We start from the raw sequence: 43,241 nt of genomic DNA on the forward strand, positions 1-43,241 counted from the left end.
ACTCGACTGAACGTCAGGCTAAGCAGAATACGATTGTAAAAGGGCGTGCCCGCAGTAAGCAGTGGCACCACAATTTTCGGGCGCTGCAGGAAATGGTGATAGGAATAACAGCGAACAGCGGGGCCTGCCTCTTCATCCAGGCGCTTCTCCCATGCCAGGGCTTGAGTCTTTGTAGCTTCATCCAGCGGCGTAAGAGGCTTGTCAGGGAAGATTCTATCAAGGTAGTCGAGTATGTCGGATGAACCCTGGATCACTTCTCCATTATGCTCCAGCACAGGTACAGACGCGCCCGAGCCTTTGGTAAGCTTTTGTATGGCTTTTATGTGCTGGCCCGGTAGCAGGTTTGTGCTTTCATAACTGAGATTCTTGTAATCCAGAGCCCAGCGAATTTTCTCGCAGTAGTGGGATATGGCGAACTGATAGAGTCTGAGAGCCATGCAGTATCTCCTGAGTAATGGGCTCTAGCATAGCCGTGAGCCAGAGGGATAAAAAGCGCAGCTCTATGAGTCGCATGTTTTTAATGCTTTTGCAGCCCCCTCCATTGGTTTTCCCCCAGGCTTGTCTTTAAAATGCCGGCATTCATTCATGTTACAAATATAGGTTGTATCCATGTACCTACAGCGGGTTTTGATGACTTCTCTCGTGGCAGCTACCGGGCTCCTTCTCTCTGCATGCGCCACCGGGCCAAATATGCAAGCAGTTTCTGGCAGTTACCAGTGTGGCCAGTTGAGCGTAAATGTTGCCAATGCAAACGACGATGATTTGCTTGGTGTTGATTATCAGGGCAAGCGCCTGTTGCTGAAGCCGAAAGCAAGTGCCTCCGGAGTGCTCTATGTGGCTCCCGGGGACCATGAAACCAGCTTCTTGAGCAAGGGCGAGCGGGCAACGTTTACCGTAAAAGGGCAGGCTTATCCAGAGTGCCTGCAGGCAGGCGCGTTGGAAATGCCGTTTGAGGCCACCGGCAACGAGCCCTTTTGGCACGCTCGTGTTGAAGGTGAAGAGCTGTTGTTTAATCGCCCTTACGAATCTGGAGAGCCTGAAAAGATTGCGCTGGAAACCACCGTTGCTAACCGCCACGGCCGGGAGTTCAGTGGTGAGCTGGACGGCGAGGAGTTAACGCTCAAGGTGGCGCGTCAGCTGTGTGAAGATAGCATGTCTGGCGCCCAGTTCCCGGCCCAGGTTCGCCTTGAACTGAACGGCGAAGTCTTTCAGGGCTGTGGTGGAGACCCTGAGCGTTTGTTCCGTGGCGCCGAATGGATTGTTGAAGACCTGGCCGGCGCTGGCATTATTGATCGCTCCCGCATAACCGTGGAGTTTTTTGATGAGAACCGCTTTGCGGGCCGGGCTTCCTGTAATCGCTACGGAGGCCAGTATGAGCTCACCGCTGAAGGCGTAAGCTTTGACTATATGCATGCAACAAAAATGGCCTGTGCGCCTGCACTAATGAATCAGGAAGACCGCTTTTTAGAGCTTATGTCGAAAGTGAAGCTTGCGGCGATTGGGCGCAACGGAGAGTTGGTGCTTACAACGTCTGAAGGCGAGGAAATCAAGGCGTTCCAGTCCACAGAAAACTAAGGGACAAACGCGCGGCAGTGTAGTGCTGAACGGCCCCACTCCATGCCGGTAGAAATGCCGGCATGGAGTGCTTTAAAGCGGCCAGACTGCTTCTCGCGGTTTAAGCCTCTGAGGGAACCAGGGCACGAGTCAGGTCTTTCATGCTGAGGCTGCCCACCGTCTCGCCGTCCCGTACTACCCGGTAAGTTTTGTCGGTATCGCCCCCTGATAGTGAAAGCACTGTTTCCAGGTTGTCCTTCTCGGAAATATCTCCAGCGTAGTCAGTATCGTTTGCGCTATGGGGCTTCATGACGGAACGTACCCGAAGCACTCGAGCACGGTTTATATCGTTTATGAAGGCAATAATATAAGGGTCATTGGGGTTAAGTAGGATGTCCTGGGGATCGCCCTGCTGAACCACTTCACCATCCTTGAGTATCACCAGATGATCTGACAGCTTCAATGCCTCGTCCAGATCGTGAGTGATGAATATAATGGTCTTTTGCAGCTCGCCCTGAAGCTCCAGTAGCAGATCTTGCATGTCTGAACGAATCAGCGGGTCCAGTGCTGAGAAAGCCTCATCCATCAACATGATAGGGGAGTTGGAAACCAGCGCGCGAGCTATACCTACCCGCTGTTGCATGCCGCCAGATAACTGGTGGGGGTATTGGTTTTCATTGCCCTCAAGACCCACTCGAGCCAGCCATTTTACCGCTTCATTTTCGAAGTCTGCGACCGTGTGGCCGCGAATGTTGAGAGCCATGCCGGCGTTTTCAAGTACGGTTTTGTGGGGCAGTAACGCGAACTTCTGGAACACCATGGACATCTGTTCCCGGCGCAACTGGCGTAACTGCTCCTCGTTCAGATCCAGAACATCGTTGCCATTGAGCCGGATTTCTCCAGCGGTGGGTTCAATCAGCCGGTTGAGGTGGCGAATCAGCGTTGACTTGCCCGAGCCAGAAAGCCCCATGATAACGGTGATCTTGCCATCGCAGACATCTACGTTGATGTCTCTCAGCCCAAGAACGTGATTGTGCTGATCCAGCAGGTCGGCCTTGTTCATTCCCCGCTTCACATATTCCAGCGCCACATCCGGCGTTGGCCCGAATATCTTGTAGAGGTTTTTAATAGAAATCTTAATATCGTTTGCCACTTGCTGTCCTCACTGCTTATGGGTGGCATTGATGCGTGCCAGAGAAGCCTTGGTTACCCGGTCCAGAACGACGGCCAGGATGACAATACCGAGACCGGCAACCAGGCCTACGCCAAGTTCAAGGTTACGGATACCACGAAGCACCAGAACACCGAGGCCGGGTGCGGAAACCAGGGATGCGATAACAACCATGGCGAGGCTCATCATGATGGTCTGGTTAACGCCCGCCATGATGTTAGGTAGGGCCAGGGGGATCTGAACCTTGAACAGTTTCTGCCTGGGCGTCATGCCAAAGGCGTCAGCGGCTTCAATCACATCTTTGTCTACCAACCGGATGCCAAGATTGGTAAGCCTTACTACCGGCACTATGGCATAGAGAATAATGGCAATACCGTAGAGCTTGGATTCGGTCACGCTGAACAGGAAGATCAGCGGAATCAGGTAAACGAATGGCGGCAAGGTCTGGAGCATGTCCAGCACAGGAATCGTCAGCCGTTGGATGGTGTTGCTTCTGGACATAGCGATGCCTATGGGCACCCCAAGCAGCACACAAAGGAAGGCGCAGACAAAAATGATGGCAAGCGTTTGCATGGCGTATTCGTAGTAGTCAATGAATGCCAGCAGGCAAATGCTGGCACCCACAAATAACACCAGTTTCCAGGATTTGGTGACCAGAAAAACGACCGCAAGCATGATGGGGATGACAATCCACCAGGGCGTATTAAGCATGCCGTACAGGGCGCTATCAAGAGCCCAGCTCAGCGGCTGGGTTAGTGGGTCGAGTACCAGGCTAAGGTTGTCTTTTATGGCAAGGAAGCCCTGTTCCAGCCCTTGGGTGAGTTCTCGGGATTGCGGAAACGCGGTACAAGAATCATTCAGGGCATCCATCGATGGAAATGGAAAGTCCCAAAGGGATTCTGGCTCTGCATTCTTGCCCTTGGCCTTGGCGAGTAAGTCCGCCATGGACATAGGGCCATCTTCTTTACCTTCCGCGCACCAGTCTTTTAACCCAAGTGCCGAAAACAGGGAGTCGTAGGTTGCCATGTGTGTTTAGCCTCTTCTGCGCATGAGTGCCATGCGCCACAGAAATCAATTGCTATGACTACAAGGGGTGCCCAGGGCAGATCTATACAGATGCTGCGCCTGGGACAGGGCGGGTCAATCAGTTTTCAAGAATGGCCGCAAGCTTCTTCTTGGCGTCATCGTTCAGCCAGTCAGACCACTCATCACGGTTATTGCTCAGGAAATAAACCGCTGCTTCTTCACCGGATGCGTTACTGGAGTCCATCCAGGCTAGAAGCGCGCTCATGGTGTCTGTCTTGAACGTCATCTTGCTGAGCATCTCTGTCACTTCAGGTTCGCGGTCCTTGAAGTCGGTGGTAACAGAAGTAAGAACGGTTGCAGCCGGGAACTCGGATACACCGGGATTGTCCGCGTTGGCAGTCTGGTTCTTCTGGTGAACTTTCTGCTTGTACTCACCCAGCTTTACGCGCGTCATGTCGTATTTGCCAAGAGGTACCGTTGGGCCCCAGTAGTAGCCGAGCCAAGGCTCTTCGTTTTGTACAGCCGAGGCCATGGAAGAGGCCAGGGTCTCGCCGGAACCGTGGTTAAAGACCTTAATGCCTGAGTCTTCAAGATCCAGCGCGCGAATCAGGTTGTCACTAACAACCCGGCAGCCCCATCCGTCAGGGCAATTATTGAAACGCGAGCCAACCAGTTCGGGGTTGGCCATCACACCTTCGATGGTCTTCAGCTCAGGATGCTTCTCTGCCAAATACGTGGGAATCCACCAGCCTTCAACGCCGCCAGGGGTGAGTACTTTGCCAAGCCGTTCGATTTTACCTTCTTCTTCAAGGCGCAAATAAGCCTCACCGGCTGAGTTCAGCCATAACTCTGTAACAATGTCCGGCTCGCCGTTTTCAGCAACAGACGTTACGGCTGGTACGGTGTCTGATGGGATAACCGACACATCGCACCCATAGCCTTGTTCCATAATGAATTTGGCTACGTTGGTGACCACTGTGTTAGAGGCCCAGTTCATTTCTGTGATGGACACTTCACCACAGTTGGCTTGTGCCATCGCGGGCACTGATAGTGCACATAGCAGTGCAGCAGACGTAAGCTTTCGCATAGTCACTTCTCCGTTTGGGGGCTGGTGAATTCTGATCGAACTGACTGTTGTCGTTTTTTGGTGCTGGTTGTTTTGTTATCAGTTGCTTTGTTGATCTTTTTATTACTGACAAGAGGCACCCGGATGAGGCTTGCAGGTCTGCGGTTATTTTTGCAATACAGGGAATAGGGCAAGGCGGCTCGTCTCGGTTACCACGTAGCTACAAGCATAAGGATCCTGAGCTCAGTTACAAGGTTTTAACGAAAATGCGTCAACTCCGAAGACGTATCGAAGCCACTGCTGGGGCTTCTGGCTAGTTGCTTGACGCAACCCTTTTTTCGGGTCAGTCTTTCGATTGTTTGTTACGCTGAGTAACCCCTGATTCAACCGGAACGGAGCTGATAATAATGAAGATTTTTGAAACAAAAACCGCACCAAACCCTCGCCGCGTGCGCATGTTTATGGCGGAGAAAGGACTGCTTGAGAAGGCCGAATTCATTGAGATTGATTTGCAAAAAGGTGAAAATCTGACGCCGGAGTATGTCGCACGTAACCCCATGAAGAAAGTGCCGGTTATGGAGCTGGATGATGGTACCTGCATCGCCGAGACCATGGCTATTTGCCGTTACTTTGAAGAAAGTTATCCAGACACGCTGACCCTGCTGGGTGATACGCCGGTTGAGAAGGCCACCATTGAACAGTGGGTCAGGTGGTTGGAGTTTTACTTCTTTTTGCCTACGGGCATGTGTTTCCAGCATACCAGCGGCTATTTCAAAGACAGGATGAACCCAATTCAGGAGTGGGGTGAGGACTGCGGAAAAAGTGTTAGCAAGTTTATGAACTTACTCAACGATCACCTTGCTGAGCGGGAATACATTTGCTGCGATCGGATGACGGCGGCCGACATTAACGCGTTCACAACAGTCGCGTTTGCCAAGGTGGTGAAGATTCGTATCTTGCCGGAACAGACCCACCTTCAAGCATGGTACGACCGTATCAAGTCGCGCCCATCTGCGCAGGCCTGAATCGACTGGGCCTGGCTACGCAGGCCCACTATCAAAGCAAGGGAGGCAGTATGGATCGGGAACGACTTCAATGCGTTTTGGATGCGATTGACAGTGCAAATCGCTTAGACGCTAATCAGGAGGTCGTAGCAGGTGAGTCGGTGCCTAGAGAATACGCCTACAGCCTGCATATGACGCGGTGGTTGCATGAACTGGAGCCTTCGCCCTCAGCGCGCATGCAGATTGCCTGTCGCGCTCAGCATCTTGAACGCTGGAAAATGCCTCGCAGTGACTACCCAGAGGGTCGGAAATCCTATTACGAATGGCGTCAGGCTTGCGGGCGTATGCACGGTCGCAGGGCCGCAGAGATTATGGCTGGTTGCGGCTACCCCAAGAGCGAGTGCGAGCGGGTTGAGATAATTCTGACCAAGCGGGAGTTGCGCAAAGATGCAGACACGCAGCTGCTGGAAGACGTTGCTGTATGGTATTTTTGGAAAAATACTTCGCGCAGTTCTATGCCGATAACGTGGAATATGATCGTGATAAGTGGCTGAGGATCGTGCGCCGCACCTGGGGCAAGATGTCGCCCCGCGCCCACGAGCGAGCTTTGGCGTTATCGGCAAAGCTGCCCGAGCATTTGCAGCTGTTGATGCAGGAGGCGCTGGCGGATCCTGTTTGATCCGCCGAGGGTCAGATTTTACCGGGTGTTGCTGCCACTCTACTGGGGGAAGAACAGCTCCTGCAGTTTCTCGCCCGGGTTGGCAGCGCGCATGAAGGATTCGCCGACCAGAAACCCGTAGATGCCGCGTTCGGTCATGGCTTCTACGTTGGCACGGGTCATGATGCCGCTCTCGGTAATGGCCATTCGGTCTGCGCCTATGCGCTGATGCAGGTCAAACGTCGTTTCCAGCGATACGTCGAAGCTGTGCAGGTCGCGGTTGTTGATGCCGATCAGTGGCGTGGTCAACGTTAATGCCTCGTCCATCTCTTCGCTGTTATGCACCTCTACGAGTACGTCCATTCCAATTTCGTGTGCTATGCCTTCCAGTTCCTGCATCTGGTCTTTGGTGAGACAAGCGGCAATCAGAAGTATGCAGTCGGCACCGATGGCGCGGGCTTCGTACACCTGATAAGGCGCTACCATGAAGTCTTTGCGAATAACCGGCAGGCTGCAGGCGTTGCGGGCCGCTATCAAGTAGTCTTCATGGCCTTGGAAGAAGTCGTGGTCGGTGAGTACGGACAGGCAGGCAGCGCCACCTGCCTCGTAGCTTTCGGCAATCTCGGCTGGCTTAAATGGGTCGCGGAGTATGCCTTTGCTTGGTGAAGCTTTTTTGATTTCCGCGATAACGGCAGGCGTGCCTGCTTCGATACGCTGGCGCAGGGCATTGGTGAAACCCCGTGTATCTGGTTGGTCGCCGGCGCGGGCTCTGAGGTCTTCAAGGCGTGCGGAGCGCTTGCGGGTCTCGATTTCCTCCCACTTCCGGTCGACGATTTTGCGCAGGATGGTGGGTGTTTTCTCGTTGTGCTTGGTCATTTGGTTTTTCCTGACTCAGAAGCAATGGGAAAAGTCGGCCAGTTCTGACAGTTTGCCGGCGGCCAGGCCCGAGCCCATGGCGTCTAACGCCATTTCCACACCCATTTTAATTGTTGGAGCCAGACCGGCAACGTAGATGGCTGCGCCAGCGTTCAAGGCGATCAAGTCCCGGGCTTTTTCAGCCATTTCGTCGTGGCCTCGGCCAAAGGCGGCTTTAATCAGGTTCAGGGATTCTTCGGCAGTTTCTACCGACAGGCCGACCAGCGTCTGGCTTTTAATGCCCAGGTCTTCCGGAGTGATGTCGTATTCGATGATTTCGCCGTTTTTCAGTTCCGCTACATGGGTCGCGCTGGCCAGGCTGATTTCGTCGAGGCCGTCTTTGGAGGCCACCACCATAATGTGTTCGGAGCCCAGCTTTTGCAGCACTTCGGCCATGGGGCGGCACAAGGCTTTGCTGAACACGCCTACTAATTGGCGCTTTACGTTGGCCGGGTTGGTCATGGGGCCAAGGATATTGAACAGAGTGCGGCAGCCCATTTCTTTGCGCGGACCTACGGCGTGTTTCATTGCGCCGTGATGGGCCGGGGCGAACATGAAGCCGACGCCAATCTGCTCGACGCAGCGGGCGACCTGTTCCGGTGTGAGATTGAGGTTAATTCCCGCCTGTTCTATCAGGTCGGCACTGCCGCTTTTGGAAGAGACGGCGCGGTTGCCATGTTTGGCGACAAAACCGCCGGCAGCAGCGACAACAAAAGCTGAGGCCGAGGATACGTTGAACAGGTTGGCGCCATCGCCACCTGTGCCTACGATGTCCACCAGAGGTTCGGCATTTACGGTAACGCCAGAAACCAGTTCACGCATAACTTCTACAGCGCCGGTGATTTCGTCAACGGTTTCGCTTTTGGTGCGCAAACCCATCAGCAGGGCGCCAATCTGCGCGTCGGTGGCCTCACCGTTCATCACGGTGCGCATCACATCTTTCATTTCTTCCCGGGACATATCGAGGTTTTCGGCCACCCGGTTTAGTGCGTCTTTCATGTTCATTGGAGTTGCCTTTTATTGAGTTCGCAGGAAGTTTCGCAGTAGTTCGTGGCCCTGTTCGCTCATGATCGATTCCGGGTGAAATTGCACCCCTTCAATAGCCAGGGTTTTGTGGCGCACGCCCATGATTTCTTCCACGCTGCCATCGCTGTTGCGAGTCCAGGCGGTCATTTCCAGGCATTCCGGCAGGCTGGACTGTTCAATGGCCAGGCTGTGATAGCGAGTGGCCTGTAATGGGTTGTTCAGGCCGCGGAATACGCCACTGTTTTGGTGGTAAACCGGGGATACTTTGCCGTGCATCACACGTCCGGCGCGGATGATGTTACCGCCGAATACCTGGGCAATGGCCTGGTGGCCAAGACAAACGCCGAGTATGGGGATTTTACCGGCAAAATGCCGGATGACATCCATGGAAATCCCAGCTTCACTCGGTGTGCAGGGGCCCGGGGAAATCACCAGCCGCTCGGGGTTCAGGGCCTCGATCTGCTCCACCGTGATTTCGTCGTTACGGTGCACCTGCACGTCGGCGCCCAGCTCGGCGAGATACTGCACCACGTTGTAGGTGAAGGAGTCATAATTATCCAGCATTAGAAGCATAATCTGTCCCTCGCCTCAGTGGTCAAAATCGTTGTAGGTCATGGCCACCGCGCGAAAGATGGCGCGGCCCTTGTTCATGGTTTCTTTCCACTCAAGGCGAGGTACCGAGTCGGCGACTATGCCTGCGCCGGCCTGTATATGCAGGGTTTTGTCCTTGATCACGGCGGTGCGGATGGCGATGGCCGTATCCATATTGCCGTTGAACGAGAGATAGCCTACAGCGCCGCCGTACACGCCACGTTTTACCGGCTCCAGCTCGTCAATGATTTCCATGGCCCGGGTTTTCGGGGCGCCGCTCAATGTGCCGGCTGGCAAGGTGGCCTTGAGCACGTCGAGGCAGCTGGTGCCGTCTTTAACCTGTCCGGTCACGTTGGACACTATATGCATCACGTGGGAGTAGCGCTCTACCGCCATTTTCTCGGTCAGTCGCACGGTGCCGGTTTCTGAGACACGGCCGGCGTCGTTGCGGCCCAGATCAATCAACATCAAGTGCTCGGCGATTTCTTTCGGGTCGGCCAGCAGCTCGGCTTCCAGGGCTCGGTCTTCGGCATCTGTGGCACCTCGTTTCCGAGTGCCTGCGATGGGGCGCACGGTGACTTCGCGATCTTCCATGCGCGCCAGAATTTCTGGCGACGAACCCACAATATGAAAGTCGTCCAGATCCAGGAAGTACATGTACGGCGACGGGTTAAGTACCCTGAGCGAGCGGTACAGGTTCAACGGCGGTGCTTCAAACGGAATTGACATACGCTGGGAGATGACGGTTTGCATCACGTCGCCGTCCAGCACGTAGTCTTTGATTTTGTCGACCGCCGCTTCAAACTTTTCCTGGCTGAAGCCAGACACGAACTCGCTTTCATCCACGGTTTTGCCGCGCAGGTGCTCGGGTGTTTTCGGGGTGTCAGCGGTTTGCTGATGCAGTTTCCGCTCGAGCTCGTCCAGCCTCTGCTGAGCTTGGTCAAAACTACCTTCGTCGGTTGGATCCACGTGCACGATTAAGTGCAGCTTGCCGCGCAGGTTATCGAATACCACAAGCTCGTTGGACACCATTAGCAGTATGTCGGGCGTACCAATGCGATCCGGGGGGCAACTGGCTGCAAGGCGCTTTTCAATGTAGCGCACGGTGTCGTAGCCAAAATAACCCACCAAACCGCCGTTGAAGCGGGGCAGTTCTTCCAGGTCAGGCGCATGAAAGCGTTCCTGATAACTGGCAACAAACGCAAGCGGGTCGTCTACTTCGGCGGTTTCTACCAACTCGCCGTGCCGGCGAACCTCTATGCGGTGGTCAAATACTTTGAGCACCTCCTGGCTGGGCAGGCCAATGATGGAATAACGGCCCCATTTTTCGCCACCCTGTACCGATTCAAACAGGTAAGAGTAAGGCCCGCTGGCGAGCTTTAAATAAGTGCTTAAAGGGGTGTCCATGTCCGCAAGTACTTCACGATACACGGGGATACGATTGAAGCCGGCTTGTGCCAGCTTGCGGAATTGTTCGGAGTTCATGGTCGGGCTTCCTGAGATCTGATCTGCGTTCGAGCGAGCAGGTGCTCGCCTGGTGCCTGGCTGAGCGTTTTTAGCGGGTACGCCATCGCCACCATCGTGTTGCGCGGGTTGTGAGAATGCCTCGCGCGGCAGTCAGAATCAGTCCCTGCATGGCAGGAATCTCCCGAATTGAATAATTTATGAGTCCAATACCATAGAGGTTACAAAAGCTCGCTCAGGGAATCAACTACAGCGTCCGCTCCCAGTGCGTGCACTGGCTGCCCAAAGTTGTAGCCATAGGTAACGGCAACGCAAGGAATGCCGGCGGCCTGAGCGGCACTGACGTCTGCAGCGGAGTCGCCAACCATTACGGTGGTGCCAAGGCTGCCGTGTAGAGCATTCATGGCGTGGAGCAAGGGTGCAGGATCTGGCTTCTTTGTGTCGAGCGTGTCGCCACCGATCACTAACTTAAAGTGACGCTCCAGCCCCAACTGCTTCAGTAGCGGGCCAACAAATTGTTCTGGCTTGTTGGTCACTACGGCCATGGAGCAGCTTCGTTTGCTGAGCGCCTCAAGGCAGGCTTTAACGCCGGGATACACCACGGCATGTTTGCCGTTTAGTTGCCGATAGTTGTTGAAAAACAACGCCAGCGCATCATTAAACAGGGCATCGTCTGCGGCACTCGCGGGCTCCCAGTCGGCTTTGCCGGCCAACGCGCGGCGCATCAATACAGGAGAGCCGTGGCCCACCCATTGGCGCACCTGTTCAAGGCCGGCTGGTTTGCGCCCTAGCTGCTCAAGAGTGCGGTCAACCGCAGCCGCCAAATCCGGGGCACTGTCTACCAGCGTGCCATCAAGATCAAACAGGGCAACGCCGGGCCAGCGTGCGTTAAAAAGACCCGCTAGGCTCATTGGCCGGGCACCTTGTGGCCCAGTGCCGTGCGTGCGTGTTCCAGCTCTTGGCGCATGGCGTCGATGGTGGTTTTGTAATCGTCGGTGTTGAAAATAGCCGAGCCTGCAACAAAGGTGTCCGCGCCTGCCTCCGCAATTTCACGGATGTTTTCGGTTTTTACGCCACCGTCGATTTCCAGCCGAATGTTGTAATTGCTGGCGTCGATGCGCTTACGGGCTTCCCGGAGTTTGTCCAGGGTGCCGGGAATGAACTTCTGACCACCAAAGCCCGGGTTAACCGACATCATCAATACCATGTCGAGCTTGTCCATTACGTGATCCATGTGGTGCAGCGGCGTGGCCGGGTTGAACACCAGACCGGCTTTGCAGCCGCCCTCGCGAATCAGCTGCAGGGAACGGTCAATGTGCTGGGAGGCCTCAGGGTGGAAGGTAATGTAGCTGGCACCGGCGTCAATGAACATGCGGATCAGGTCGTCCACTGGCGACACCATTAGGTGTACGTCTATGGGCGCGGTAACGCCATGCTTGCGCAGCGCTTCACACACCATCGGCCCGATGGTCAGGTTGGGCACATAGTGGTTGTCCATAACGTCAAAGTGGACCACGTCTGCGCCTGCGGCCAGTACGTTATCTACTTCCTCGCCCAAACGAGCAAAATTGGCAGACAGAATGGATGGGGCAATCAGATAAGGATTCATCACGGTTCTCGCAAACAATTGGCAGCCATTAATAATAATGACAGTCTAACAGTACAAGAGCGTGTTTTCGTAGCCAGAGGAGCAGGAACTGTGCGCCGATTCAGAACAATAAGCCAAGGCAGTTGCCGCCGTAGTGTGTGTGGTTGGCTAGTGATTGCCTTACTGACCGGCGGCTTGTTACCCGCACACGGGCAAGATAAAGACGAACCTCCGGAGCCAGCTCAAGCGTCGGTGGGCAAAGCGCGGGGAAGTGTAGAGTCTGGTTTGGGTGAGCAGAAACTTAGCCAGAGGTTCCCGGATAGCGCGCTGTGGCTTGATCTGGAGGATGGGGATCGCACGTTGGCCTTGCTGTGGCCCGAGCGCGCAGCACCCGCCCGGGGTGGGCTGATCATACTGGCAGATGAAGGAGGTAATGCTGAGTCGGGGCTAACGGGCGCTTTGGCTCGGGAACTTGCGCGCCGAAACTTTGCTGTGCTTACGCTGGGTCTGGAAGCGCCTCCACTGGCTATTGAGCAGGTTCTGGAGCGACCCATTGCCATGCCCGGCTTGAGCCCTGAACCAGTCGAAAAGGCCCTCGAAGCCACCGACCCTGCCACAATTGATGTCATGGCTTCTGAAGCAGTGGGTGAGCTGGAAGCAGCTTATCGCTCCCGTATCCGCGCGCAGCTGGTCGCAGGTGTTGCAGCGCTAGAGAAACGTGATTACAAGCTAACTTCGGTAGTGGGGCTTGGTCGTGGTAGCAATCATGTCGTGTTATACGCGGCCGAGATGGGCGGGTCTCCTGCCTTGGTTTGGGTAGCGCCAAAGCTTTACCCCAACGATTCCAAAAAGCTGGCAGGGGCGTTAAAAAAGGCCTCGGTGCCGCGGATTTTGGAGCTTTCCTCGTCTGATGAGCGCGAGCAGCTCAAAGCCGGGCTGAAACGGGCTGGAGTAGAGGGCTTTAGTCTCCAGTTCATGGGTTCGGGAGATTTGTTGTTGCCGCGAAACGGGAAGGCTTTGGCGGGAAGGATTTCAGCTTGGCTCCGACCGAAAGCTCTTTAAGTGGCGGGGGCAGCCTCAGTTCAGTTTGTGGTAGCGCCGGATGAGTTCCCAGGCATGCTGGAAACACAGCAGTCGCTCTTTGGCTAGCGCCAGCTCGGCGGGGCTAAGATGCTGTTGCTGTGCCAGTTTGTCGGGGTGGCATTCAGACACTTTTTTCCGATATGCGCGCTTGATAACCACCAGGGAATCCCGTCGGGTGGCGCCAAACAGCGCACAGGCTTGCTCAAGATTTATAGGCTTTGCTGGTACGTCGCTTACATTGCTCCATGATTTGGCAGCGTAGCTGTCAAAAATGTCTTCGCAGACCGTAATTGGAAGCCCTGTCTGGTCGATGACATCCTCGCAGCGATGGAGGCGAGGTTTGCCAGGCCGGCCTTTTAGTTGCGCCGCGTGGCACAGGCAAATGGCGATTTTCAGAGCCGGGGCAGGCCAAGTGCTGCGGCTTAACCTTAAGGCAAGCCCGCTTAACGGTGGGAGCGTGCCTGATGCTTTACCACGCTGAAAATGTTGTATGGCTTTGTGTCTTTGTCGCTTTGACAGCTTGAGTGCGGTAATGAGACTTTCTGCAAAGCTGACGTCTTGCTCGGACACTCGCCCCTCAGCTTTGGCTATGTAGCCCAGAAAGAAGAACAATGGGCGACGACACCACCAAGGTAGCCGTGTATGGCTGATCAGAGTTTGCGCGTGGTGGTCAGCAGCACAGAGCTCCTTCAGAAGTGCTGCGAAAGCGGCCTCCATGCGCGGAGGCAAAGCTGGTTGCGCGGGGCGGGTCGCCATAGCCTTAAGGCTCCTGAACGGCCAGTTGCTGGTCCAGTGCCCGCAGCCGCTCCGGCGTTCCTACATCGACCCAGAGCCCATCGTGATGCAGCCCGGCCACCCGGTCTTTGCCCATAGCGGCCCGCAGGACAGGCCCGAGTTTACCGGCTTGATCCGTTAACCCCTCAAATAGTCTGCGGTGCAGGAGGCTAATGCCAGTAAACGTCAGCGTCTCGCCTTCTTTAACTGCACACGCTTCGCAGAGCATGCCGCCATCTTTCAGGCAAAAATCACCCTGGCGGTTGTGTTTTGGGTTGTCTGCCATCACCAGAATGGCGTCGATGGCAGGTTGCTCGCCGGCTGCAGGAGGTTGAAGCCGGGTGAGGTCGAAATCAGCCCAAATATCACCGTTGATTACCATAAACCAGTCGTTGCCTGGGGTTGAAAGCAGCGGCAGAGCCCGGACAATGCCGCCGGCGGTCTCCAATGGCTCGCCTTCACGTGAGTAGTGCAGGGAAAGCCCGAACCGTTCACCGCTGCTTAGAGTGTACTCAATCTGTTCTCCGAGCCACGCGTGATTAATGACCACATCCCGGAAACCTGCCTGTTGAAGACGCTCCAGGTGGTATTCAATAAGCGGTTTGCCGCCGACACTAAGCAGAGGCTTGGGGGTGGTGAGGGTCAGTGGCCGCATACGCTCCCCCTTTCCTGCGGCAAGAATCATCGCCTTCACGGTGCCAAAGTCTCCTGGCCAGGAACTGGGCCGATAAGGTCTTCAATTCGCGGCACGGCAACCGCTAACAGCCATTCGTGGAAGTGTCGCAAGGCTTGCTGGCGCTTGCTGGCGGCAAGCAGATAGCTCACGGTACGGGGAATGTCTTCCAAGTAGCGTGGTTTGTTATCCCGCATGGCCAGCCTGGCAAAGATGCCCGCAGCCTTGAGGTGGCGTTGCATGCCCATTAGCTCAAACCACTGTCGGAAAGTGTCTCGGTCGGCACGATGCAGGCCAGCGTCCAGAGTTTGTTCCCGGAAGGCGTTTAGCCACTCACAAATTTGCTCTTCAGGCCATTGAACGTAGCAGTCTTTCAGTAGGGAGACCGCATCGTAGGTCACCGGCCCAGATACTGCGTCCTGAAAATCGATTACGCCCGGGCGGCTGCTATGTTCCCGCACCAGTAAGTTTCGGGAATGGTAATCCCTGTGCACGGTAACGCGGGGCTGGGCCAAGGCGCTCTCACGGAGTAGCGCGAATGTGGTATCCAGCATGGATTTCTCAACGTTATCCAGCTCCAGCCTCAGGTAGCCCTCTAACAGCCAGTCCCTGAAAAGCATCATTTCGCGATTCAACAAAGCCGTGTCATAGATGGGCAATGGAGAGTCAGGGGGAGCCGGCAGCTGTTGGATAAGAATGAGCTCGTCCAGTGCGCCCTGGTACAGTGCGTTTGCGTTGCTGGGGGTAAGCTGACCCAGCATTAGCTGGTCACCGAAGTCTTCCAGTAACAAAAAGCCGCGTATCGGGTCGGCTTCGAAAATCTGCGGAACCGCAATGCCTGCTTGATGCCAATGCCTGCCAATCGTTACGAATGGCTTGCAGTCCTCCTGTTCCGGAGGCGAATCCATAACAATGAACGGGGTGGAACTGTCGCTGGTCGCTTTGAATGTCCGGAAATAGCGCCGGAAGCTGGCGTCGCCAGAAACGGGCTCGGCGTCGGCGTTTTCGAAGCCGGGAAACTGTCTGACCCAGGCGGTGAGCATTTGCAGGCGGTTGTCCATAGCTCGGCTTATTGTCCTGAATTAATAAAGTAGAAGTTAGCAGAGGAATATGGGAAGTATAAAGAGGGTAAAGCGGTTTTGCAGCGGAGTTTCACTCATCTGGTCTCGTTTCCGTTAACAAGCTTCCGAGGCATGTGTAAACTAGGCCGCTATCATGTGTGTATTCGTACCCCGTTGCGCTATCCACAACTCTTCATGCATTTGGAACAGGAACCTTGCTACCGTGCCAATGTTCAACCGCTATCTGCAGGCGCAGAAAGGCACGTTGCAACGCCGGATTGTGAGCCTGCTTGCAGGGTTTGCCCTGATGTCGGGAGCGGGTTTTTCCGCTGCTGAAGACGCACCATCTGCTGCCGAGCTGGACTGGCGATCGAGAGACCAGCTTCCGGAAACCGCCAGGGACTCGTTGCCGGCCTTTTGCTCAGGTGGCTATATGCCATCCAGTGCAGGAGAGGGTGGGGCCGGTGTTTTTGGTGAGGGCGCTGAGCAAGATGCTCCCCTGCAGGTCAGCGGCCTGAACGCTCGCTACGAAATCGATCGTGAGTTATATCTAGAAGGCGATGTTCGGCTGCGTCAGGGAGATTTTCAAGTAACCGGCTCTGAGGCGCGGTATAACCAGAGCAATGGCCAGGTTGCTATTCAAGGGCCATTGGTTAGTCGTGGTAATGGGTTTCTTCTGACCGGGGAGCGCGCCGAATACAGTGTTGATTCACGGCGATTTGATATCAATACAGCGACCTTTCTTTTGCATGGCCCGGAAATGCGGGGCAGCGCCAACAGTCTTTCCCGAGTGGACGACTCCAGAGTTCTGATCCGCGAAGGCAGGCTTACCACGTGCGGCCCGCAACAGAACGACTGGGCAATTGTTGCGTCTGATATTAAGCTGGATCAGGCTGAGGGCGTTGGTACGGCAAAACACGTTCGCCTCGAAGTTTTGGATGTTCCTGTGTTTTACTGGCCCTTTGCCAGCTTTCCTATAGACGATCGACGTAAGACTGGCTTTCTTTATCCGCAGTTCGGATCGTCCAATGCCGGCAGCGGTGCCTTTTTCGCAGTACCCTATTATCTGAACCTGGCCCCCCACTACGACGCCACAGTTACGCCTCAATACATTCATGGCCGCGGCCTCTTTAATGAAGTGGAGGGCAGGTATCTCAGCACGTTGGGGGAGACGACGTTGCAGCTGGGTTACATCGATGATGATTCGGCTTACACCGACGAAAATCCTGGTGAGTCCGGGCAGCGCTGGGCTCTGGATGCGTCTACTCGCGCGACTCTGGGTTCTGGCTGGAACGGGTATGGTGATTTTTCAGTGGTCAGTGATGATGACTATCTTAGTGACCTGAACCGCAGCCTGGAGATTAACCAGACAACACACCTGCAGCGCAGGGGTGGTGTGCGTTACCAGGATACGAATCAGTATTTTGACGTGTATTTGAATGACTACCAAACAGTCAGTGATCGTATTGCACAGGTGAACAAACCATACGCACAGCTGCCGGAAGCCATTTATGCAGGAACCGCCGACGCCGGTTGGTTTGAGGCAGGCCTGGAGAGCCAGTACACGTGGTTTTATCGGGACAATGACACTTTAACCGGTCTCGACAAAGCCAACGGCCAGCGTTTTCGGGCTCGCCCCGAGCTGGCACTGCCGATGCGAGCCCTTTGGGGCTTTAGCCGCCCGTCGGTCAGCCTTGATTACACCCGTTATGAGCTTGATGATTACACTGCCGGGGATGGCCGCTTTGATCGCACGGTTCCCGTAGTGGAGTGGGATAATGGCTTGTATTTTGACCGTCAATCGAGCCTGTTCGATGTGCCATATAACCAGACCTTCGAGCCCCGGCTTTATTATGCGTGGGCCGATGCGGAAGCAGATCAAAATTACATTCCAGCGTTTGATACCGCTCTGCAGACCTTTCGTTTTGAGCAACTGTTCCGACCAGACCGCTTTGTCGGCGGCGACCGGGTAGGCGACGCTAACCAATTGACCGTGGCCGTGACCAGTCGATTTAATGATCTGGTGACCGGTGCCGAGCGAGCCCGTTTCAGTATTGGGCAGGTCCAATATTTTCAGGATCGCGAGGTTACGCTGTTCGGTGAAGGCGGCGGCAACCGCAGTCGCTCACCACTGGCGGGAGAGGTGGTGCTTAACCCGTTACAGAATTTGGAAATCCGCTCGTCCGGGCTGTGGGATCCGGATACTGGCGATACCGAAGAAGGCCGTAGCCAACTGGTTTTTCACACCGAGGATTACCGGTACCTCGCCAGCGTTGGCCATACATACAGCAAAGGAGAGTTGGAACAGTCAGATATTGCGGCGGTTATCCCCGCAACAGACCGTGTTAGTCTGATCGGCCGCTGGGTGTATGATTCGGATTTGGATCGCACCGTAGGATCCCTTGCCGGAATTGAGTATAACAATTGCTGTTGGAGTGTTCAGGTGGTTCATCAGAACTACCTGACTGATGATCGGGAACTGGACAGCCGTTTGCTGTTCCAAATTCAGCTAAAAGGCCTAGGGGGTAGCGGCGGATCTTCAGCGTCGATCTCCGAGGCTATTTATGGTTTTGATGAGCGTGAGCGTCGCCGTTTTGGCGCCCCCTGATTCGTACCCCCTGACGGCAACCGTGCCTTCAGGTACCCTATCCGCAGGCTTATATCTTCATTATAGAGGTGATTATGAAGGCGACGATTCGCCAAGGTTTACAGATGCTGCTGATGCTGTTGGCAGTAGCGCTTTCTTTTTCGGCCCAGGCTGAGCGCAAACTGCTCGACAAGGTGGTTGCCATTGTTGATGACGATGTAATCCTCCAAACTGAGCTCGAAGCAAGAATTAACACCATTGCCGGTCGCTTAAGTGCTGAGGGTACTGGCCTGCCACCGCGTCGCCTTCTTGAAGAGCGGGTGCTGGAACAGTTGATCACCGAATCGGTCCAGCTACAGATGTCTGAAAAAATGGGCATGCGCATCAGTGACAATGAGCTCAACGAAACTCTGGCTAATATTGCAGATCGAAATGGTTTGAGCCTGTCTGAGTTTGAAAACCAGTTGGCCACCGAAGGCGTAAGCTACCGCCAGGCCCGGGAACAGATCAGGCAAGAAATGATCACCGGGCGGGTGCAACAGCGCCAAGTGGGTAGCCGTGTCCGTGTGACGGACCGAGAGGTTGAAAATTATCTTCAGGCATTGGAGTCCGGCGGTGGCAACGATGCGGAATATCGCCTTGCCTATATTTTTATTGAGCTGGATGATCCTGTCGATGATGCCGCGGTGGACGCAACCCGTGAAAGAGCAGAAGAACTGCGGGCGGCTATATTGAACGGCCGTGATTTCCGCGAAGTGGCGGTTGCTGAATCCGATGCCAGCAATGCGCTTGAGGGCGGCGACATGGGTTGGCGCAGCGAGCGTCAGTTACCGTCACTGGTTGCGCCGGTTGTGCCAGCCCTGGAGGTCGGCAAGCCTTCCGAGATTCTGGAGAACAACAGCGGTTTTCACATGGTGATGGTGATGGACTCACGCGGCGGCTCCCAGAAACAAGTTATCCAGCAGAATCGCGTACGCCATATCTTGATACGGCCTTCAGAGGCAGTAACCGATGCCGAGGCGGAAGCCACCATACGGACGCTTTCTGAGCAAATTCAGGATGGCGCTGATTTTGCGGTGCTAGCTCGGGAATATTCGGACGATCCTGTGTCCGGCTCCGACGGTGGTAATCTTGGTTGGGTAAGCCCAGGCCAGATGGTGCCAGCGTTTGAGCAGGCCATGCAGGAAGCCAGCGTTGGCGAGTTCAAAGGTCCGTTCCGCTCCCAGTTCGGTTGGCACATTCTGCAGGTGGAAGAACGCCGCCAGAAGGACATCAGTGGCGACGTAAAGGAAGCTGAGGCGCGCCAGGCTATTTATCGCCGCAAGTTTGAAACCGAGCTACAGAACTGGCTTCGGGAAATCCGCGACGAAGCCTTTATCGAGTTTAAAGGTGAGTATGCAGATGAGCCTGCTGAGGATGCTGACAGTAACCTAGAGGAAGATGCAGAATAATGACTGACCCGGTTGTTCTCGCCCTGACCGCGGGAGAGCCTGCAGGCATAGGCCCTGAGCTTTGCCTGCAGTTTGCTGCCGAGAAACGCGGCGCTGGTGTTGTGGTGGTTGCGAGCCAGCCATTGCTGGAGGCCCGGGCCAAGCTGCTTGGGCTCAACGTAACCTTGCACCCGTGGCAACCGGGCATGGCACCGAAAACAGGTGCTGGCGAGCTTTCTGTGTGGCACGTTGAGGGTTGTGCGTCGCTCATGGCCGGCAAGCTGGATGCCGCCAACAGCCGCTATGTGCTGGAAACCCTTACCGTGGCGGCGAAAGGCTGCTTGAGGGCCGCTTCGACGGCATGGTTACTGCACCGGTTCATAAAGGCATTATTAACGACGCAGGCATTGAATTCAGTGGCCATACCGAGTTCCTGCAAGAGCTGTGTGCGGTGGAGCGGGTGGTTATGATGCTGGCCACCGAAGAGTTGCGAGTGGCGTTGGTGACGACTCACTTACCTCTCAAAGATGTGCCCGCCGCGATTACGCCAGAACGGCTGACCCAAGTAGCCACCATTTTAAATGCCGATCTGAAAAAATTCTTTGGAATTGAACGGCCACGAATTCTTGTTGCCGGCCTGAACCCCCATGCAGGTGAGGGCGGCCATCTTGGCCGGGAAGAAATTGAGGTTATCGAGCCTACGCTGGAGAAGCTTCGAGCCAACGGCATGCAGCTAACCGGCCCGCTGCCAGCAGATACTCTGTTTACGCCCCACTGGCTTGATGATGCCGATGCCGCACTGGCCATGTACCACGATCAGGGGTTGCCGGTTCTGAAATTTCAGGGCTTTGGTCGTGCGGTAAACATAACCCTGGGCCTGCCCATTGTGCGCACCTCGGTGGATCACGGCACGGCTCTGGATCTTGCGGGCACCGGAAAGGCCGATGCGGGCAGTCTGCACACCGCTATTCGAGTGGGTGAGCAGATGGCGCGCTCTCTCAAAGCAGCTAACCACGAAGCCTGCAATCATCGCAAAGCCCTCAACAAAGAGAATTCTGAGTGAGTAAAAAAGCCGGTCATCAGGCCAGAAAACGATTTGGCCAGAACTTTCTCCATGATCCGGGAGTTATTGAACGCATTATTCGCGCCATTCACCCGAAGCCGGATGAAGCCATTGTAGAAATTGGTCCCGGCCTTGGCGCTATAACGGAAGAAATTCTGGCCGTTAATCCAAAGCTTCAGGTGGTGGAGTTGGACCGCGACCTGATTCCGGTGCTGCGCACCAAGTTTTTTAACTACCCGGAATTCCGCATCCACGAAGCCGATGCGCTGAAATTTGATTTCAGCCAGCTTGTGGATGAAAAACCGCTGCGTATTGTCGGCAACCTGCCTTACAACATATCCACACCGTTGATTTTTCATCTGTTGTCTCAGACAGGCGTGGTGCAAGACATGCACTTCATGCTGCAAAAAGAAGTCGTGCAGCGCATGGCTGCGGTATCTGGCGATAACAACTATGGCCGGTTGGGTATCATGACCCAGTACTTCTGCAAGGTTCAGCCCTTGTTTGAAGTGGGCCCCGGTGCCTTTCGGCCTTCGCCGAAAGTAGATTCTGCCATTGTGCGGCTGGTTCCCCATGCCCAGCTCCCGCACCCGGCGAAGGATCTCGGCACATTGCAGGCCGTGGTAAGAACCGCATTCAATGCTCGTCGCAAAACCCTGCGCAAGGCGCTGGGAGGCCTTGTAACTATTGAGCAGTTACAAGCTTTGGGCATTAATGACGGTTTGCGACCTGAAAATCTCAGCTTGGCGGATTTCGTGAGTATTGCCGACTTACTGGTAAACGAAAAAGGCAGTGAGCAAGGCAGGGTTCAGGACGGCGTACCTAGTGCCGGAGATGTTGGCGAGGACAGCTATGACTGATTACGCCATAGGCGATATTCAGGCTGTTACGATCGCTTGAAGGACGTTTTGGCCAAGGTAGGTTTTTCGCCCTCCCGTGATCGGCTCTGGGTGGCGGGTGATTTGATCAACCGAGGGCCGTCATCCCTTAAAACCCTGCGCTACATTGAAAGCCTGGGCGATTCAGCCGTGGTGGTTCTTGGTAATCACGACCTGCATCTGTTGGCTGTAGCTCTGGGTGGCCACGCGCCAAAGCGCAAGGATACACTTGCGGAAATACTGAACGCTTCCGATTGTGACAAGCTGGTTAGCTGGCTGCGCCAGCAGAATCTGTGTGTGCACGATTCTGAGCGCAACATCATGATGGTCCATGCCGGGGTGCCCCATATCTGGACCATCCAGCAGACGCTCACCCGAGCCCGAGAAGTGGAAGACGTGATTCGCGGGGAACATGCCCCCGAATACTTTGCGCACATGTACGGCAACAAGCCGGAAGGCTGGAGTGAAAGCCTGGCAGGCATGGATCGCTGGCGGGTCATCACCAACTATTTCACTCGAATGCGCTTTATCGCCCAGGACGGCAGGCTTGAACTCACTGCCAAAGAATCCGTTGGCAGTGCGCCCAAGGGCTATGCCCCCTGGTTTGAATTCCCCCGTCCTGACGACTTACGTGTGATTTTTGGACACTGGGCCGCTATCGAAGGCAAGACCGGTAGCGAACGGTTTATTGGCCTGGATACTGGCTGTGTCTGGGGCGGTGCACTCACAATGATGAACCTGGATACCGGAGAGAAGATCCACTGTGACTGCTGAATCAGTAAAGCCGCCGACCCCTGGCCTTATGCGTTTGCCTATTGTTATCGGCGCGTTTTTTGCCCTTACAGCGGTTATGGCCGGTGCCTTTGGAGCTCATGGGTTGCGTAACCTTGTGAGCGAGCGCAGCCTTGAAGTCTTTCAGACGGCGGTTACCTACCAGATGTATCACGCCATCGCACTGGTGCTGGCGGCCCTGCTGTCCGGCTTTGGTCTTTCACGACGTTTGTTGGGGCTGGCCGCTGGTTTCTTTCTTGTAGGCATCCTGCTGTTCAGTGGCAGCCTGTACACATTGGTGCTGACCGACATACGCTGGGTGGGCCCGATTACGCCCATAGGCGGCCTATGTTTTATGATTGGTTGGGCATTATTGCTATCAGCTGGCGCACGCCGGCAAGTGGACAAAGGCAGAGGGTAAAAACGACATGCAGGTACAGGTAAATGGTGAGGCGATAGAGCTCCCCGCAGGAGCCACGGTTGCCGCATTGGTAGAAAAAATGGCCCTTACGGGCAAGCGGCTGGCGGTTGAGGTGAACGAAGACATAGTGCCCCGCAGCCAGCACGCCGAATTTGCTCTTAATACCGGTGATCGCGTTGAAGTTGTTCACGCGATTGGCGGCGGCTAAGCCCTTTCTGGCCCGGCACAAGCTTGGCCGTGATACACGTCTTCATCCATTTACATCATTACGTTCTATCAACCCGGAAACACTATGACCGACACGCCAGAGATCCAGCTGCCCGAAGACAAACCTCTTGAAATTGCTGGCCGTATCTATCAATCAAGATTGCTGGTTGGCACGGGCAAATACCGTGACCTGATGGAAACCGGCCACGCTGTGGAAATGAGCGGTGCTGAAATTGTGACCGTAGCCGTTCGCCGCACCAATCTGGGACAGAATCCAGATGAACCTAACCTGCTGGATGTGATCTCCCCGGAACGTTACACCATCCTGCCCAACACTGCCGGCTGCTTTACCGCCAAAGACGCCGTGCGCACGTGTAAGCTGGCCCGTGAACTGCTCGACGGCCGCGACCTGGTTAAGCTGGAAGTGTTGGGCGAAGACAAAACCCTTTACCCAAACATGCTTGAGACTCTGGTGGCCGCCGAAGAGCTGATCAAAGACGGCTTCAAGGTAATGGTGTACTGCTCGGATGACCCCTTGCTGGCCATGCGCCTTGAGGAGATGGGCTGTATTGCGATCATGCCACTAGGTGCGCCCATTGGCTCCGGCCTGGGTATCCAGAACCGCTACAACATCCGCCAGATCATCGAAAACGCGAAAGTGCCCGTGCTGGTGGATGCGGGTGTTGGTACTGCATCTGATGCCACCATCGCCATGGAGTTTGGCTGTGATGGCGTATTGATGAACAGTGCCATTGCTCATGCGAAAGACCCGATTAAAATGGCCAATGCCATGCGTTTGGCTATTGAGGCCGGCCGCGAAGCCTATCTTGCAGGGCGGATGCCCAAGAAACTGTACGCAAGTGCATCGTCGCCTCTTGATGGCACTTTTTTCTGATTAAAATTCTGATTAAGAGCGCTGCAGTATGGCCGTAACCGATCAGAAACCCAGTCGCCGGGAGGCGATTCTCCACGCGCTTTTGGAGCTCCTGGAAAACGACCCAGGAGCCAGAATCACCACCTCTGTTTTGGCAAAATCCGTTGGCGTGACAGAGGCGGCGCTGTATCGCCACTTCCCCAGCAAGCGCAAAATGTTTGAAGCGCTTCTGGAATATGCGGAAGAAGCGGTATTTTCCCGCTGTCAGATGATCTTGCAGGAGCAGGAGGATGTGCGCGTTCGTTTGCAGCAGTTGGTGCATTTGGTGCTGGTGTTCGCCGAGCGTAATCCGGGTTTGTGCTGTGTTCTCACTGGTGATGCCTTGGTGGGCGAAAACGACGCCTTGCGCAAACGTGCTTCCCAGTTTTTCGAGCGCCTGGAAACCCAAGTGCGGCAAACCCTGAAAGAAGGCGAGATTCGCCAGGGGTTGCGCCCACGCACCAGTGCGACTCGAGGTGCAGATTTTGTTCTGGTTTTCATGGAAGGCCGAATTCAGCGGTTTATCCGCTCGTCGTTTTCCCGTTTGCCCTCAGCCGATGTCGACGAAAGTTGGGCGTTGGTTGCTGAGGCTGTTTGGGGCTAACTTGGAGTTTCCTCACTCGTACCCTGAAGCAGAACGAAGAATCTCACGAACAGGTTCCCAGATGGCGGGTGCTGAAATCAGAATATCGCGACCCCAAAGGTCGGCCGGGTAACCTTCGGGAACCTCGCTGAAGTGGCCGGCTGTGGCGCCGGCTTCCAGGGCGATCAGGCGGGCGGCGGCGAAATCCCAGGGGCTGACGTTTTCGTAGTAAATGTCCAACCGACCGCAGGCTACCCAGCAGATATCCAGCGCGGCAGAACCGATGCGGCGTAGGTCGCGGCATTGGTGAATCATGGCATCCAAGCGGCTTATCAACGGGGCCAGATTATCTTTGGTGTAGGGGAAGCCAGTGGCAAACAGCGAGTCTCTGGGCACCGTCGCGCCGCTGTGGCCAATGGGGGTGCCGTTGAGCGTGGCGCCCTCGCCGCGCGTGGCGCGGAAGGTTTCGCCGGGGAAAGGCGCGTGTACTACGCCCGCTTGTACGCGGCCGTTTTCAGCGTAAGCAATGGATACCGCAACCTGCGGGTGACCGTAGGCGTAGTTTACCGTGCCATCAATGGGGTCGACGATCCACAAAGGTGTTTCCAGCTCTTCAGCTTGGCTGAGGTCTGGCATGGATTCTTCGGACAGAATGCGGTGATCGGGGAAGCGTTGGCGGATGGCAGTGGTAATGAATTCATCGGCCATGATGTCCGCGTGAGTGACCAGCTCGGTTTGTTGCTTGTAGTCGGTGCGCAAGGTGTTTGTATCACGCTCCCGGCCAATTAGCTCGCCGGCTTCCCGAGCCAGATTTTCAGCGAAATCGGTGATGCCCCGCAAGGAAACAGAATCAGACATGGCGCCCCCACTTAAGTGTTTAAAAGTTAGGGCCCCAGTCTACCATGAGGCTGGATCAGAGGCTGTTCAGCCACGCCTCCATCTTATCCATGGCTTTCACCAAGCGTGGGCCAGCTTGCTCAACAAAGTCATCAGCCAACTCCTGATCGGCATAGTCTCCGCCGGCCAGTTTCAGGGATTCGGCGCCGTCAAAATCCACGAAGGCCAAACGTGCGGCCAGGTGGTCCGGCACAAAGCCGAAATCGCTGGCGGGCAGGATAGCAACGCCCGTATTTTCCAGTAACGACTGGCAAAATGCCTGGCTGGTTTTGATGTCTTTTCTGGTGAACTGGTCGCGGAAGGTTGAGAAATCCGGGAACAGATAGAACGCGCCTTCCGGCTTCTGCACAACCGCCCCCATCTCGCTCAAACGGCGATGCATGTACTCACCAATTACTTTAAGCACTCGGCGGGACTGCTTGAGGTATTCGTCTATGTCTTCCCCCCCGTTGAAGGCCGTAATGCCTGCGTGCTGTATGGGTGCGCTGGTGGCCGTGTAGGTTTCGCTGGCGATGATCGCCATGGCGTCCTGCAGGGGGCGCAACTCTTTCGGGAAAATGAAGGTGCCCAAGCGCCAGCCGCCGGCACCCGCCCATTTGCTCAAACCGGTGCTGATAATGGTGCCTTCCGGGTAGTAGCGTGCGATAGACTTGTGCTTCCCTTCGAAATGCACCTCGCCGTATATCTCGTCCGAAAGCAGGATCAGCTTGTACGTGCGGGCCACGTTGGCAATGGCCAGCAACTGGTCATCGGTGTAAGTGCAACCGGTGGGGTTGGATGGGTAGTTGAGAATCAGAATGCGTGGGCGTGAAGCGTCGTCCCGGCAAACGATGTCCAGTTCCTCAGCAGTCAACTGCCAGTTGTTATCGGCGTGGGTGGGCAACCAATGCACTGAGCGGCCAATAATGCGGGCCTGGGGCGCGTAGGAAACCCAGCTTGGGCGTGGGATAAGCAGATCGCCGTAATAGGCCAGCTGAAGAATGAACAGCAGCTCCTTGGAGCCAGGGCCAATCAGTACGTCTTCCCAGGTGCTCCGCATACGTTCACTGCGGTTGATGTAGCCCGAAATGGATTCACGCAGGCTTTTGAGGCCTTTAACCGGTAGGTAGTCTTTTTCGTGGGCGTGCTCTTTCAGCGCATCCACCACACGTTCAGGCACAGGGAAGGGTGATTGCCCAAGCCCGAGTTTGATAATGTCTTTGCCTTCGGATTTAAGCTGGTTGCTCAATTCGTTGATCCGAAGAGTGGCCGAGGGCTGGATGCCCCGAACGTTCAGATTAATTGCAAAGCGCTGGTCGTTATGGATATCCATTGTCCCGGTCTATTGGTTGAGAGTGGCCCGAACAGTATAGGAAACCCAAACATATATGTGGGCGTTTTGCGGATAGGTGATTGCCGAAGCGGGGTCCTCCCTAGCGATCGCGAACCCAGACTTCTACTCGCCCGTTGCGCCTTTTGCCATGTTTGCCGCCGGCCATGCCAACGGGCATGTACTGGCCGTACCCGGTGTAACGGACATCATGGACGTCAAAATCCGAGAGTGCCTTGCGTACTGAAAGCGCGCGTAATTCCGAGATCATCTGGGCTCGTAGCTCGTTGGTTTGCTGATCGGCGAAGCCAATAAGCATCAGATCATCGGTATTGCGGCTTTCTCTATTGAGGTACCCAGCAACCCGTCTCAGGTCTCTTTGGGCTTTGTTGTCCAGTTTTGTGCGTCCCTCCGAGAATCGGAAATTGACGGTCAGTCGCTTGTAGTTCTGTGTCAGTAATTTGAAGGTAGGCGGTGTGCTATCGGCCAAGTCGGGTTTGACGGCCATGGGATTTTGGGACACAAACCCCGATTCGGCGACGATGCCTTGGCCTTCCTCGCCCAGTACGAATTCTACAAAGTCTTTCGTCATGGCGGTTGCGGCGTCGCCAAGTGTGTACATGAACAAACGTCTGGAAAGCGGATAATCTTCGCTGGCTACGTTCAGACGGGAGGGTTTCTGTGCCGGTGCGTCGCCATCTGAAATCGCCAGCACTTTGCTTTTGCGTACTGAAGCCAGGCCAGAGAAACCAATGCCGCCGGGATCCGCGCTGACATCGTCAGAAAGCCGGTTGTTTGACTCGTAGCGCCTGGAGGACACATGCAGCGGGTAGCGTTTGCCCAGAACCAGGCTCTTGAAGGTATCCCAGGTGCCAGAGCGATCATCCCGCGCGTACAGGTTAATGGGCTGATTGGCGCCGCCGACCTCTGACCAGTTACTGATCTCGCCAGAGAATATTTTGGCTAGAGTGTCGATACTCAGCTGATTGACCCGGTTTGAAGGATGAACCAGTACCGCAAGGCCATCAATGGCAATGACATGTTCGCTTTCGGGGGCGCGCAGGTTGGCGCGTCCTGCCAACTGTTGCGCTTCCGCAGGTTTTACAGAACGGGAAGAGGCCCATATGTCGGCACTTTTGGCCTCCAGCGCCTGGAAGCCCGTACTGGAGCCATGAGCGGCGACCAGAATCTGAAGGCGTATATCTCCCCGATTTCCAGTCAAGAGCTTTTCGTTAAGCTTGCCGTTGCCAAGGGTCTCGATCGGATCGTTGCCTCGACTTCTGAGAAAGCCCTCCACAAGCATAGGAGCCAGCCTTGCGCCAATCGTATTGGAACCGTGAATCTCCATCTTTTCGGCGTGGCTTGCAGGTGCACTGAAAATCAAAAGCAGGCAGAGCATCCCCGTCAAAGCGCTCTGGAGAAACCGGGGTGAGGGGCGTTTTTTCATCATAAAGCCTCGTAGCAACAGAGGATTAGCGTTGCGGCAAGAATGAGGCAGAATTGTTACGAGAATGTTTCAGTGGTTGGCGGTGTTGGCAATCATAGGGGGCGACCCCCCAAAGTTCATGAGAACCGGTGAGGATCCAGATCCATATGCAGTATTCGCGGGCCGAGCATAATAATTCTTCCGCTGTAGCGCTCTTCGCCGGTAGAGGTAAAGTCAAACATGAAGCGGCGCCACACTCGGATCTGGCCTTGATTATCCCGTTTGAACCAGATACCTCGTAGGTAGATGGCGTCGTCAAGCAGCATAACGTCCATGGTTTTGCAGTAGCGATGGGCAGCCTGGAGGACTGAGTCCTTGATGGCTTTGGCGCGCCACCAGTACCAGATGGCAAAGGCTGAAACAAACAGCCAGAACAGGGTTCCCAGAGTCATGATAACAACACGGTAGTGGCAATTTTCCAAAAGTAATAGCGGGTTAGAGGGCCAGACTACCCTATTGTGAAGGATCGGGGAATCGTTACGGATTTGGTTGTGTCCGAGTCAGCCTGGTGTTTGGGGCAATGATAAAAAAGCCCGGCTCATCATACGACGAGCCGGGCTTTTTGTTTGGGACTAACCGGTTACTAGCTTGTTGTTACCGGATGCTGGGTTTCGCCTTGTTCTCCCTTGTGTTCGTTGTGATCGCGACCCAGCAGAATGTAGAACGCTGGCAGTACGAAGACAGTGAACAGGGTACCAATCCCCAAGCCCGCACTGATGGTCAGACCAATGGCAAAGCGGCTTTCTGCGCCCGGGCCCGCTGCGAGTAGCAGCGGTACCATGGCGAAGATCAGCGCCAAAGAGGTCATTATGATTGGCCGCAGGCGAATGGCCGCTGCCTCAATAACTGCTTCAACTTTGTTCATGCCTTTGTCTTTCTGTAGCTGGTTGGCAAACTCCACAATCAGTATGCCGTTCTTGGATACAACCCCGATCAGTGTAATCAGACCCACCTGTGTGTAGATGTTCATGGTGGCGAAGCCGAGCACGATAAACGCCATCGCACCGGCTACGGACATAGGGACAGACACTAGAATGATAAACGGGTCGCGCCAGCTTTCGAACTGCGCCGCAAGAACAAGATAGATAACCAGAAGCGACAGGAAGAAGGTGACGATTAGCGCGCTACCCTGGTTGGCCAACTGCCGGCTCTGACCTGTGTAGTCGTAGGTGAAGCCTTGCGGGAACACCTCGTCTGCGGTCTGTTCTATGAAGTCCATCGCTGTACCCGCCGCGACACCTGGCATAACCACCCCTTGCAGAGTGAGGGAGTTCTGCTGGTTGAACTGTGTGCGGTTAGAAGGCTCTACATCGTGAGTAAAGCTTACGACGCTGCCCAGCGGCACCAGAGTGCCGTTGCCTGAGCGGATGTAGTAATTGTTAAGAGCTTGTGCATCCAGCCGGAACTTCTGATCCACCTGCGGGATGACCTGATACGAGCGGCCCTCCATGCTGAATCGGTTGATGTATCCACCACCAAGCATGCTGGAAAGCGACTGCCCCACGTCTTGCATTGAGAGCCCAAGGTCGGCAACCCGGTCGCGATCCACGTTGATACGCGTAACCGGGCGGTCGAAGTTGATCGACTTCTGCAGGAACATGAAGTTACCGCTACCCATGGCCTTGCCTAACAACTCCTCGGCCACCTGGTCAAGCTGCTCATAGCTGCTGCCCGTGGTGATCACGAACTGGAACGGTAAGCCGCCCCCTGATCCGGGAAGGGCCGGCTGAGGGAATACTGCAGTCTGTAAACCCGTTACTTTTTTGAGTTCGGCGTCAAGCTGGGGCTGAACATCAAACTGACTAACCTCACGCTTACTCCAGGGCTCCATCTTGAAGCCACCGAATACAGCGTTGGGTGCGGTTATGCCCACGATCATAAAGTCTTCGGAATAGCCGGGTGTGGAGGCCAGGCGCTCCTGAACCTCGTCTCCATGTTCCAGCAGATAATCAAGAGTGGCGGTCTGGGGCCCGAGGCCCTGGTAAAACAGGATGCCTTGATCTTCAGTGGGCGCCAGTTCGTTCTGGCTCATCATCGCCATAAAGTAAATGGAGCCGAGTATGATCAGTGCAAAAAACACCACCACAGACTTGGTCTGCATCAGTGAGCCAAGGGCTACTTTATAACCTGATGAAATGCGGCTAAACGTACGCTCTACCAGGCTCTCAAACTTGCCTGGGTCGCCATGTGGTTTGAGCACCATGGCGGACAGCATGGGTGAGAGCGTAAGAGCAACGATACCTGAGATTACGACGGTACCAGCGAGGGTGAAAGCGAACTCGGTAAACAAAGAGCCAACCAGGCCACCCATAAAGCCGATGGGCGCATAAACCGCCACCAGAGTGGTGGTCATGGCAATGATCGGCACGGCCATCTCTCTTGCGCCGTGCAAGGCGGCGTCAAACCGTGATTCACCTGCCTCAATGTGTCGGTGCACGTTCTCCACCATGATGATGGCATCATCTACCACCAGCCCAATAGCAAGTACCATGGACAGCAGCGTAAGCAGGTTCAGGGAGAACCCGAACATCAGCATGATAAATGCACCGCCAATCAGCGACAGTGGAACGGCAACTGAGGGCACGATAGAAGCGCGGATCGAACCGAGGCAAAGGAACACCACCACAAGCACGATGCCCATGGCTTCGATCAGGGTACGAATAACCTCGTTTATGGAATCTTCAATAAAGTCAGATGCGTCGTAGGCAAGACGCACGTCCATTTCGCCTGGCAGCTGGCTTTTGATATCTGGAAGGTCGTCTTTAACCAGGCCGGCAACCGTGAGCGGGTTGGCTCCCGGGGCCAGTTCGATGGCTACGTATGTTGCAGGCTGGCCTTTATATAGCGCCAGCGCGCTGTAAGTTTGTGACCCCAGCTCAACCCGGGCAATGTCCTGGAGCCGGATTTGTGTGCCTTCAGCCTGTTTGACTACAAGGTTGCGGAACTCGTCTGGATCCGCCACGTCGGTGTCACTGGTCATGCTGATTTCTGTGTAGGCGCCTTTGGTATTGCCAACGGCTGCCTGATAGTTGTTGGCACGCAGCTTGGCGACCACTTCCTGAGGGGTCATGTCGACCGCCGCAAGGCGCTCCGGATCCAGCCAGACTCTCAAGGCAAACTCACGGCCGAGGAGTTGTGCCTTACCCACGCCGGAGAGGGCTTGCAGCCTGGGCTGCACCACTCGGGTCAGGTAGTCGGTAATCTGCGGCACAGCCATGTCTGAGCTGTAGAAAGCAATGTACATCAGCGCCGTTGAATCGCCGGTAGTGGAGGTGATAACCGGGTCTTGGGCGTCAGCCGGAAGGACGTTGCGCTGACTGGCTACTTTTGCCTGAATTTCGGCAAGTGCAGCGTTAGCGTCATAGTTGAGTATCATTTTGGCTTCAATAGTCGACGTGCCCTGAGAACTGGTAGATGTCAGGTAGTCGATACCACTGGCTTCAGCAATAGCCTGCTGCAGGGGCGTGGTAATAAAGCCTTTGATCAAATCCGAGCTGGCACCGGGGTAGGCCGTTGTGACGGTAACCGTTGTGCTTTCAAGCTCCGGGTATTGGCGGATCTCCATCTCCATGGCGGCACGGGCACCGAGCAGCAGGATAAGAAGGCTAACCACCGTCGCCAGTACGGGGCGATGGATGAAAATGTCGGTGAATCGCATTACTCAGATGCCTCCTGGGGCTGCTTTTCCTGGCTCTCATCCTGAATCTTGACCTTCTGGCCGGCACGGAGCCTCAGCAGCCCTTTGGAAACCACCTTCTCGCTTGCTTCAAGGCCGGAAAGAACAGCAACGCGCTTGTCACGGGTTTGGCCTGTAGTAATTGTGCGGCGGTTGACGATTAGATCGCCCTCATCATTTTCCTCCACGGCAAATACGAAATCTCCGTAGGTGTTATAAGAAACGGCGGTGCGCGGAATCGTAACCACTTCATTATCTTTTGGCTGCTTGGTTAATATGGTTGCAAACATGCCAGGTCGCAGCAGGTTGTCTGGGTTGCTCAGAGTGGCACGCACGCGCACGGTGCGGGTTTCCGGGTTCACGGACGTGTTGATGGCGCTGACCTTGCCTTCAAACTGCTGCTCAGGAACGGCAGCGACAGTGGCAACTACTGAGTAGTCACGCGCCACGTTAGGCAGGTTTTTTTCAGATAGGGTGTAGTCTACGTAGATCGGGTCGAGCATGTTGATCTCAACAATCGGCGTGCCGGTGGCGATATACTCGCCCTGGTCTACCATGCGGATGCCTAATGTGCCGTCAAAGGGCGCACGGATTACCTTTTTGCTCAGTTGGGCATCTGCCTCGTTTACGCGGGCTTGGGCGGCGTCAAAATTCGCCTTGGATTCGTCATACTGGGATTGAGATACGGCACGCTTTGGCAGCAGGTCGGAGATGCGCTTGAACTCTTGCTCCGCCAGGTGAGCTTCTGCCGACGGTGCGCACTGCCGCTTCATCAATTGCGGTGTTCAGACGGATGAGAATGCTACCTTGTTTGACGGTGTCGCCGGATTCAAAGTTAATATTCTCAATAATACCCGGAACCTCGTTCGCTACTTCAATGCCATTAACAGCCTTGATGCTGCCCACGGCCTTGATAGAAGGTGTCCAGCTCTCGGCCTTGGCCTCGATTGCGGATATTTCCACAGGCGGCTGGGGTTGGGACAGCATTTCTTGCATCTGGCCAAACTGGTAAAACTTGTAGCCGAAGATGCCGCCAAGCACCACGCCAAGGAAAATAATTGCAATCAGGAAGCGGGAAGCAGTGCGCATAGTTCGGGTCCTGGAGATCTCTGTTTAGGTGCGGAAACGATTGATTCACGACAAAAGTTAGCATCCTACAAAATTTAGGATGCAGTTGTCACCGTGTTGTAAGTACTATTGGCTAGCATAATCGTTACATTGGGTGCCAGAATTACGCTCTTTCAGCAGTAAGGGATCAACCATGCACTGGATACTGGGAATTGCGCTGGCGGCAACCGTCTTTGTGATTCTGAAACAATGGGGAGGATTGTCGGCGGAAAAGAAGAAAGCTGCAACCTGGAAACTCATACTTATTGCTGGCGGCATCTTCCTGCTTGTAATGGTTTTAACCGGGCGAGTACATGTGCTGACCGCCGCAATAGCGGCATTGATCCCACTGTTGCGCAAGCTGCCGAGCCTCATCCGATTCTTCCCGGTGTTGAGTCGTCTTTTAAATGGCGAAAAAAATGCCGAGCGAGAAGATGGCGCCGGGCCAGATTCGGGTCACGCCCAGGGTAACGGCATGACTGAGCGAGAGGCCTGCGAAGTACTGAACGTTACCGCGGCTTGCTCGAGAGAAGACATTGTTCTGGCGCACCGCCGCCTGATTCAAAAGCTACACCCGGATAGAGGCGGGAGTGATTATTTGGCTGCAAAGATTAACGAAGCCAAAAGTGTACTGCTGCGCAACAGGGTGTAGGCGTCAGTGGACAACGTCGACCTTAACCTCAAAACTCCGGTTGTCTGAGTGGCTGCTTTTCACGCTGTAAGCAATGCCTGACTGTTTGCTGGTGGAATGGGTAGACGTGCTGCCCAGAGATACCCACTGGCCAGGTTCCACTCTGCGAATGGTGACCACAGCTTGGGTTTCGTAGCCTTGCAGCTCTGCGGGGTCTGCCTCAAAAGACACTATATTCAGTTCCACTGCACGGTCTGAGATTACCTGTGGGCTGACAACAAACCCGCTGCGTGTTTCCACTTGCTCAAAGATAGCAGCCGGGTTTCTGCCGCCACGCATAGCGAAGGGCAGGGTGCGAACCTGGCCGGATGTGATGTGAGCCGACTGCCCGTCCATAACCATAAGGCTTCGCTCTTTGGAGCCACCCGTGCTGGTAACCCGGCGCTCCACGGTTAGGCCCGCGCTATTTCGTGTTGTGGTAACGCCTGTGCCGGAGCGTTTTCCGCCGATATCTTCTTTGGAACGCACGGTAATCCTCAGCTGGGCCGGGGCCACGTCCAGAGTTTCAATCAAGGTGCCAATTTCATCCAGCAGTTGCTGCTCGCCGCGAATCACGATCTGTTGGCCTCGGGCGGTAACGGATATTGGCTCGCCTTGATATAGCTCCTGAACCTGGCTGGCAACGTCTGCACCTGGCCGGTTGTTGAGCTGGTAAGCCCGGGACTCAGCGTATGCAGCGCCAGTGCCGGAGGCCAGCGCCAGTACAAACATCAAAAAGAACAGGAAGGCGACATTCCTTAAGTTCAGTGTCATTTCTGGCTCCCATTTTTCTGAAAAGTCCGGCCTGTTTGTTAAAAAGTCCGGTTTACGGCTTGCCAAGCTGAAAACCCGGGGTATATATTGATAAGCATGAAGACGACACAAGTGATCTGTCAATTGAATGTTCTGCAAGCTTTCGGCCAAAAGCCGATGGCGGCAGTTGCTGCTGTGTTTTCTTGGTGGTTTGGTTATGGCTTTTATTTTAGTCAGCGCCAGGGCCGCCCATAGCATCTTCACCAAACGAACAACGAGGATGGCAGCCCGGCGAAAAACCAGGCTGCCGTCGGACTCAGAAAGCCCCGACTGGTAGCCCAGCCGGGGCTTTCTTGATTCTGACGCAGGGAAACGGGAACACAGATATGAACATGCCTTTGAAAACAACCGGGGAATGCCAAGTGCAGAGCGCCGCTGCGACACACCGACAAGAAACTGCGTTGCCAACGCCGGTGGAACTGCGCGAGCGGCTGCCTGTTGATGAGCGGCTAGCCCAACAGGTGGGCAGGCACAGGCAAGCGGTTCGGAATATTCTGCACGGTGCAGACAATCGCACGTTAATTGTGGTTGGGCCTTGTTCGATTCATGACGAGGTGGCGGCGCTGGAGTACGGCGAAAAGCTCAAAGCACTGGCAGATGCTGTCAGCGACCGTTTTCTTATTGTCATGCGTGCTTACTTGGAAAAGCCGAGGACAACCGTAGGCTGGAAGGGGTTGTTGTACGACCCAGAGCGCACAGGGGCCGGCGATCTTAACGAAGGTTTGCTGCGCTCACGCCGTTTGCTTTTGAACTTGGCTGAGATGGGCTTGCCATTGGCGACCGAGGCTTTGAGCCCCTTCGCCATGGATTACCTCGGCGATCTGGTGAGCTGGACAGCTATTGGCGCCCGTACCACCGAATCCCAGATTCACCGCGAAATGGTCAGCGGCTTGCCGATGCCAGCCGGGTTCAAGAATGGCACCGACGGCGGGATCAGTGTCGCCATCAATGCCATGAAGTCGGGAGCCCATCCGCATCACCATCTGGGGGTCTCCGGCCATGGTGCGCCCGTTATGGTCAGCACCCGGGGTAATCCGGATACTCATTTGGTGCTACGTGGCGGCCGGGGTATGACGAATTACGATGAAGCGAGCATTCAGCACGCCGTGCACAGCCTGTCTGAGGCAGGGTTGTGCGCTGCAATCATGGTGGACTGCAGCCACGATAACGCCTGCAAGCAAGCTGAGCGACAGATCGACGTGGCCCGCGAGGTGATGCGCCAGAAACACTCTGGTAGCACCAGTATTCGCGGGTTGATGCTGGAAAGCTTCCTTGAAGCCGGCCGGCAAGACGATGGCGATGATCTGCGCTACGGCTGCTCTATTACTGACCCATGCCTGTGTTGGGGCCAGACAGAGACTCTGCTCCGCTCACTGTAGAGAACAAGAGTTGGCCTGCCAATAATAGCAGAACACCGCCCATGAGCCGGTCCAGCCAATGACCAAAACGGTTAAAACCTTTGCGAACGGCGGGCAGAGTGAAAAACACGGCAACCAGGGTGAACCAAAGCCCTGTCGCCAGTGCCATGTAAGCGCCATACCCGGCTTGAATTGCCATGGGAGTGCCTGGCTGATCACCACCGAGAATAGCGAAACAAAAAACAGAGTGGCCTTTGGGTTCAGGGCATTGGTCAGGAAACCCAGGCGCAGGGCAGCAAATCCGGATTGCACAGTGCCGGCTTCGGTTTCTACATAAACTCCTCCTGCCCGTGCTTTCAGGCATTGCACCGCAATCCAGGTGAGGTACAAGGCCCCGGCAATCTTGAGTATGGTAAATAGCAGGATCGATTGCTGGATAATCAAGCCAATGCCCAGCAGCGAATAGCTCACGTGCACCAGAATGCCCGCGCCGATACCGACTGAGGTGAGCAATGCGTTTTGGCGGCTCTGACACAACGCTTGCCGAATCATCACGGCAAAGTCTGGCCCTGGGCTGGCAACGGCCAGCAGGTGTACCAGTGCCACAGTGAGAAATTCCGGCCAGTAACTATTCATACGCAAGGCTCTCTTTGTTTATTTCAGAATTACGGGTAAAGGCTTATGGATAAAGATGCAGAGACTGCCAGAGTTTGTGTCGAACTGTCAGCATAAATCCAGTAGCCGGTTTTTTCACGTACCACACAAACTAATTCTGGCCTCTATACTGGCGTAAACACGATTAAACGTTTCACCCACGTTCCCGGCCTCGGGAATACAGGACTGGAGACTGTTTTATGGAAAAGCGAGAAGTTGACGTTGCCATTATTGGTGCAGGGACGGCAGGAATGGTGGCCTACCAGCGAGTACGAAAGGCCACAGACAATGTGGTGCTGATTGAAGGCGACCAGTACGGCACTACCTGTGCGCGAGTAGGCTGTATGCCAAGTAAACTGCTGCTGGCGGCTGCGGACAGCGCGTACCAGATGGCACAGGCAGATATGTTCGGGGTGTCTGCCGGCAAGATATCTGTGGATGGCAAGCGTGTTATGGCACGGGTGCGCTCGGAACGAGACCGGTTTGTCGATTCGGTTATCCGCTCTGTGGAGGCGTTTCCTGAAGAACACCGCCTTAAAGGCCATGCCCGTTTTGACGGCCCCAACCGCCTTATCGTCGATAACGAAACAGAAATTCACGCCCAGCGGATTATCATTGCAACCGGCTCCCGCCCCAATATCCCCGGTTTTCTGAAGGAAGCAAAAGACCGGCTGGTGGTGAACGACGATATTTTTGAATGGCAGGATTTGCCGGAGTCAGTGGTGGTTTTTGGGCCAGGGGTAATCGGTCTTGAGTTGGGGCAAGCGCTCAGCCGCCTTGGTGTTCGAGTAAGAATGTTTGGTGTGGGCGGAGCTGTTGGGCCGATCCAGGATGACAGTATCCGTGAATACGCACTCAAGCGCTTCAATGAAGAGTTTCCGCTTGACCCGGATGGCGATGTGAAACGGGTTGAGCGAGTAGATGGCGGCGTGGCTGTTACATTTACCGACGGCCGTGCCGGCGAAAAAACAGAGATTTTTGAGTACCTGCTCGCGGCGACCGGGCGCAGGCCTAATGTTGACGGCCTGGATATCCAGAATGCGGATATTGAGCTGGACGAAAAAGGCATGCCGTTGTTCGACCCGCACACGTTACGTTGCGGCCAGAGCCACATTTTTATTGCCGGCGACGCCAACAACGATTTACCACTCTTACACGAAGCCGCAGACGAAGGGCGGATTGCCGGCAATAACGCAGCGTCTTATCCGGAAGTAAGAGCAGGCAAGAGAAGCACCCCTCTTGCAGTTGTGTTTACCGACCCCCAGATAGCTAGTGTGGGGTTAACAATTGACGAAGTGGACAAGCACTGTGCAGGTCGTTTTGCCGTAGGCGAGGTATCGTTTGAAAATCAGGGTCGCAGCCGGGTGATTGGCAAAAACAGCGGCCTGCTGAGAGTCTACGGAGAGCACGGCAGTGGGTTGTTCATGGGCGCCGAGATGTTTGGCCCTGCGGCCGAGCACATAGCTCACTTGCTGGCTTGGTCAGCACAGCGCCGATTGACGGTCAGTGAAATGCTGGAAATGCCGTTCTATCATCCGGTTATTGAAGAGGGTGTGAGAACGGCGCTGAAAGACCTCAACCGTAATCTCAATATCGGGCCGGTTCCTGAAGATGACTGCACAGACTGTGGGCCTGGCGTATAGCCGTATGTGCGAAGATTAAGCTGCGCTATGGCCGGCATTGTATAACTTTACTTCACGGGTGTATGGAGCCTGGGCTAAATTGGTTCCAGTCTCGACCTAATAGCCACGAAGGAGGCATGTAATGGGTAAGAACTTTATTGGATTGGATAAGGAAAAAACGGTAAAGCTGGCCGATTCTCTGAACGATTTGTTGTCCAACTATCAAATTTTTTACATGAACGTGCGCGGTTATCACTGGAACATCAAGGGCGATAATTTCTTCGAGCTTCATGTGAAATTTGAAGAGTTGTATGACGACCTTCTACTCAAGATTGATGAGATCGCAGAGCGTGTTCTTACGCTGGGGCATCGCCCTTCCCACGCTTACAGCACCTACATAGAGCGCTCGGAAATCCCTGAGCAGAAGGACGTTGCTGATGGCAAAACCGCCATGAATAACATCGTCGACAGTTTTGCCAAGTTGATTGGCAAGCAGCGGGATTTGCTGAGCCTTGCGGGCGATGCGGATGATGAGGGCACCGTCGCGCTGATGAGCGATTACATATCCCAGCAGGAAAAAACTGTCTGGATGTATCGCAGCTACCTGGGTCACTAAGCTCTGGGATCGGTTATCGGGCGGCCAGCTGGCCGCCTTTTTCATGTCTGAATAAAGTGCCACGCATTATGGATTTGCAGCCAGGGCCGGAACCTCTTGGTGCAGGAACCACTTTTCTGTCACCACCTTGCGTGTAAACCAGTGGGATCGCATCAATGTGCCCGCCAGTGGCATTTTGATCCAGCCAGGCACCTGAAGGCCATCCTCGGATACAGATCCACGATGGCCAAAACGCTCGGCGATGGCATCGCCGTACGCCTGCAAAGAGGTGGCAGAGAAGTCCGGCGCCTGCCGAATCACACCAGCTGCCAGCAGTGCGGATTCGATGGCAGGGCGAATGCCTTCTCCGCTTTGGGTATAGGCAAGCCCGGCTGCATCCCCAATCAGCAGCAGGCCGTCGTCTACCAGCGCTCGCCCGGCATGATCATAGAGCAAATAGGCATGACCCTTGAAGCGGCCAGGCAGGTCTGTAGGAATCCGCCCCGTGGTTTTCATCGTCTCTACAAAGCTCTGTAAATGCTCAGTCAGCTTATGGTTGTCTTCTCGCCCCAGGCCAACGTTCAGGTAGTTGCCCTTGCGAAAAACCCAGGCATAGCCTTTAAGATCCTTGCAAAACCAAAGCTCCGGGGTGTCTCCACGGGCTTCGCAAACTTTCGCCTGTTCCTGAGTCATTTTGAACTCGATTTCCTTGGCTGCCACAACGGTTTCATGGCTTCCCGGACCATCGCCAATCAGTTTGGCGACCGGGCAGAAGTGTCCGCCTGCGCCCACCAGAAGCGGGGCTGACCAGGTATCATTAATCAGCCAGTTACCGTCTTTATGGGTAATGGTTTTGATGGGTGTGCCGAGCTGTTTGGGCGTATCTGTGCGCCCCAGAAGGTAATCATCAAACTCACAGCGCCGAATGCCATAGCTGACAACGCTGCCATGGTCATTTTCAACCGCTTGCTGCCCCATCATGCCGATCCGGAAACGCCGTATAGGCTGAAGCGTGCGACCGCTCCCGTATTCGGCCAGATCAATGTCCAGGGTCTCAATAACAGAGGGTGTTACCCAGCCCGCGCAGGTTTTGTCACGGGGGAAATCCTGTTTGTCGATCAACAGAGCACGCTTACCGCTACCCTCAAGGGCTTTTGCAGGGTAGATCCTGCAGGGCCTGCACCGACAATAATCAGATCGTAAGTTTCCATGTTTGGTAACCTCAAACGTTTTTGGGCGCAGCGGGAAAGCTGTAAAGATCCTGTCGGGTTGCAGGCAATCGATTATTGTTGCCGTGGGTAAATACAACCTGGAATAGTTGCAGTGAACCAGCCCGGAAGGCGGCAATGGAACCGGCCAGGTACATGCGCCAGGCCCTGGTAAAGTGCTCGTCGTACATTTTGGAGATTGCCTCTTCCTCAGCATTAAAGCGCTCCATCCAGGCACTCAGGGTAAGGTCATAGTGGAGCCTTAGGTTCTCCACATCGAGCACAGAAAAATCGCTGTGCTCACATATAGCCATGATCTCGCCGATACTGGGAGGGTAGGCCCTGGGAAGATGCGCTTCTCAATCCACGCGTTCATAAGCATGGGTCGGTTGCGGCCAATACTGTGAATGAGCGCCATGCCGTTCGGCTTAAGTGAACGTTTGATCAGCTCAGACAATACAAGGTAGTTTTCCTTGCCCACATGCTCCAGCATGCCAATCGAGACAAACGCATCGTACTGTCCCTCGATGTTGCGATAATCGTCTTCAATATAGTCAATCAGAGAGTCCAAGCCTTGTTTGCGAGCCTGCTCCCGGGCGTAGGTGACCTGTTCCCGAGAAATGTTGTAGGCGTGAACGTGTACCCCGTAGTTCCGCGCCATGTAACGCGCCAATCCGCCCCAGCCGCAACCGGCCTCGACCACTGTCATGCCGGGCTTAAGCCTGAGCTTTCTGCACACATGCTCCAGCTTTGCCAGCTGTGCTTGCTCTAAACTCAGTTCAGGCCGCTCGTAGTAGGCGCAGGTGTACTGCATTTCGGCCTGGTCGAGCCACAGCCGATAGAAATCATTGCCCAAATCGTAATGATGGTGAATGTTCTCCCGTGCTTCCGACAGCCCGGTTGAGCGTGGCGTGTGGTTGCGCCACAGGGCATCAAGCCACCGCGGCCATTTTTGGCGCGCCTGATGAATGGCCCGATAGAGTGCGTCCATAAGCTCAGGCAAGTCGCCCTCTATATCTAAACGTCCGGCGCTGTATAGGTCGCCAAATGCCAGGTTAGGGTTAGTGACTAGAGCATAAAGCGCCTTTGGGTCGGCGAGATGCACGGTAAACCGGGCTGGTTGCCCACTGGGCTCAATGACATCGTTGTTCCATAGCTGGAAGCGAATCGGGGGAGACCCGGCCATACGCATCAGTTTGGCCACCAGCCAGCGCTCATGGGTGCGGGGCTCACGGGCTACGTGAGTGTCCTGCAAGGGCAGTTTCAGGATGGGAGATTGATTTGCCTGATCGTTAAGCCCGGTGCCCTGGGCACTCTTTTCGGAATTGTCTTGGGCACTGTTCTGATTCACGGATTCTGCTCCCCTTATTCACCTTAACACTGCTGTTCAGGCTGGCGGCTATGCGACAAGGCTTGTCCCGAATACCTGGCTGAGAGTTGTTGGTTGCCCATTCAGTATAGAAAATGTTCTGTTTTTGTCAGGTTTGGGGGGGCGGTGTGAATCAGGTATCGGCAGAGCGTGAAGATAAAACAGATAAGGGAGGGGCAGGGGGGGGATAACTGCAGCCGGGTCAGGCGACCCGGCTGCACGACAGATCAGTAAGAGGAGCTCATACCAAACCACTCAGGGAAGACCACAATCAGTGCCAGAACGAACACCTGCAAGAGGATGAACGGCAGCACCCCCTTGTAGATATCGATCGTTCGCACTTGCGGTGGGGCGACCCCTTTCAGATAAAACAGGGCAAATCCGAAAGGCGGTGTGAGAAAGCTGGTTTGCAGGTTCATGGCAATCAGAATGGCAAACCAGAGCATGTTGATGCCCATGGCTTCTGCCACCGGCGCCAAAATGGGAACGATAATGAAGGAGATCTCCACAAAATCGATGAAGAAACCCAGCACCATAATGACCAGCATAGCGAGGATGATAAAGCCCCACTTCTCGCCAGGTAACGCCAGCATCCACTCTTCAAGTAGATAATCGCCCCCTGTGTAACTGAAGACCATTGAAAAGGCCGTTGCACCAATCAGGATGGCGAACACCATGGCAGTTACTTTGACCGTATCTTTCGATGCATCCCACACCATTTTAAATGAGAATTGACGATAGATGATGGCCAGAGCAATGGCGCCGATACCGCCTAAGGCTGAGGATTCTGTGGGTGTGGCAATGCCCGTGAAAATCGAGCCAAGCACAATAACAATCAGTGCCAGCGGCGGGATGATTGCCAGCAGAGCGTTCATGATCTCCTTTTTACGGGAAATGCTGGTGTCCTCCGGCATAGCCGGGGCAGTTTCCGGCTTGAACCGGGTCATGATCAGAATATAGGCAATATAGAGCCCGATAAGAACCACGCCTGGCCCGACAGCTGCCCTGAACAGATCACCAACGGGAAGCCCAAGTACGTCACCCAGAATAATCAGAATAATTGAGGGCGGCACGATCTGGCCCAACGTACCGGCTGCGCAAATGGTGCCGGTTGCCAGCCGCTTGTCGTACTTGTGCGCCAGCATAACGGGCAAAGAAATCAGGCCCATGGCCACCACACTTGCTCCCACAACACCGGTGGATGCCGCGAGCAGAGCACCCACAAGAATTGTGGAGATTGCCAGGCCGCCGGGTAGGCCACCAAACAAACGTCCCATGGACGTTAGCAACTGCTCCGCCAGGCGGGTGCGCTGCAGGATAACGCCCATGAAGATAAACAGGGGCACGGCCATCAGCACGGTATTCTGCATGACGCTCATGATGCGGTAAGGCATGAAGGCAAACAGCTCCATACCTTCTGCAAACACACCAAAGAATAAAGCGACGCCGCCAAAGGTGAAGGCAACAGGGAAGCCCAGCATCAGCATAAAAAGGGCGACAAGGAACATAATCATGCCGATCATGCGAGCCCCTCCCCGCTATTTTCGCCTTCGTACTGCTTTTCGCCAGACATAACGCGCAAGGCGAAAGTCGCCATATTCAGGCCGGCGATGGCAATAAAGAAAGCGGTGAGCGGAATAACAGACTTTATGACCCAGCGTTGGGGCAAGCCGCCCGGGTCGCCGCTGCCTTCACCCATGTTGTAGGAGTCCAGTGCGAAATCGTAACCGTAAATACCAATCAGGTAGGCGAACGGCACCACAAAGAGCAGGGCGCCTGTCAGGTTTACGCAGGCCTTGAACTTGTTGCTCCAGCGGGTATAAAACACGTCGACTCGTACATGGCCGTCGGTGCGCAGCGCGTAGGGGATGCCGAGTAGAAATACCACCGAATACAGGTGCCATTCCATCTCCTGCATACCGATGGATACTTCGTTAAACGCATAACGGGCAACAACGTCGTAAAAAACA

Annotated in this window: 36 protein-coding genes and 6 pseudogenes; 17 read left to right on the forward strand and 25 right to left on the reverse strand. The window is 55.0% G+C overall.

Going from position 1 to position 43,241, the window contains the following annotated elements; all coding sequences use genetic code 11:
* Positions 1–437, reverse strand: a 437-nt coding sequence (locus tag BCA33_RS11005; RefSeq protein WP_175469759.1) for a glutathione S-transferase family protein, incomplete at its 3' end; no start/stop codon positions are given.
* 253 nt (positions 438–690) lie between these two features.
* Between BCA33_RS11005 and BCA33_RS11010 the strand changes: the two genes are divergently transcribed.
* Positions 691–1,575 (forward strand): META domain-containing protein, encoded by an 885-nt coding sequence (locus BCA33_RS11010; RefSeq protein WP_254774341.1) that lies wholly within the window; start codon positions 691–693, stop codon positions 1,573–1,575.
* Positions 1,576–1,675: 100 nt separating this feature from the next.
* On the opposite strand, the gene BCA33_RS11015 is transcribed toward BCA33_RS11010, so the two are convergent.
* From BCA33_RS11015 to BCA33_RS11025, 3 genes are all read right to left on the reverse strand, one after another.
* Positions 1,676–2,707, reverse strand: coding sequence for a betaine/proline/choline family ABC transporter ATP-binding protein (locus BCA33_RS11015; protein ID WP_071265811.1), 1,032 nt, complete (start codon positions 2,705–2,707; stop codon positions 1,676–1,678).
* 9 nt (positions 2,708–2,716) lie between these two features.
* Positions 2,717–3,751 carry a proline/glycine betaine ABC transporter permease gene (locus BCA33_RS11020; protein ID WP_071265813.1) on the reverse strand — a complete coding sequence of 345 codons (1,035 nt, stop codon included), beginning with the start codon at positions 3,749–3,751 and terminating at the stop codon, positions 2,717–2,719.
* 118 nt (positions 3,752–3,869) lie between these two features.
* Positions 3,870–4,838: an ABC transporter substrate-binding protein gene (locus BCA33_RS11025; RefSeq protein ID WP_071265815.1), complete on the reverse strand. Its 969-nt coding sequence runs from the start codon at positions 4,836–4,838 to the stop codon at positions 3,870–3,872.
* Positions 4,839–5,224: 386 nt separating this feature from the next.
* Here BCA33_RS11025 and BCA33_RS11030 point away from each other — a divergent pair, with 386 nt between their 5' ends.
* Positions 5,225–5,842, forward strand: coding sequence for a glutathione S-transferase family protein (locus BCA33_RS11030; protein WP_071265817.1), 618 nt, complete (start codon positions 5,225–5,227; stop codon positions 5,840–5,842).
* A 50-nt stretch (positions 5,843–5,892) separates the two neighbouring features.
* Positions 5,893–6,500: pseudogene (locus tag BCA33_RS11035) on the forward strand (DUF4202 domain-containing protein).
* 39 nt (positions 6,501–6,539) lie between these two features.
* Here BCA33_RS11035 and trpC read toward each other — a convergent pair.
* The 6 genes from trpC to rpe form a co-directional block, all read right to left on the reverse strand.
* On the reverse strand, positions 6,540–7,355 hold the full coding sequence (gene trpC / locus BCA33_RS11040) for an indole-3-glycerol phosphate synthase TrpC (RefSeq protein WP_071265819.1): 816 nt from the start codon (positions 7,353–7,355) through the stop codon (positions 6,540–6,542).
* Between the two features lie 15 nt (positions 7,356–7,370).
* Entirely contained in the window at positions 7,371–8,399 is a 1,029-nt protein-coding gene (gene trpD / locus BCA33_RS11045) for an anthranilate phosphoribosyltransferase (protein WP_071265820.1), read from the reverse strand.
* Between the two features lie 12 nt (positions 8,400–8,411).
* The gene (locus BCA33_RS11050; RefSeq protein WP_071265822.1) at positions 8,412–8,993 is read right to left on the reverse strand and encodes an aminodeoxychorismate/anthranilate synthase component II; all 582 of its coding nucleotides are present in this window, start codon (positions 8,991–8,993) and stop codon (positions 8,412–8,414) included.
* 15 nt (positions 8,994–9,008) lie between these two features.
* Complete coding sequence (gene trpE, locus BCA33_RS11055; protein ID WP_071265824.1) at positions 9,009–10,496, reverse strand: anthranilate synthase component I; 1,488 nt, start codon at positions 10,494–10,496, stop codon at positions 9,009–9,011.
* Positions 10,497–10,696: 200 nt separating this feature from the next.
* Positions 10,697–11,386 (reverse strand): phosphoglycolate phosphatase, encoded by a 690-nt coding sequence (locus BCA33_RS11060; protein ID WP_071265826.1) that lies wholly within the window; start codon positions 11,384–11,386, stop codon positions 10,697–10,699.
* Positions 11,383–12,084: a ribulose-phosphate 3-epimerase gene (gene rpe, locus BCA33_RS11065; RefSeq protein ID WP_071265828.1), complete on the reverse strand. Its 702-nt coding sequence runs from the start codon at positions 12,082–12,084 to the stop codon at positions 11,383–11,385. Before rpe ends, BCA33_RS11060 begins: the two co-directional genes overlap by 4 nt.
* A gap of 90 nt (positions 12,085–12,174) precedes the next feature.
* Here rpe and BCA33_RS11070 point away from each other — a divergent pair, with 90 nt between their 5' ends.
* A complete protein-coding gene (locus BCA33_RS11070) occupies positions 12,175–13,125 on the forward strand; it encodes a DUF3530 family protein (RefSeq protein ID WP_175469761.1) in 951 nt (316 codons plus the stop codon).
* 15 nt (positions 13,126–13,140) lie between these two features.
* Here the strand turns inward: BCA33_RS11070 and BCA33_RS11075 are convergent, their stop codons facing one another.
* Genes BCA33_RS11075 through BCA33_RS11085 form a run of 3 tightly spaced genes read right to left on the reverse strand, consistent with a single transcriptional unit; the run spans position 13,141 to position 15,654 of the window.
* A complete protein-coding gene (locus BCA33_RS11075; RefSeq protein ID WP_071265830.1) occupies positions 13,141–13,902 on the reverse strand; it encodes a molecular chaperone DjlA in 762 nt (253 codons plus the stop codon).
* A gap of 4 nt (positions 13,903–13,906) precedes the next feature.
* On the reverse strand, positions 13,907–14,614 hold the full coding sequence (gene murU, locus BCA33_RS11080; protein WP_071265831.1) for an N-acetylmuramate alpha-1-phosphate uridylyltransferase MurU: 708 nt from the start codon (positions 14,612–14,614) through the stop codon (positions 13,907–13,909).
* Positions 14,611–15,654, reverse strand: a complete 1,044-nt coding sequence (locus tag BCA33_RS11085; RefSeq protein WP_071265833.1) for an aminoglycoside phosphotransferase family protein — start codon at positions 15,652–15,654, stop codon at positions 14,611–14,613. Before BCA33_RS11085 ends, murU begins: the two co-directional genes overlap by 4 nt.
* A 307-nt stretch (positions 15,655–15,961) precedes the next feature.
* Here BCA33_RS11085 and BCA33_RS11090 point away from each other — a divergent pair, with 307 nt between their 5' ends.
* The 9 genes and pseudogenes from BCA33_RS11090 to slmA all read left to right on the forward strand — a co-directional run bounded on the left by BCA33_RS11090 (position 15,962) and on the right by slmA (position 24,528).
* The gene (locus BCA33_RS11090; RefSeq protein ID WP_254774346.1) at positions 15,962–18,262 is read left to right on the forward strand and encodes an LPS-assembly protein LptD; all 2,301 of its coding nucleotides are present in this window, start codon (positions 15,962–15,964) and stop codon (positions 18,260–18,262) included.
* A 74-nt stretch (positions 18,263–18,336) separates the two neighbouring features.
* Positions 18,337–19,692, forward strand: a complete 1,356-nt coding sequence (locus BCA33_RS11095) for a peptidylprolyl isomerase (RefSeq protein ID WP_071265838.1) — start codon at positions 18,337–18,339, stop codon at positions 19,690–19,692.
* A pseudogene (gene pdxA / locus BCA33_RS11100) lies at positions 19,692–20,734 on the forward strand (4-hydroxythreonine-4-phosphate dehydrogenase PdxA). The gene BCA33_RS11095 and the pseudogene pdxA overlap by 1 nt, the downstream one beginning before the upstream one ends.
* Entirely contained in the window at positions 20,731–21,594 is an 864-nt protein-coding gene (gene rsmA / locus BCA33_RS11105; RefSeq protein WP_071265840.1) for a 16S rRNA (adenine(1518)-N(6)/adenine(1519)-N(6))-dimethyltransferase RsmA, read from the forward strand. The pseudogene pdxA and the gene rsmA overlap by 4 nt, the downstream one beginning before the upstream one ends.
* Positions 21,587–22,386: pseudogene (locus BCA33_RS11110) on the forward strand (symmetrical bis(5'-nucleosyl)-tetraphosphatase). Before rsmA ends, BCA33_RS11110 begins: the two are co-directional and overlap by 8 nt.
* A 28-nt stretch (positions 22,387–22,414) precedes the next feature.
* Positions 22,415–22,804 carry a DUF423 domain-containing protein gene (locus BCA33_RS11115; protein WP_071265874.1) on the forward strand — a complete coding sequence of 130 codons (390 nt, stop codon included), beginning with the start codon at positions 22,415–22,417 and terminating at the stop codon, positions 22,802–22,804.
* A 7-nt stretch (positions 22,805–22,811) separates the two neighbouring features.
* The gene (gene thiS / locus BCA33_RS11120) at positions 22,812–23,012 is read left to right on the forward strand and encodes a sulfur carrier protein ThiS (RefSeq protein ID WP_071265842.1); all 201 of its coding nucleotides are present in this window, start codon (positions 22,812–22,814) and stop codon (positions 23,010–23,012) included.
* Positions 23,013–23,096: 84 nt separating this feature from the next.
* On the forward strand, positions 23,097–23,906 hold the full coding sequence (locus BCA33_RS11125; RefSeq protein ID WP_071265844.1) for a thiazole synthase: 810 nt from the start codon (positions 23,097–23,099) through the stop codon (positions 23,904–23,906).
* A 28-nt stretch (positions 23,907–23,934) separates the two neighbouring features.
* Positions 23,935–24,528: a nucleoid occlusion factor SlmA gene (gene slmA, locus BCA33_RS11130; RefSeq protein ID WP_071265846.1), complete on the forward strand. Its 594-nt coding sequence runs from the start codon at positions 23,935–23,937 to the stop codon at positions 24,526–24,528.
* Between the two features lie 12 nt (positions 24,529–24,540).
* On the opposite strand, the gene BCA33_RS11135 is transcribed toward slmA, so the two are convergent.
* The 6 genes and pseudogenes from BCA33_RS11135 to BCA33_RS11160 form a co-directional block, all read right to left on the reverse strand.
* Positions 24,541–25,365 carry an inositol monophosphatase family protein gene (locus tag BCA33_RS11135; RefSeq protein WP_071265848.1) on the reverse strand — a complete coding sequence of 275 codons (825 nt, stop codon included), beginning with the start codon at positions 25,363–25,365 and terminating at the stop codon, positions 24,541–24,543.
* A 55-nt stretch (positions 25,366–25,420) separates the two neighbouring features.
* On the reverse strand, positions 25,421–26,716 hold the full coding sequence (locus BCA33_RS11140; protein ID WP_071265850.1) for a pyridoxal phosphate-dependent aminotransferase: 1,296 nt from the start codon (positions 26,714–26,716) through the stop codon (positions 25,421–25,423).
* Between the two features lie 100 nt (positions 26,717–26,816).
* The gene (locus tag BCA33_RS11145) at positions 26,817–28,163 is read right to left on the reverse strand and encodes a substrate-binding domain-containing protein (RefSeq protein ID WP_254774342.1); all 1,347 of its coding nucleotides are present in this window, start codon (positions 28,161–28,163) and stop codon (positions 26,817–26,819) included.
* Positions 28,164–28,276: 113 nt separating this feature from the next.
* Positions 28,277–28,591: a DUF3301 domain-containing protein gene (locus BCA33_RS11150; protein WP_071265854.1), complete on the reverse strand. Its 315-nt coding sequence runs from the start codon at positions 28,589–28,591 to the stop codon at positions 28,277–28,279.
* Between the two features lie 191 nt (positions 28,592–28,782).
* Positions 28,783–31,857 (reverse strand): efflux RND transporter permease subunit, encoded by a 3,075-nt coding sequence (locus BCA33_RS11155; protein WP_071265856.1) that lies wholly within the window; start codon positions 31,855–31,857, stop codon positions 28,783–28,785.
* Positions 31,857–32,964, reverse strand: a pseudogene (locus BCA33_RS11160) (efflux RND transporter periplasmic adaptor subunit). The gene BCA33_RS11155 and the pseudogene BCA33_RS11160 overlap by 1 nt, the downstream one beginning before the upstream one ends.
* 172 nt (positions 32,965–33,136) lie before the next feature.
* Between BCA33_RS11160 and BCA33_RS11165 the strand changes: the two are divergent.
* Positions 33,137–33,634: a molecular chaperone DnaJ gene (locus BCA33_RS11165; RefSeq protein WP_071265858.1), complete on the forward strand. Its 498-nt coding sequence runs from the start codon at positions 33,137–33,139 to the stop codon at positions 33,632–33,634.
* 3 nt (positions 33,635–33,637) lie between these two features.
* Here BCA33_RS11165 and BCA33_RS11170 read toward each other — a convergent pair whose 3' ends face one another.
* The gene (locus BCA33_RS11170; protein WP_071265876.1) at positions 33,638–34,426 is read right to left on the reverse strand and encodes a secretin N-terminal domain-containing protein; all 789 of its coding nucleotides are present in this window, start codon (positions 34,424–34,426) and stop codon (positions 33,638–33,640) included.
* Between the two features lie 365 nt (positions 34,427–34,791).
* Between BCA33_RS11170 and BCA33_RS11175 the strand changes: the two genes are divergently transcribed.
* Complete coding sequence (locus BCA33_RS11175; protein WP_071265860.1) at positions 34,792–35,844, forward strand: 3-deoxy-7-phosphoheptulonate synthase; 1,053 nt, start codon at positions 34,792–34,794, stop codon at positions 35,842–35,844.
* Here BCA33_RS11175 and BCA33_RS11180 read toward each other — a convergent pair.
* Positions 35,789–36,459, reverse strand: a pseudogene (locus BCA33_RS11180) (LysE family translocator). The gene BCA33_RS11175 and the pseudogene BCA33_RS11180 sit on opposite strands and share 56 nt — an antisense overlap.
* Positions 36,460–36,677: 218 nt before the next feature.
* Here BCA33_RS11180 and BCA33_RS11185 point away from each other — a divergent pair.
* Entirely contained in the window at positions 36,678–38,120 is a 1,443-nt protein-coding gene (locus tag BCA33_RS11185) for a dihydrolipoyl dehydrogenase (protein WP_071265862.1), read from the forward strand.
* A 121-nt stretch (positions 38,121–38,241) separates the two neighbouring features.
* Entirely contained in the window at positions 38,242–38,715 is a 474-nt protein-coding gene (locus BCA33_RS11190) for a Dps family protein (protein WP_071265864.1), read from the forward strand.
* Between the two features lie 66 nt (positions 38,716–38,781).
* Here the strand turns inward: BCA33_RS11190 and BCA33_RS11195 are convergent, their stop codons facing one another.
* The 4 genes and pseudogenes from BCA33_RS11195 to BCA33_RS11210 form a co-directional block, all read right to left on the reverse strand.
* Entirely contained in the window at positions 38,782–39,816 is a 1,035-nt protein-coding gene (locus tag BCA33_RS11195) for an NAD(P)/FAD-dependent oxidoreductase (protein ID WP_254774343.1), read from the reverse strand.
* 100 nt (positions 39,817–39,916) lie between these two features.
* Positions 39,917–41,094, reverse strand: a pseudogene (locus tag BCA33_RS11200) (class I SAM-dependent methyltransferase).
* Between the two features lie 404 nt (positions 41,095–41,498).
* Positions 41,499–42,794, reverse strand: coding sequence for a TRAP transporter large permease subunit (locus BCA33_RS11205; RefSeq protein WP_071265866.1), 1,296 nt, complete (start codon positions 42,792–42,794; stop codon positions 41,499–41,501).
* Positions 42,791–43,241 (reverse strand): TRAP transporter small permease subunit (locus BCA33_RS11210; protein WP_071265868.1); only part of this gene is annotated, 451 nt, incomplete at its 5' end. The genes BCA33_RS11205 and BCA33_RS11210, both read right to left, overlap by 4 nt.

Origin of the sequence: Marinobacter sp. AC-23, from assembly GCF_001858325.1 — a bacterium.
GTDB lineage: Bacteria > Pseudomonadota > Gammaproteobacteria > Pseudomonadales > Oleiphilaceae > Marinobacter.

Bases quoted from the DNA above. Each gene is read 5' to 3' on its own strand.
- BCA33_RS11060 (WP_071265826.1), bottom strand. From the start codon at position 11,386: ATGAGCCTAGCGGGTCTTTTTAACGCACGCTGGCCCGGCGTTGCCCTG.
- trpE (WP_071265824.1), bottom strand. From the start codon at position 10,496: ATGAACTCCGAACAATTCCGCAAGCTGGCACAAGCCGGCTTCAATCGT.
- BCA33_RS11140 (WP_071265850.1), bottom strand. From the start codon at position 26,716: ATGGATATCCATAACGACCAGCGCTTTGCAATTAATCTGAACGTTCGG.
- rpe (WP_071265828.1), bottom strand. From the start codon at position 12,084: ATGAATCCTTATCTGATTGCCCCATCCATTCTGTCTGCCAATTTTGCT.
- trpD (WP_071265820.1), bottom strand. From the start codon at position 8,399: ATGAACATGAAAGACGCACTAAACCGGGTGGCCGAAAACCTCGATATG.
- BCA33_RS11030 (WP_071265817.1), top strand. From the start codon at position 5,225: ATGAAGATTTTTGAAACAAAAACCGCACCAAACCCTCGCCGCGTGCGC.
- slmA (WP_071265846.1), top strand. From the start codon at position 23,935: ATGGCCGTAACCGATCAGAAACCCAGTCGCCGGGAGGCGATTCTCCAC.
- BCA33_RS11125 (WP_071265844.1), top strand. From the start codon at position 23,097: ATGACCGACACGCCAGAGATCCAGCTGCCCGAAGACAAACCTCTTGAA.
- BCA33_RS11075 (WP_071265830.1), bottom strand. From the start codon at position 13,902: ATGGCGACCCGCCCCGCGCAACCAGCTTTGCCTCCGCGCATGGAGGCC.
- BCA33_RS11085 (WP_071265833.1), bottom strand. From the start codon at position 15,654: ATGGACAACCGCCTGCAAATGCTCACCGCCTGGGTCAGACAGTTTCCC.
- BCA33_RS11095 (WP_071265838.1), top strand. From the start codon at position 18,337: ATGAAGGCGACGATTCGCCAAGGTTTACAGATGCTGCTGATGCTGTTG.
- BCA33_RS11025 (WP_071265815.1), bottom strand. From the start codon at position 4,838: ATGCGAAAGCTTACGTCTGCTGCACTGCTATGTGCACTATCAGTGCCC.
- BCA33_RS11185 (WP_071265862.1), top strand. From the start codon at position 36,678: ATGGAAAAGCGAGAAGTTGACGTTGCCATTATTGGTGCAGGGACGGCA.
- BCA33_RS11175 (WP_071265860.1), top strand. From the start codon at position 34,792: ATGAACATGCCTTTGAAAACAACCGGGGAATGCCAAGTGCAGAGCGCC.
- BCA33_RS11190 (WP_071265864.1), top strand. From the start codon at position 38,242: ATGGGTAAGAACTTTATTGGATTGGATAAGGAAAAAACGGTAAAGCTG.
- trpC (WP_071265819.1), bottom strand. From the start codon at position 7,355: ATGACCAAGCACAACGAGAAAACACCCACCATCCTGCGCAAAATCGTC.
- BCA33_RS11050 (WP_071265822.1), bottom strand. From the start codon at position 8,993: ATGCTTCTAATGCTGGATAATTATGACTCCTTCACCTACAACGTGGTG.
- BCA33_RS11155 (WP_071265856.1), bottom strand. From the start codon at position 31,857: ATGCGATTCACCGACATTTTCATCCATCGCCCCGTACTGGCGACGGTG.
- thiS (WP_071265842.1), top strand. From the start codon at position 22,812: ATGCAGGTACAGGTAAATGGTGAGGCGATAGAGCTCCCCGCAGGAGCC.
- BCA33_RS11145 (WP_254774342.1), bottom strand. From the start codon at position 28,163: ATGATGAAAAAACGCCCCTCACCCCGGTTTCTCCAGAGCGCTTTGACG.
- BCA33_RS11170 (WP_071265876.1), bottom strand. From the start codon at position 34,426: ATGACACTGAACTTAAGGAATGTCGCCTTCCTGTTCTTTTTGATGTTT.
- BCA33_RS11010 (WP_254774341.1), top strand. From the start codon at position 691: ATGCAAGCAGTTTCTGGCAGTTACCAGTGTGGCCAGTTGAGCGTAAAT.
- BCA33_RS11090 (WP_254774346.1), top strand. From the start codon at position 15,962: ATGTCGGGAGCGGGTTTTTCCGCTGCTGAAGACGCACCATCTGCTGCC.
- BCA33_RS11205 (WP_071265866.1), bottom strand. From the start codon at position 42,794: ATGATCGGCATGATTATGTTCCTTGTCGCCCTTTTTATGCTGATGCTG.
- BCA33_RS11135 (WP_071265848.1), bottom strand. From the start codon at position 25,365: ATGTCTGATTCTGTTTCCTTGCGGGGCATCACCGATTTCGCTGAAAAT.
- BCA33_RS11150 (WP_071265854.1), bottom strand. From the start codon at position 28,591: ATGACTCTGGGAACCCTGTTCTGGCTGTTTGTTTCAGCCTTTGCCATC.
- BCA33_RS11020 (WP_071265813.1), bottom strand. From the start codon at position 3,751: ATGGCAACCTACGACTCCCTGTTTTCGGCACTTGGGTTAAAAGACTGG.
- BCA33_RS11115 (WP_071265874.1), top strand. From the start codon at position 22,415: ATGCGTTTGCCTATTGTTATCGGCGCGTTTTTTGCCCTTACAGCGGTT.
- BCA33_RS11165 (WP_071265858.1), top strand. From the start codon at position 33,137: ATGCACTGGATACTGGGAATTGCGCTGGCGGCAACCGTCTTTGTGATT.